Genomic DNA, 55,834 nt, shown 5'->3' with positions numbered 1-55,834 from the left:
GCCGCGCGGTGATCTTCGCGGGCAATCACGGCGTCACACGCCACGGCGTCAGCGCCTTTCCGTCGGACGTGACCGTCCAGATGGTCGCCAATTTCGAAGCGGGCGGCGCAGCCATCAACCAGCTCGCGCGGCATGCCGGGCTGGAGTTGCAGGTGGTCGCGCTCGACCTCGACGAGCCGACGGCAGACTTCACCGAAGGTCCGGCGATGAGCACGGACGAATGCCTGGATGCGCTCAACCGAGGCGCTACGACCGTTGCCCCGGACCTCGACCTGCTCGTCGTCGGCGAGATGGGGATCGGCAACAGCACCGCCGCCGCGGCATTGTGCGCACGCAGCCTAGGCGGGGCGGTGCAGGATTGGGTTGGCCCCGGCACCGGACTCGATGTTGCGGGCGTGACGAACAAGATCGCGGTGGTCGAACGGGCGCTCGCCACGCATGCCGACGCGCCGGATAGCGCGTTCGAGACGCTGCGCCGGCTGGGCGGGCGCGAGATCGTCGCGATCGCCGGCGCGGTGCTGGCGGCGCGACAGGCCCGTGTGCCGGTCATGCTCGATGGCTTCATCGCATGTGCCGCGCTGGCGCCTCTGGCGACGCAGCAGCCAGCAATCATCGACCATTGCCTTGCTGGTCATTGCTCGGCCGAGCCAGGGCACCGCCGCCTACTCCGCCAGTTCGATCTCGAGCCGCTACTGCAGCTCGACATGCGGCTGGGCGAAGGCAGCGGCGCGGCGGTCGCGGTGTCGATCGTCCGCGCGGCACTGGTGGCGCACAACGGCATGGCGACCTTTGCCGAGGCGAGCGTTTCGGGCAAGCTGTGAGCGCGCGCACGCTCTATTTGATGCGCCATGGCACCCCGGTGCTGACCGGCCGGATGCTGGGCACGACCGATTGCGAGGTCGCAGCCGAAGGTATTGCGGCGTGCCGGACGCAGGCCGAGGGGCTGGAAGTGGTCCATGTCATCGCCTCCGACCTGCAACGCGCATCGCGGTGCGGAGCGGCAGTCGCTACGGACCTCGGCCAATCCCTGACCATTGACCCGCGCTGGCGCGAACTGGACTTCGGCGCCTGGGACGGGTTGGAGAGCAGCGCGCTCGACGTAGCGGCACTGGGGCGGTTCTGGAACGATCCCGACACCAACCCGCCCCCCGGCGGCGAGCGCTGGTCCGCCCTGGTCACCCGCGTCACGGCGGCAATCGCCGACCTTCCCGCCGAGCCGGCGCTCGTCGTCACGCACGGCGGCGCGATGCGCGCGGCGCTGCATGTCCTGTGCGACTTTTCCCTGCCCCAGCTCTGGGCGTTCGACCTTCCCTATGCCAGCGTGCTTGCGCTGCGATTCTGGGACCAGCCTTCGCGCAGCGGGCAGATCATGGGGCTGTGGCCATGAAGGGACTGATCATCGCATTGCAGTTCCTGACCCGGCTGCCGATGCCGAGCGTGCCGGTGGATTCGGCAAGCTTCGCCGCGAGCATGCGCTGGTTCCCCGTCGCCGGACTGGCGGTCGGCGGCGTGGTCGCCGGCGCCTTCTGGCTGGGTGGGCGGTTCGATCCCTGGCTGGCTGCACTCGCAGCCCTAGTCGCCTGGGTGTGGGTCACCGGCGCGCTGCATCTCGACGGCCTGTCGGACCTCGCCGATGCGCGCGGCGCGGCACATCGCGATCCCGAGCGGTTGCTGGCGGTGATGGCCGATCCGCATGTCGGCAGCTTCGGCGTGGTCGCGCTGGTCGTCCAGCTCATCGTCAAGCTGGTTTTGCTGCATCTGCTGCCTCCGGCGCAATGGCCGGCATTGCTGCTGATCCCGGCCGTCGCGCGGATCGCGCCGCTGGCATGGACGCGCTGGCTGCCCTCGCTGCACGCCGGGCTGGCCGAGCGGTTCGTCGGCGTCGCCAGCCTGCCCGTTCTCGCGGTGTGGGCGATCGGCTGGGCGGCGGCGTGCTGGTTCGTTCCCGCGCTGCTCGTCGCGCCGCTGCTGGACCTGTGGTGGGGGCTGTGGCTCAGGGACAGGCTCGGCGGCGTTTCGGGCGACTGCCTCGGCGCAGGGATCGAACTGGTCGAGACCGGGCTGCTGGTCGCGGTGATCCTCTGGGTCGGGCTGGCGTGAACCAATGGTCCTGGCATGGCGGACAGCTGGCGCAGGCGCGAAAGGCGTTCGGCGACAGCGGTGAGCCATGGATCGATCTGTCGACCGGCATCAACCCGAACCCCTGGCCGGGTACTCACGGCCTAGATATCGACTGGACGCGCTTGCCCGATACCGGTGCGCTCGCTGGCCTCGAAGCGGCGGCGGCGGCCTATTTCGACACCGATCCAACATATGTGCTGGCGCTTCCGGGCACGGAAATCGGGCTGAGGCTGCTCGGAGAGCAGCTGCCGGGCCCGGTGCGCTATCGCTGGCCCAGCTATCGCACCCATGCCGAAATGGCGCCGGCCGCCATACCAACCGAGGCACCGCACGCCGATGCGGGCACACTCATCCTCGCCAACCCCAACAACCCCGATGGCCGGATCACGCCAACGCCGACGCTTCAAGCGCAGATGGCCAAGGGATGGCTGGTGATCGACGAAGCCTTTGCCGACACCGATCCGCGCCACAGCCTGGCCAGCGAAGTCGCGCCGGACCGGCGGTTGATCGTTCTGCGATCCTTCGGCAAGTTCTTCGGCCTTGCCGGCGTACGGCTCGGCTTCGCCATCGCCCCTCCCTCACTGATCGCCCCGCTTCGCGCGCGGATCGGCGCATGGCCGGTTTCGGCCGCGGCAATCGCGATCGGCAGCGCCGCTTATCGGGACCGCGACTGGATCACGGAAACGCGTGACCGGCTGCCGGCGCAGGCCGAGGTCCTCGATCAGCTACTGGCCTCGCATGGCTACACCGCCACCGGCGATTGCCCTCTGTTCCGCCTGATCGAGATCGACGATGCCCATAGGTTGTTTGAGCGGTTGGCGCAGCGATCGATCCTCACCCGGCCATTCGAGGACAATCCACACTGGTTGCGGTTCGGGTTGCCGCCGAACCGACAGGCGCTCGAACGGCTCGATGCCGTGCTGACCCATGGCTGAACCGGTCGCGCTCGCCGCGCTGGCGCTCGACGCCACCATTGGCTGGCCCGCCGCGCTCTACCGGCGCATCGGCCACCCCGTCGGCGTGTTCGCGGCGATCATCGCGCGGTGCGAGGCGATGTGGAACCGACCCTCGCTCGGCGACCCGGCAAGGCGCATCGCGGGAATCGCGACCGTGCTGGTGCTGATCGGCTTCGCCGGCGGCATCGGCTGGGGACTGACCTGGCTGATGGGCTGGGCGCTCGGCGCATGGATCTGGATCGGCATTGCCCTGTTCGCCGCGCCCGGCCTCGCACAGCGCAGCCTGTTCGACCATGTCCACGCCGTGCGCGATGCGCTGGCAAACGGCGATCTAGAGGCCGCGCGATCGGCAGTGGCGATGATCGTCGGCCGCGATGTCGATGCGCTCGACGAAGCGGGGATTTCACGCGCAGCGATCGAAAGCCTTGCGGAGAGTTTCTGCGATGGCATCGCCGCGCCGCTCTTCTGGCTGTTGCTGCTCGGTCTGCCCGGCATCTGGATCTACAAGGCGATCAATACCGCCGACAGCCTGATCGGCCACCGCGAGGAACGCTGGCGGGCCTTTGGCTGGGCAGCGGCGCGGACCGATGATCTCCTCAATCTGATCCCCGCGCGGATAGGAGGCGCGTTGATCTGCCTCGTTTCGGGAAGAGGTTGGCGCGTGATGTTGCGCGACGCGCGCAAGCATCCCTCGCCCAATGCCGGCTGGACCGAGGCGGCGATGGCGGGTGCACTCGACCTGCGTCTTGCCGGGCCGGTCAGCTATGACGGCGAGGTCCATGACAAGCCGTGGATCGGCGACGGGCGCGCCGAAGCGAAGACGAATGACATATGCCGCGCGCTAAACCTCTATCTGCGCGCTTGTGCGGCGCTTTGGCTGATTGCAGGAGTGGTCGCATGGGCGCGCTGATGCTGCAGGGAACCGGCTCCGATGTCGGCAAGTCGGTGCTGGTCGCGGGACTGTGCCGCGCGCTCGCCAATCGCGGGCTGCGCGTGCGGCCCTTCAAGCCGCAGAACATGTCGAACAACGCCGCCGTCACCGTCGATGGCGGCGAGATCGGTCGCGCTCAGGCGCTTCAGGCGATCGCCTGCCGGGTGGAACCGCACACCGACATGAACCCGGTACTGCTCAAGCCGCAGGCGGACCACACCTCGCAGTTGATCGTCCATGGCCGGGTTCGCGGGACGCTGGGCAGCGGCAACTTTCGCGCGGCTCGGGGTGCGCTGCTCACGGAGGTGATGGAGAGTTTCGACCGGCTCGAGCAGGCGTGCGACATTGTCGTCGTAGAGGGCGCAGGATCGCCGGCGGAGATCAATCTGCGCGCGGGCGACATCGCCAATATGGGCTTCGCGCGCGCCGCCAATGTGCCGGTGGTACTGATCGGCGATATCGATCGCGGCGGTGTGATCGCGTCGGTGGTCGGCACCCGCGCGGTGATCGATCCCGAGGATGCCGCAATGATCCGCGGTTTCATCATCAACAAGTTTCGCGGCGCCCCCGCGCTGTTTGCCGACGGTTATCGCGAAATTGAGGAACGCAGTGGCTGGCCCGGTTATGGGTTGGTCCATTGGTTGCCCGCCGCCGCCCGCTTGCCCAGCGAGGACGCCGTGCGACTGGAACGCCCCGCCGAGCGGTCGGAGCGGCGTATCCTTGTCGCCTGCCCGATCCTGCCGCGTATCTCCAACTTCGACGATCTCGATCCGCTGATGCTGGAACCGGCCGTCGAGGTGATGATGGTGCCACCCGGCCAACCGATCCCCGCCGAGGCTGCGTTGATCGTGCTTCCAGGGTCCAAGGCGACGCTGGCGGATCTGGCCGCGGTCCGCGCGCAAGGCTGGGATATCGATATCCTCGCCCATCATCGCCGTGGGGGAATGATCTTGGGGCTATGCGGTGGCTATCAAATGCTGGGCAAACGGATCGCCGACCCGCTGGGGCTGGAGGGCGCGCCGGGCGAAGCCGTCGGTCTAGGGCTGCTCGACGTCGAGACGGTGCTGACGGCGGCCAAGGCGCTGAGACCGGTATCCGGCGAAGCGCTTGGTGCACGGTTCGACGGCTATGAGATGCATATGGGCGAGACCGGCGGACCTGGCTCCACGCACCCCTTCGCCACCTTCGACAATGGCCGCAGCGACGGCGCGATCAGCGCGGACGGACGCGTGATGGGAAGCTATGTCCACGGCCTGCTTGCCGATCCGGCGCAACGCACAGCATTGCTCGCCCGGCTGGGCGTCGCGGGCAGCGGCATCGACTATCGCGCGTCAGTGGATGCGGCGCTCGACGAGATCGCCGAGACACTGGAAACCCATCTCGACATCGACGGCCTGATCGCCCTCGCGAACGAAAGGATCCTGGCATGAACAGCCTTCTCGTTCTGGGCGGCGCGCGATCGGGCAAGAGCCGCTATGCGCAGGGCCGAGCCGAGGCGCTCGATGCCGAGCTGGTCTTCATCGCCACCGCGCAGGCGTTCGATGCCGAGATGGCGGATCGGATCGCCCACCACCGCGACGATCGCGGCAAACGCTGGATGACGGTCGAAGCGCCGATCGAACTCGCCGCCGCGATCCGTGCCGAGAGCAGCGAGGATCGCGTGCTGCTGGTCGACTGCCTGACGCTGTGGACATCGAACCTGTTGCTGGCCGAACGCGACATCCCCGCCGCCACCGAAGAGTTGGTCGCCGCGATCGATGCCGCCGCCGGACCGCTGATCCTGGTGAGCAACGAGGTCGGGCTGGGCATCGTGCCCGACAACGCCCTCGCCCGCCGCTTCCGCGACGAGGCTGGGCGCATCAATCAGCGGGTCGCGTTAGCCGTCGACGAAGCCATGTTCATCGCTGCGGGCCAGCCGCTCAAGCTCAAATAGCCGCCGTTCAAGGCAGATCCTTGTTCAGGCTGCGCAGCACCGGCAGGATCGTCGCATAGTCGTCGGTCCACGGCGTGAAGCCCGGCGTCTGCTGCAGGTCGCGCCATTCGCCACCGCGTGCCTTGAGCTTCGCGATCGTCTCGGGCGAACGGGACAGCGCGATCCAGTCCGACGTCGCCGCTTCCTGCATCTCCTCATCAGGCGTGGGACGATAGGTCAGCCCCGCCGCACTCCATCCGCCCGCCTTGGCCGCCGCGGCGACCACCGGCTCTAGCGCCATGAAGCGATTGGAGATATGGACGAGCAGCAAGCCGTTCTTGGCGAGCACGCGATCATAGGTCGCGAACGCCTCACTCGTCATCAGGTGCATCGGCACGGCATCGGAGGAGAAGGCGTCAAGCGCCAGCAGGTCGAGGCTGGCGGGCTTCGCCTCGTTCAGCCGCACCCGCGCGTCGCCCAGAATGATATTCGCCTTGGGCAGGCACAGCTCCAGGAAACGGAACGGCCCCCGCGCCAGATCGACCACCGCCGGATCGATCTCGTAGAAGCGCCAGTCCTGACCCGGCCGGGCATAGCAGGCGAGCGTCCCGGTCCCCAGGCCGACAACGCCCACGCGCGCAGCGGAGCCATATAGCGACTCAAGCGCCAGCATTCCCCGCCCAACACCCGATCCAGGGACATAATAGGTCGTCGGCATCCGCCGCAGCAGATCATGTCCCTCAAGCTGAACGCCATGCAGCGTGGTGCCGTGCGCCAGCCGCTTCTGGGTCGACAGGTCGGTGATCGTATAGACGCCGAAATAGCTGCGGGTGCGGACATCCCCTTCCCAGCTCATCGCCAGCGATCGATAGCCACCGAACAGGAACAGCGCGCCGGCCAGCACGATCATGTATGGCAGGCGCACGCCAACGGTGAAGAGACCGATGATCGCCACCGCGAGATAGAGAAGGCCGAGCGCCTTCTCGCCAAGCTGTCCGGCAGGGCCGAACAGGCCGAACCACACGATCAGCGCGACCAGCAGCGCCACCAGCAAGACACGGATTCGCTTGCCCTGCGCGTTCGTCCGCCACAGCCGCGCGAAGGGCGGCAGCAGGAACACTTGCGGCACCAGCAGTCCGGCGGCGAGGATCAGGATCGGATATTCATAGGTCCAGTCGAAGACGAGCGGCGCGATCAGCGCCGCGAACACGCCGCCCAGCGCCCCGCCCACCGACATGGCGAGGTAGAAGCCGGTCAGTCGGTCGGGCTCGGGCCGCAGGTCGTACATCTGCGTGTGGAGCGCGACCGCGACCATGAAGAGCAGGCCCAGCGCCATCAGCGCGTTGAGTTCGGGGTTGGCGTTGTGCCCGGCGATCATCAGCCCGCCGAACATCAGGATCGTCACCGGCGCGAAGCGGGTGAGGATTTCCGCGGGCCAGCGGCGGGCGGCGAAGGCGATGGTGAAGCTGAGGAGGTAGAGACCCAGGGGAAGCACCCACAGCATCGGCACCGCGACGATGTCGGTCGTCAGGAAACTCGACGTGGCAAGCATCAAACCCGATGGGACAAAGGCCAGCGCGATCCAATGCGCGACGCGCTTGCGCGAGGGCGCTGGACTGGTCGCATCGACATAGGGCTGGTCGGCGGCCTTGCGCGGCAGCAGCAGCGCACACGCCGCGACCGCAACGAACACCAACGCATAGCCCGCGGTCCACAGCCAGCTCTGCCCCTTGAGCGCCATCCCCGGCTCGACCAGCAGCGGATAGGCGAGCAGGCCGCCGAAGCTGCCCACGTTCGACGCCGCGTAGAGCGCATAGGGATCGCGCCCGCCCGAGGCGACGGCGAACCAGCGCTGGAGCAGGGGCGCCTGCGCCGAGATCGCGAAGAACAGCGGCCCGATCGAGGCGCCGAGCAGCCAGGGCACCCACACCGCCGGCTCGGCATCGGCGGGCATCTGCATCGCCATCAGCCCGATCGGCAACCACAAGGCCGCCACTGCCAGCACGCCAAGATGGATCATCGCCTGTTGCCGCACCGGCACCCGGCCCAGCCAATGGGCATAGGCATAGCCGCCGAGCAGCAGCGCCTGATAGACCAGCATCGCACTGTTCCACACCGCCGGCGCACCGCCGAGCCGGGGCAGCGCCATGCGCGCGATCATCGGCTGGACCAGGAATAGCAGGAAGCTGCCGAGCAGGATGGCGATGACGAACAGCGAGCCGACGGCGCGCTGGGTGGAGGCGGGTTCGACTTGCGCCGGATCGGTTATCGCTTCGGCGCTCATCGTCTCCCCTTCGTTACGCAACGCTTACGGTCGATTGATGCTGTACGTAACGATCTTGCGCAAGGGATCGCCGGGCGCAAAAGCGTGATGATCGAAGTCCCCATCCACCAGCCGGTTCATGCCCAGCCGGGTCATCATCGCCTGGCTGGCAAGATTTCGTTCGGCGGTAATCGCGACAATGCGGGGCACAGCGAAGCTTTCCCAACCCCAGGCCATGACCGCCGTCATCGCCTCAAGGGCATAGCCCTGGCGCCAATAGGGCTGCGCGATCATCCAGCCAGCCTCGATCTCGCCCGCAATCGGGTGCATCGGATCGCCGCGCTTGAGACCGCAAAAACCGATCACCGCCCAGTCCGACTTGCGCTCGACAGAGAAGAAGCCCAGCCCTTCGTGACGATAGCTGTCGTGGCGCGCCAGCGACGCTTCGCTCGCCACCGCATCCTTTACCGGGCCCAGATCGGCCATCACCGCCGGATCGGCCCACATCGCAAACAGCGCGGGATGGTCCGAGGGGCGCGGCTTGCGCAGGATCAGGCGCTCGGTTTCAATCATTGGCGGTCGATCATGCACCCAAAAGGCGCGCCGCATGCGCCGCGTGATAGGTCAGCACGCCGGTGCAGCCCGCGCGCTTGAACGCCATCAGCGTCTCCAGCACCAGTCCGTCGCGGTCCCCCGCGCCCGCCGCTGCCGCAGCCTCGATCATCGCATACTCGCCGCTTACCTGATAGGCGAACACCGGCACCTCGAACCGCTCCTTCACGCGGCGAACGATGTCGAGATAGGGCAGCCCCGGCTTGACCATCACGCTGTCCGCGCCCTCGTCCAGGTCGAGCTCGACCTCGCGCAGTGCTTCCTCGGCATTGGCCGGATCCATCTGATAGGTCTTCTTGTCACCCTTGAGCAGCCCGCGCGAGCCGACCGCGTCGCGGAACGGCCCGTAGAATGCCGAGGCGTATTTGGCGGCATAGGCCATGATCTGGACGTTGACATGGCCCTCGCCCTCCAGCGCCTCGCGGATCAGGCCAACGCGGCCGTCCATCATGTCGCTGGGCGCGATGATGTCCGCCCCCGCGCGCGCCTGGTTGAGCGACTGGCCGACCAGCAGGTCGGCGGTCTGGTCGTTGAGGACATAGCCCGCCGCATCGACCAGCCCGTCATGGCCGTGCGCGGTATAGGGATCGAGCGCGACGTCGGTGAGCAAGCCGATATCGGGCACCGCGTCGCGGATCGCGCGGATCGCGCGGCACATCAGGTTGTCGGGATTGAGCGCCTCGCGCCCGTCATCGGTGCGCAGATCGCGCGGGGTGTTGGGGAACAGCGCCAGGCAGGGGATGCCAAGCGCCGCCGCCTCCCTCGCCCGCGCCACCGCCTGATCGACCGACCAGCGCGACACGCCGGGCAGCGAGGCGATCGGCTCCTCGACGTTCTCACCTTCCGTCACGAACAGCGGCCAGATCAGGTCGGCCGGGGTCAGTACGGTTTCGGCATGCATCCGGCGGCTCCAGGCCGAAGCACGGGTACGTCGAAGGCGAAGCGCGGGGTAATGGGACATGGCGGGCTTGTGGGACAGCCCGCCCTGCGACGCAAGCGTCAGGCGGCGGTTTCGCGAGCGCTCTTCTGCTTGCGCCGGCGACGCCAGTGCAGCAGGCCAAGTCCGGCCGCGCCCAGCGCGAACAGCCCGATCGTCTCTTCGGGCACCGGCGTCGGGTTGCCCCCGCCGCTGCTGCCGCCCCCCGGATTGGTCGTCGGCGGGACATAGTTGCCGTCATAGCCGCCCGAGAGCCTGCCATTCTGTTGCAGGCTGCCGAACACGCCCGAACCATCGATGCTGTTGGAGACCTGGCCGACCGCCTTGGGCGCCAGCACCGATCCGCCCCATGCGGTGGCGATCGCCACGCTGGTGGCGTCGGGGAAATTCCAGATGACATTCTCCCCCAGCCCCTTGATCCCGCCCAGGAAATTCTGGTTGAGCGCGATCGCCGAGCCGCTGACGTTGATGATCGCGGTTTCGGCACCGTTGAGGTTGAACTTGATCTCGCTGATCTTGTTCAGGTCCGCGCTGGTGATGTTGAAAACCGCGACGCCCTTGGCATCCGGCTTGGCGTCGAACGTGCCGCGGCTGCCGCTGATGGTGAGGCTGCTGTTCCCGGTCATCCCCTTCATGTCCGAAGACAGGTTGGTCAGGCTCGACCCCAGCAAGCTCTTCTGCTGTTCAAGTCCCACCCGGAACGCCGGGTTGGTGGTGTTGAGACCCGAATTGACGGTGTTCTGGTTGACGTTGGTATTGGAGATGGTGCCGCCGACCTGCACCGTCTGCGACGAGCCGTTGAGGTTGAAGCCGCTATTGACGTTGCCGCCGATCGCCGCGCCCGACGCGTTGTTCAAATTCTTGTGACCGCCATTGACGTCGCCGACCACCGTCAGGCCAGGCGTGCCGCGCGGCGACGGCGCGGGCGTGCGGACCTGATAGTCGGACGAATTGCCGCTGAGGTTACCGCCGACAAAGGTACGCCCTTCCACCTGACCGGCGGATTGCAGGTCGCCAAGCACGATGAGGTTCCATTCCTTCATCGCGTCGATGCCCGCGACCTGGGCAGAGGCGGGTGCGGCGGCGACCAGCGCGGCGCCAAGGGTAAGCAGAGTATGGATACGCATAGGACCGCAATAACGCTGCAACGCAGCAAAACGATCCATGACGGCTCGATTTCCCGGCATCCGTCGCTGGAATCCACCGTGCCGCCCCGCGCGCGGACCTTGACGCGCAGAAGCGCCGTCGCCCGCGCTTCGATGCCCTTCAACCCGTCGGGTGCAGGCGCCCGGCGGGTTCGCTGTCGGAATGCGCCTGTTCGGCGGCTTCATCGGGTTCGGGCGGCACCTGAAGAACGGCGGCGCGCCAGCGGCCATAGCGATAGTAGAGCGCAGCGAAGCCGAGCGAGAAGGCCGAACCGAGAGGAAAGGCAAGCCACAGCGCGTCGCTGCCCAGCCAGCGCTGCCCGAACACGGCGAAGCCGAGGCGGATCGGGAACAGCGTGATCGCGAGGATGACGAGCGGCGGAACGGTCGCGCCATTGGCGCGGACGGTGGAGAAGAGCACCATCGTCGCGCCGAACATCACAAAGGTCCAGCTGGCGAGCAGCTGGATATGACGCGCGATCGGGATCGCGGCGCTGTCCGCGCCGACGAACAGCGCCATCACCGGGCGGTCGAACAGGATGATCAGGACGATCACCGACAGCGTGATTGCGGTGTTGTAGATCAGGCCGGCGCGGGTGATCGCGCCGACGCGGTCCCAGCGGCCCGCGCCGATATTCTGCGCCGCCATGCTCGACACCGCGACGCCGATCGCCATCGCAGGCATCTGGATATAGGTCCAGAGCTGCTGCGAGACGGCATAGGCCGCAGCGGTATCGACGCCGAGCCGGTTGACCAGGCCGACCATCGACAGGCCGGCGGTGGACATGACCAGCATCTGCGCGCCCATCGGCAGCCCCTTGGCGACGATGGTGCGGACCAGGGCGCGTTCGGGCAACAGGTAGCGCAACTCGCGCCCGCGCAACCGGATCGGCAGATCGCGAACATAGACATAGATCAGCAGGCCCAGCGACGACACGATGCCGGCGAGCAACGTCGCGGTGGCGGACCCGGCGATGCCCATGCGGGGGAACGGCCCGATCCCCGCGATCAGCAGCGGGTTGAAGGTCGAATCGATGACGACGCTGAGCACCATGAACCACAAGGGCGTGAGCGAATCGCCGGCACCGCGCAGGCTCATCTGGATGAGCACCCCGAACATCGAGAAGGGCAGGCCGAGGAAGATGACGCGTAGATAGGCCTGCGCCATGCCCTTCGCCTCGCCCGGCGTGGCGAGCAGGTCGAGGATCTGCGGGGTGAACACCCAGCCGAGGACTGCGATCAATACCGCGCCGCCGGTGACGAGCCCGATCGCCGATCCGAACGCGCGGCGTGCCGCCTCGATATCGTGCCGCCCGATCGACTGGCCGATCAGGATGGTCGCCGCCATGCCGAAGCCGAACACCGCCGAGAACATCAGGAACATGATGATGTTGGCGTTGCTGGTCGCAGCCAGCGCCTGTTCGCCGAGGAAGCGCCCGACCCAGATCGAGTTGATCGAGCCATTGAGCGACTGAAGGATGTTCGAGCCGAGCGTCGGCAAGGCGAACAACAGCAGGGTGCGGCCGATCGGCCCCTGCGTCAGGTCGCGGCGATTGCCCGGCGGCGGCACCCTATCCCAGCCGCCCCAGCGCCGCGCCCAGGCGTGCCGCCTCGGCCGATTTCTCGGCATGATCGGCACGCGCCTTCTCCACCGCCTCGGGCTTGGCCTTTTCGGCGAAGGCGGGGTTGGACAGGCGCGCGTTCAGGCTGTCGCGCTCCTTCTCCGCCGCCGCGATCGCCTTGGTCAGGCGGGCGCGCTCGGCGTCGAGGTCGATCACGCCTTCGAGCGGGAGAACGAAGGTCGCCTCGTCCACCACGATCTGGAGAGCACCGCCTGCGGGGGCATCACCCTCACCGCGATCGACGCGGGCAAGACGGCTCAGCACCACATCCTGCCGCGCCAGCCGCTCGGCGGTATCGGCATGAGCGTCGCGAACGAACAGCGGCAAGCGCGCGCCCGGCGGCACGTTGAGCTCGTTGCGCGCTGCACGAAGCTCGCTCACCAGCCGGATCAGCCAGTCGATTTCCTTCGCCGCCTGCGAATCCAGCGCCCGCGCGTCGGCCATCGGCCATTTCGCGGTGATCAGCGGATAGTCGGGACGATCGCCCAGCTTCGACCACAGCTCTTCGGTGATGAAGGGCATGAACGGGTGGAGCAGGACCAGGATCTGGTCGAGAACCCAGCCCGCGACGAGGCGGGTTTCCTCGGCCCCTTCGGCGCCGTCGGTCTGCAACACCGGCTTGATCAGCTCGAGATACCAGTCGCAGAAACGGCTCCAGGTGAACTGGTAGATCGCGTTGGCGGCTTCGTCGAAGCGGTGGTCGGCAAAGGCCAGGTCCATCGCCTGCACCGTCGCCACCGTCTCGGCGACGATCCACTTGTTGACCGCGAGGGTCGCGACAGGCGGCTCGATCTGCGTGCTCGCGCTGATCCCGTTGGACTGGGCGAAGCGCGCGGCATTCCACAGCTTGGTCGCGAAGTTGCGATACCCTTCGACCCGCTTCTCATCCATCTTCACGTCGCGGCCCTGGCTCTCCATGGCGGCCATGAAGAAGCGCAGCGCGTCGGCGCCGTACTTGTCGATCAGGATCAGCGGATCGACGACATTGCCCTTGGACTTGGACATTTTCTGCCCATCCGCAGCGCGGACAAGTCCGTGGAGATACAGGGTCTTGAACGGCACTTCCTTCATGAAGTGCAAGCCCTGCATCATCATCCGCGCGTCCCAGAAGAACAGGATGTCGAAGCCGGAGATCAGCACGTCATTGGGGTAGCGGCCCATCGCCTTCACATCGGCGTCCGGCCAGCCCATCGTCGCGAAGGGCCAGAGCGCGGAGGAGAACCACGTGTCCAGCACGTCCTCGTCGCGCTTGAGCGCAACGCCCTGCCCCGCTTGCGCCTGCGCCTCTTCCTCGCTCTCGGCGACGAAGATGCGACCATCCTCGGCATACCAGGCCGGGATGCGGTGGCCCCACCACAGCTGGCGGCTGACGCACCACGGCTGGATGTTCTCCATCCAGTTGAAATAGGTCTTTTCCCAGCTCTTCGGCACGACCTTCGTCGCGCCCGAACGGACCGCCTCGATCGCCGGCTTGGCCAGCGTCGCGGCATCGACATACCATTGGTCGGTCAGCATCGGCTCGATCACCACGCCGCCGCGGTCGCCGAACGGCTGCATGATCTGCTTGTCCTCGACCTGGATCATCAGGCCATCGGCATCGATATCGGCGACGACGCGCTTGCGCGCCTCGTAACGGTCGAGGCCGCGATAGGCATCCGGCACCAGATTGAGCGCATCGACCTCGGCCGCCGTCCACGGGGCGCCGCCGGCGATCTCCTGCGCGCGTGCCGCCGCCACGGCATAAGCTTCGCCGTCAGCGCGCATCGCCGCATTCTCGTCCATCAGGCGATACATCGGGATGTTGTTGCGCTGCGCGACGCCATAGTCGTTCTCGTCATGCGCGCCGGTGATCTTGACCGCGCCCGATCCGAAATGGGGATCGGGATAATCGTCGGTGATGATCGGGATCAGGCGACGCAGCGCCTTGGGGCCGACCGGGATTTCGCAGAGCTTGCCGACGATCGGGCGGTAGCGCTCGTCATCGGGGTGCACCGCGACCGCGCCGTCGCCCAGCATCGTCTCGGGCCGGGTGGTCGCGATCGAGATATAGTCGCGCTCTTCCTCCAGCACGACATTTCCGTCGGCGTCGCGCTCGACATAGGTGTAGGTTTCGCCACCCGCGAGCGGGTATTTGAAGTGCCACATATGGCCCTGCACCGCGCGCGATTCGACCTCAAGGTCGGAGATCGCGGTCTTGAGCTTGGGGTCCCAATTCACCAGGCGCTTGTCGCGGTAGATCAGCCCCTGCTTGTGCAGGTCGACGAACACCTTGAGCACGGCCTTTGAGAAGCCCTCGTCCATGGTGAAGCGCTCGTTCGACCAGTCCATCGAGCAACCGAGGCGGCGGAGCTGGCGGGTGATCGTGCCGCCGCTCTCTTCCTTCCACTTCCAGACGAGGTCGATAAAGTCCTCGCGCGAATAGTTGGTGCGCTTGTCCTGCCGCTCGTTGAGCTGACGTTCGACCACCATCTGCGTCGCGATGCCGGCATGGTCGGTGCCGACCACCCAGCGCGCGTCCTTGCCCTTGAGGCGGGCATGGCGGACGAGGATGTCCTGCAGCGTATTGTCGAGCGCGTGCCCGATATGAAGCGAGCCGGTGACGTTGGGCGGCGGGTTGACGATCGTCCACGGCTCGGCGCCGGGACGGTCAGGCCGGAACAGGCCGCCCTCCTCCCAATGCGCATACCAGCGCGATTCGATTTCAGCCGGGTCGAAGGTCTTGGGAAGTTCGCTCATGCCCCGCCCTTAACGGGCGTGTCGGGCAAGGCAAGATCAGTCGCGGCCTGCGGTGATCCGAGCGATCTCGCGCTGCACCATTTCCTCGACCATCCGGGGAAGGTTGGCGTCGAGCCATTCGCGCAACATCGGGCGGAGCATCTCGCGCACCATGCCTTCCAGTGTGTCGCTGCCCGCGACATCGGGCTTCACGAGCATGCGCGACAGCGCCTCGAGCGGTCCGCGAGTCGCCTGCGCCGTGGTGGCGGAGAGAATCGGTTCGGCGGGTGCTTCGACCTGGACGGGTTCCGGTTCCGGAGCGGGTGGCTCCGGCTGACGCGATTCGGTCGGGACCGGCTCGCTCAGTTCGAGGATCTCGTCCTCATCGACGACCGGCGGAGGCGGCGCAGCACGCGCGGGACGACGGGTGCGGGTCGCGACCGCACTCTCGCCCTCTTCGGCGATGATCCGTTTGATCGAGGACAGGATGTCCTCCATCGACGGTTCGTTACTGACGTCCCCCATTCGTTGTTCCCGCGTTAGGGATAACCAAACCCGCCAAGTGTCGGATTTGACGGGTATCTGTCAACCATAACCCTTTAAGATTTAATTAGGGCTACCCGGATCGATCGGGCCGGACACCGCGGGGGTCTGGGCGGGGGTGTCGATGGTGCGGGTCGCCTGGGGCTCCGGCGTCGGGCCGTCACGCCAATCCGACAGGCTGCGGCGCGATCGGGTGTAGTTCGCCACCGGATCGTAAAGCGGCCCACCGTCGAGGCCCAGATCGTCCGCTTCGGCACGGCCCATCGCCGCGAGCACCGCAAAGCCGGCGACATAGGCGTCGCGCTCGGCGGTGACGAGCTGGACCTGCGAATTCAGCAGTTCCTGCTCGGCGTTGAGGATGTCGAGGATGGTACGCGTGCCGACGCTGTTTTCCGCGCGGACGCCCTCAAGGCTCAGCCGGTTGGCGCTGACCGCGAGCGTGCTGCTCTCGATCACGCGCCGCGCCGACTGCCACACCGCATAGGCCGAGCGGGTCTGTGCGATCACGCCGCGCTCGGCGGAGGTCACCTGCTCCATCGCCGCCGACTGGCGCGCCTGGGCCTGGCGGACCTGCGCCGCCGGACGGCCGCCCTGGAACAGCGGCAGCGTCAGGTTGACGCCCGCGCTGGTCGCGAACCCGTCGTTAGCGACGCCGGCCCGCTGACCGGGGCCAGGAACGGCGCCGAAGCGGTTATAGTAATCGCCGTTCACGCCGAGGCTCACCTGCGGCAGCCGCGCGGCCCGCGCCACGCTGACGTCATAGGCGGACGCATCCCGCGCCTTCTTCGCTCCTTCGAGCGCCGGATTGGCCTCAAGCGCCACGCCGACCGCCTGATCCGGCCCGGCGGGCAGGTTCGGCAGTTCAGGCGGTGTCGCCAGGGCGCCGGGGGGCGTGCCAACCACGCGAATATAACGCTCGCGGCTGCTGATCAGGCTCGATTCCGCACCACGAAGCTGGCTCTGGGAGAATGCGAGACGCGCTTCGGACTGGGCGACGTCGGTGCGGGTGAGATCGCCCACCTCGAACCGGTCGCGAGTCGCCTGGAGGTTGACCTCAAGCACGCGGACATTCTGCTGGTTGAGGCGAACGATCGCCTCATCGCGGATCACGTCGAGATAGACGGCGACCACATCGGTGAAGAGCTGCGCCTCGACGCTGCGAAGGCCCGCGCGGCCCGCCTCGACCCGGGTTTCCGCCGCGCGCACCGAATTGCGCACCGACCCGCCCGAATAGACCGGCAGGCTGAAGCTCACGCCGGCGCTACCCTGACGCGGCGAAGACAGTCCGCTGTTGTCGCTGTCGTGCAGATTCTCGCTGTAGCGACCCGTGGAGCTCACACCCGGCAACCCGCGCGAACGGGCGATCGGCACATCCTCATCAGTCGCGCGCAAGCGAGACCGCTCGGCCGAAAGATCGGGGTTGGTATTGTACGCCTTCACCATCGCCTCACGCAGCGTCTCGGTCGGCGCCTGCGCGGCCGGCGGCACGGTCTGCGCCATGGCAGGCAGCGCAAGGCTTGCGGCACCCAATCCGGCAACACTGACCCCGGCGAGGAAATGGCTCAATCGCATTCGTCTATCTTTCTCAGAATTTGAACCCGCGCGGCTTCTCGAACCCCGGAAGCACGGCGGTTTCGATATCCACGAACGGATTGAGGCCGAAGCCGCCTTCGCTGCGCACGCCCGATGCAAGGCGGGTCACGCCGCGATCGACCAGACCGGTAACGATTCTTCCGCCCGGTGCGACCTGGGCGGCAAGCGACGCAGGAAGCTCTTCGACCGCACCATCCACGATCAGCACGTCATACGGCGCACCCGCGGCATGGCCCTCGGCCAGCGGCCCTTCAACCAGCTCGGCTTGACCGTCGAGCGCGGTACGCGCCGCGGCGGCAAGCACCGAATCAGCCTCGACCGCAACGACCTTGCCCGCCAGCTTCGCGGCGACCGCAGCAGCGTATCCTCCCGCAACGCCGACGATCAGCACCGTATCCGAAGGCTGAAGCCGCGCTTCGGTGAGCAGCAGGCCGGTGGCGAGCGGCGGATTTTGCGTGCGGCCGTTACCCAGCGGCAACGGGCGATCGCGATAGGCCAGCGGGCGCTGCGATTCGGGCAGGAACTTCTCCCGCTCAACCTGAGCCATCGCCGCGACGACGCGCGCGTCGCTGACGCCGCTGGTACGCAGCTGGCTCACCACCATCGCGGCGCGGGCGGTTTCGGAACCGGGTAGGTCGGCGGTTGCGGTCATCATAACTCCAGCCCTGTTCGCACAACTGTTATAGTCGCGCAATACACTTGTTCGATTGGCGCGCTTGTATCTTGTGGCAGCGGTGTCGCCAAGCAAGGGAAGACGCTATTTTCACTTCGCGGTGTTGACAAAGGACCGTCGCCCCGCGCACAGCGCCCCCTCGCTTTCGGGGCCCGATGGCGGAGTGGTTACGCAGAGGACTGCAAATCCTTGCACGCCGGTTCGATTCCGGCTCGGGCCTCCATCGCGAAACAGAGTGGCTAGCCGCCCTCGCCTTCCTGCGACATCGCCATCAAATCCATGAAGTTGCGCGCGGCCTCCCGGTCCGCCTCGTCCTTGAACGCCACGTCCAGATCGGGCGCGGCGCCGAGCAGATACATCACCGTCCAGAGCGCGAACCGGCGCGGACGGTCTTTCTCAAGCCCGAAATCGACCCGCATCCGCTCGACGCCCGCCTCGACCGCCGAAGGCGGGATCGAGGCGAGGTCGGCGGACCCGAAATAGCGGCGCAACTGATCGTCGAAATCCATGCGCCGCCCCTAGCGACTCAGTTCGTGAAGTCGAGCTGAACCACCTTGGTCGGCGTGGCGCGGCAGTAGAAGGGCGTCGTGCGGTCGCCGTCCGGATAGCTTGCGGTCAGATCGGCCGCGAAGCGCCACCCGCCATTGCCAGGCTCGATATTGGTGATGCGGTCGAGCCGCAGCCGCGTGCCGCCCGTCACACCGATCTGGCGCGACGCCTCGAACAGACAGGTCTGTAGCGAGGGCCGGGCTTCCGACCGCACCAGCGTGAGGTCGGCCGAAAGCGCTGCGGGCGGACCGGGCGGATAGGTGGTCGGCGGCGTTTCGGGCGCCGGATCGTTCGGCTTCTTGTTCTTGCTCGCCAACAGGGCGATCAGGCCCGCCGCGACCGCGACGCCGCCGATGATCAACCCAGTGCTTGGCCCCTTGTCGCGGTCTGGATATTCGGGCTGCCAGCCCCCGCCCCAATTATTGCCATAGCCATAGGCAAAGGTCGCGCGGCAATCGCGCACCCAGATCGAGCGCCGGTCATACCCCCAGCCGCGCCCCTGGTTGCAGACGCCGCCATTCGCGCGGAGCAGAACGACGCGGTTCTGGGTGTTCACATTGCAGTAGCGGGTGCGGTTATTGCGCGATTCGCAGGTGATGCGACCGGCATAGCCGCGGTTGCTGCTCCAGTCGGGGTTACCGGGATAACCCGGATAGCCGGGCCGTGGCGGACGCGGGCGGCCAGGAACCGGATGCGGCAAGGGAACCGGGCGGTCGACGATCGGCCCCGGGAGCGGAACCGGACGGTCAGGCACGGGCTGAGGCAAGGGAACCGGGCGATCGGGTACCGGACGCGGCAGCGGGACCGGGCGGTCCTGCGGCGCGGGCCGCGTCTGAGCCATTAGCGGCGTGATGCTCTGCCCGATCATTGCGGTGGACAACACCACCAGCTTCAACGTGCTTCTCATGCGCGGACTCCCCTGTTTGGAACGCGGCCAGCCAAGTCGTTTCGCCGATAGTATAGACCGAACGGCCGGCACCCGCACGGGAAATCAACGTAAAGAGATGCTTGCGACCTATTCCGCAGCCTGCGCGGGAGGCTCCTCGGCATCGGACGTTTCGGCATGGCTGGCGAGAAGTTCGACCGCGGCGACCGACTCGATCTCACGCGCGCCGGTCTCGACGTTCAGTTCCTTGAGCTTCCGCGCGGAAACCAACGCGCGGGTCTCCAGGCTGCTCGCAAAGGTATTGAAGTTCTTGACCGCGCTGTTGAGGCCGCTGCCGACGAGACGCAGATCGCCCATCGCCTTGGCCAGCCGATCGTAGAGTTCCTTGCCGAGTTCGCCGATCTGGCGCGCCTCCTTCGCCATCTTCTCCTGCCGCCACACGGCGGCGACGGTGCGGGCGATGGCGATCAGATTGGTCGGGGTCGCGAGCAGGACGCGCTTCTCGAACGCGAAATCCCACAGGCTGTGGTCGTGCTCGAGCGCGGCCGAGAGGAAGTGCTCGCCGGGGACGAACATGATGACATAGTCGGGCGCTTCGTCGAACTGGGTCCAATACGCCTTGTTGCCAAGCGCGTTGACATGCGCCTTCATCGCGGCGGCGTGCTGGGCAAGCCCTGCCAGGCGCTCGCTTTCCTCGACCGCGCCGAACGCGTCCTGATAGGCATTGAGCGACACCTTCGCGTCGATCACCAGCGCCTTGCCGCCGGGCACGCGGACGATGGCGTCAGGACGAAGGCGCCCGCCCTCTTCCTGCGCGACGCTGACTTCGGTTTCGAAATCGGTGTGTTCGGACAGGCCGCAGGTCTCGAGCACGTTCTTGAGCTGCTGTTCGCCCCATCGGCCGCGCGACTTGGGGGCGTTGCGGAGCGAGTTGACGAGCTTGGCCGCCTCGCTGCTCACACGCTCCTGCCCGATCCGCATCTGCTCGATCTGGCCCTTGAGCTCGCCGAACGCGTCGCGACGTTCGGCCTCGACCTTGGCCACGCCTTCCTCGTAGCGCTGGAGCCTATCGTTGACCGGCTGGAGCAGCGCCTTGAGGTTCTGGCCGGCGACGGTCTCGGATTGTTTGAAGCGGTCTTCGGCGCGCTTGAGGAACGCTTCCTGCGTCTGGTTGAGCATCTGTCCCGCAAGTTCGCGGAACTGCCCCGCCATCAACTCGCGCGCGCCCTTGAATTCCTCCAGCCGCTCCTCGAACGCCCCGGCCTTGGTACGCAGCTCGGTCAGTTCCAGCCGAGCGATGTCGCGCTCGTCCCGGATGCCGCCGAGCTGGTCACGCAGTTCGGGGAGTTCGCGCAGCCGCTCCTCCGCACCGGCAAGGTCGATGATCGCCGCCTTGAAATCGGCTTCGCGCTTGTCGCGCTCGGCGCGGATCTCGGCGAGGCGGCGATTGGCGATGAACCAGCCGGCGGCCCCACCGACGAGCAATGCGAGGATCAGGGCCAGAGCGAATTCGAGCGTCACATTCCCTCACGCGAAATTGACAAAGTTGACACAAAACACATGTTTCGCGCGGAGGTGACAAGCGGCCGCCTCCCCGCGGCAAGCGAGGAACATAGACCGAACAATCATTGTAGGACAGCGCTAAACGCGGCGGCGGTTAACCACGCGCCGCGCCGACGCCTCAGGCCGCCGCTTTGCGGGCCTTGGTAAGCTTCCGCATGATCATCTCACGCTTGAGGCGCGAGAGGTGATCGAGGAAGACGATGCCCTCGAGATGGTCCATCTCATGCTGGATACAGGTCGCGAGAAGGCCGGTGAAGACCTCGTCATGCGCCTTGCCATTCTCGTCCAGCCATTTGACCCGACAGGTGGCCGGACGGTCGACATCGGCGAACTGATCGGGGACGGACAGGCAGCCCTCGGAATAGGTGTTCTGGTCCGCCGACGGATCGAGAATCTCCGGGTTCACGAACACGCGCGGCTGGCGGATCGGCTTGCCGTCCTCGTCCTCTTCCTCCTGCAGGTCCATGACGACCAGTCGCTTGGGCACGCCGACCTGGATCGCGGCCAGGCCGATGCCCGGGGCGTCGTACATCGTCTCGAACATGTCGGCGATCAGCGCGCGCAATTCGTCATCGACCTTGTCGACGGGGGTGGACACCAGCTTGAGGCGGGGATCGGGAACTTCGAGGATCGGTAGAATAGCCATTGAGGTAATTTAGCTCCACCTGGGTCAGGCTTCAAGGCAAGGATCAGGCGACCGGTCGCCGCGCACGGAGCGCCTGGGCGAGCGTGCCTTCGTCGAGATAGTCGAGCTCGCCGCCGACGGGCAGGCCATGGGCGAGCTGGGTGAGGCGTACGGGACGCCCCTCCAGCCGCTCGGCGATGTAATGGGCGGTGGTCTGGCCTTCGAGCGTGGCGTTCATCGCCAATACCACCTCGTCGATCCCGCCCGCGGCGACGCGGGCGATCAGACTGTCGATCGCGAGATCCTCCGGCCGGACGCCGTCGAGCGCGGAGAGCTTGCCGCCAAGTACATGGAAGCGACCAGGGAAGAGGCGCGAGCGTTCGAGCGCCCAGAGATCGGCAACCTCCTCGACCACGCAGAGCTGGCGCGTATCGCGGCGCGGATCGGCGCAGATCGCGCACGGGTCCGAGGTGTCGACGTTGCCACAGGTCGAACAGGTGGCAAGGCGCTGGCTGACCGCGGTGAGTGCGGCGAGCAGCGGATCGAGCGCGGTTTCGCGCTTCTTGAGTAGGTGCAGCACCGCGCGCCGCGCCGAACGTGGGCCAAGGCCGGGCAGACGCGACAGGGCTTGGGTGAGGGTTTCGATCTCGGGCGAGGCCATGCGATGTTCCCTAACCGTTCGCGTTGCGGAATGGAAGGATGGCGCAGCGGCATCGATTGCGGCTAGAGGCGCCGGATGCGGATCATCTTCATGGGAACCCCGGAATTTGCGGTGCCGACGCTCGACGCGCTGGTCGAGGCGGGGCACGACGTCGTGGCGGCGTACAGCCAACCGCCGCGCGCCGGCGGACGGCGTGGCAAGGCGCTGACCCCCTCCCCCGTCCACGCGCGCGCCGAGGCACTGGGGATCGAGGTGTGCACGCCGCTATCGTTCAAGAAGGACCCAGATGCGGTCGCGGCGTTCGCGGCGCTGGACGCCGATGTCGCGGTGGTTGCGGCCTATGGCCTGATCCTGCCGGTGAGCGTGCTGGAGGCACCGCGACTGGGCTGCATGAACGTCCACGCTTCGCTCCTCCCGCGCTGGCGCGGCGCGGCGCCGATCCAGCGGGCGATCCTGGCCGGGGATGAAGAGACCGGGGTCGGGATCATGCAGATGGAAGCCGGGCTGGACACCGGGCCGATCCGTCTGGAGGGGCGGACACCGGTCGCGGGCAAGACCGCGGGCGCGCTGACCGACGAGCTGGCGGCGATGGGCGCGCGGCTGATGGTTCAGGTGCTGGCCGATCCGGACGCCTATCCGGTGGTGATGCAGGCCGAGGATGGGGTGACCTATGCCTCCAAGATCGACAAGGCCGAAGCCCGGCTGGATTTCGGGCAAGATGCCGAAGCGGTGGTGCGGCAGGTGCTGGCGTTCAATCCGCCGGGGGCGTTCTTCGAGGTCGCCGGCGAGCGGGTGCGCGTGCTGGCGGCCGAAACAGTCGAAGGGAACGGCGCGGCAGGTGCCGTACTGGATGACGGACTGACGATCGCCTGTGCCAAGGGGACAATCCGCCCGACTAGCGTCCAGCGCGCTGGGCGTGGCGTCATGACTACCGCCGAGTTGCTCAACGGCTTTCCCATCCCCGTGGGAACGCAGCTTTGACCCGCTTCGCGCTTACCGTGGAATATGACGGCCGGCCGTTCATGGGCTGGCAGTATCAGGACCATGGGCCGAGCGTGCAGCAGGCAATCGAGGACGCACTGCACGGCATCACCGGCGAGGATGCGCTGGTCCACGCCGCAGGGCGTACCGATGCGGGCGTCCATGCCCTTGGGATGCGTGCCCATACCGAGATCGAAAAGGATCTGGCGCCGTTCCGGCTGATGGAGGCGCTCAATGCGCATCTACGCAACGTGCCGGTGGCGATCCTGGCGTGCGAGGCGGTAGCCGATGACTGGCATGCGCGCTTCTCGTGCACTGCGCGACATTATGTGTACCGGATCGTCAATCGCCGCGCGCCGCTGACCTTCGACAAGGGGCTGAAGTGGCGAGTGCCCGCCGAGCTGGACACGGCGGCGATGCACGAGGCGGCGCAGATGCTGGTGGGGCTGCATGACTTCACGACCTTCCGTTCCGCGCATTGCCAGTCGGCGAGCGCGCTCAAGACGCTCGACCGGCTCGACGTGGTGCGCGAAGGCGACGAGATCAGCGTGTACGCTTCCGCCCGCTCGTTCCTGCATCATCAGGTGCGGTCGATGGTCGGGTGCCTGTCGATGGTCGGGCGCGGGCAGTGGCGCGCGGACGACCTGCGCGACGCGCTGGAGGCGAAGGACCGCGCGGCGCTGGGGTTGAATGCGCCGCCCGACGGGCTGTATTTCGTGCGGGCCGACTATCCCTGAATTCTGGCCTTAGCGGCTGAAGCGCGCGGCCAGCTCGGCGTGCGTCGACCAGCGGAACTGGCCGACCGGGAGCACCCAGTCGAGCCGGTAGCCACCCTCAATCAAAGTCTTCGCATCACGGGCGAAGGTACTGGGATTGCAGGATACATAGGCAATCACCGGCACCTTTGACGCCGCCAGTTGTTCGACCTGCTCCTTCGCCCCGGCGCGCGGGGGATCAAGGATCACCGCGTCGAACAGGTCGAGCTCCTTGGGTACCAGTGGGCGGCGGAACAGGTCGCGGTGCTCGGCGAAGACCGCGCGCTGGGCGCGGCCCGCGGCGGCCTTGAGCGACAGGATCGCTTCGCGTGCGCCTTCCCCGGCATAGACCTTCACGCCCGGATCGACCGCCAGCGCGAAGGTACCGAGACCCGCGAACAGGTCGGCGACCGCCTTTGCGCCGCCAATCGCTTCACGGGCGGCGGCCACCAAGGCGGCCTCGCCCTCCGGGGTTGCCTGAAGGAAGCTGGCGGCCGGGAACGTGACGGGCACGCCGCTGAACGTCACCGTTACCGGCTCGGGCTCCCAGCGCGGCTCGGGGCCGAGGCCATCGTCGACCGACAGGCGCGCAAGACCGTGGCGCTGGGCGAAGCTCGTCACCGCCTCGATCGCGCTCAGGCTGTCGGTGACGAGGCCGTCGACCAGCACGTCCGGCCCCTGGTCGGTGAGCGCCAGATGGACGTTGACGCGGCGATTGGCTGGGAGGTGCGCTGCCAACAGACCACGCAGCGGCTGGAGCAGTGCGAACAGGCTCGGATCGAGGATCTCGCATTGCTGGAGATCGATCAGCCGATGGCTCGACTGTTCGGTGAAGCCCAGATGCACCTGCCGCCCGCGCCGCTCGGCATGGAGTGTGGCGCGGCGGCGGGTGCGCGGCGGCGAGAGCATGGGCGCGCGGATCTCCGCTTCCACCCCTTGCTGCATCAATGCGCCGGCGATGCGCGCGGTGAGGAATTCGGCATAAGCGCGGTCGTCGAGATGCTGGAGCTGACAGCCGCCGCATTCGGGGAAATGGCGGCAAGGCGGCGCCTGGTGACGCGGGCCGGGCTTGAGCGTGCCGTCGGCGAGAAGCGTGTCGCCCGGCGCGGCAAGGGCGGCGTGGCGACCGTCAGCGGTGACGCCGTCGCCGCGCGCGGCGATGCGGACGATGGTCGTGTCATCGCTCACAGTGCACGCTCCAGAACGAAGGGAAGCGTGTCGGCCAGTTCGTCGGCGAGGAAGCAACGGCCGAGCAGGCGCGTGGCCTCGGCATGAAGCCAGACGCCGGTGGACGCGGCGTCGAGCGGAGTGGCGGGATTCTGGGCAAGCATGGTGGCGATCGCCCCTGCCAGAACATCGCCCGTTCCTGCAACCGATAGCCACGGACTGGCGGGCAGCGCGACATTGGCGGACCCATCTGGAGCCGCGATCACGGTGTCGGCGCCCTTGAACACGACCACGGCGCTGCTGCGGCGCGCGGCGTCCTGCGTGCGGGCGATCTTGCTCCCCTCGCCTGCGCCGAACAGCGCAGCGAACTCGCCCGCGTGCGGGGTCAATATGGTAGGGGCTGTCCGCGCCTGAAGCCGATCGAGATCGAGCAGATGAAGCGCGTCGCCGTCGATCACCAGCGGATGCGCGGTCGCTAGCGCGTTTTCCAGTTTTTCCCGAGCGCGGTCGTCGCGGCCGAGGCCGGGTCCAATCACGACGGCACCGATGCGCTTGTCGTCGAGTGCCTCCGGACTCCAGCGCTGGCGCACGATCGCGTGCGGCGGATGCGGCAGGCCTCCGGTGAGGAGCAGGACATAGCCCGCGCCCGCACGATAGGCGGCCAATCCTGCCAGTTCCGACGCGCCATGCATGCGGCCGGAAACCACAGCGACCATGCCGCGACTATATTTGTGCGAAGCCGCTCCGGGCTTGGCGATTTGCGGCAAGGGGAGCGTTCGAACGTCTGTTTTCGCCAGAAGGTCGTCTTGCGGCAGCCCGAGATCGACGGTGCGTACGACACCGCAAAGCGCGGCAGCAGGCTGCAGCAGATGCGCGGGCTTGAGCGCCCCGAGCGCCAGCGTCACATCGAATGCCGCCAACTGCTGGCCGAAATCATTGCCGGTGTCGGTTTCCAGGCCACTTGGCAGATCAACCGCGATCGACAGGCGCGCTCGAGCAGCCAGTGCCTCGATCGCATTCGCTGCCGACGCATCGAGCGGGCGCGACAGGCCTGTACCGAACAGCGCGTCGACGATGACAGGCGCATGGCCCTGCGCGTCGCCGGGGAAGGCTTCGACCGGGCCGGTCCAGCCCTTGCGCGCGTCCACGGCAGCCTCGCTTCGCGGTTGGCCCAACGCGACGACGCGGACCTCAATACCCCGGTTCGCCAGCACACGCGCCGCGACATAGCCGTCACCGCCATTATTGCCGGGGCCGCACAGGATCAGCACGGGTGCGCCAGCGGCCAGGCGATGCACCCATTCGGCGACCCCAGTCCCTGCGCGCTCCATCAATGACGTGACGCTGGCGCCAGCGGCGATTGCCCGATCCTCGGCTGCACGCATCTGCGCTGCGGTCAGGATCGGCGCGCCCGCAACGGCGCGGCCGGGCATCACTCGTCGCCCTGGGGCTTGGGCAGGAGAAGCGCGAGCAGGATCATCCGGCACTCGGCATCGATCGTACCGTCGACCAGTTCGGGCCGGAAGCGGCGCTGGAACGCGACGGTTGCGGCGAGACCGTCGGTCACCTCGTAGCCGAAACGTTCGAGCGCGAGCAGGAAGCCGGCATCGGTCCAACCGGGATCCATCAAATTCTTGGTGGGGCGCGGCAAAGCCAGGCGCAGGCGCGCAAGCTTGCCCCAGGGAAACAGCTCGCCCGGATCCTGTTTGCGCGCGGGGGCGATGTCGGAATGGCCGACCACATTGCCGCGGGTGATAGTGTAGCGATTCTTGATCGCCGCGGTCAGGCGGATCACCGATTCGATCTGCTCGTCCGGGAACGGGCGATAGCCGAATTCATGGCCGGGATTGGCGATCTCGATCCCGACCGAGGCTGAGTTGATGTCGGTGACGCCGCGCCAGCGCGATTTGCCGGCGTGCCAGGCGCGATTGGCTTCATCGACCAGACGGACGATCTGCCCGTCCTCGGCGACCAGCCAGTGGCTGGACACCTTCGCCTCCGGGTCGCGCAGGCGCGCAATCGCCTCTTCGGCGCTCTGCATCCCGGTATAGTGGAGTACGATGATGCTGACCGGCAGCGCGCGCGCGTCGAAATTGGGCGACGGCGCATCAATCCACTCGAGTTCAGTCCCGTCCTGCTTCATCGCTGTGAGGGATGCGGCGGCGCGCGCCGAAACGCAAGCCGCACCGAACGCCGCTGCACCGAAACCGGCGTCGACTCAGCGCGCGGCCGCCCGGAATGGCGCGACGCGGGCGTCCGCGGCAAGGTAGAGCCCGCGGAACTGATCGCTCGGGCGGAACGCGTCGGTCTGGCCGATCACCGTCTCCCCGGCGCCCAGCACCAACAGCCCGCCATCGCGGGTCGCGGTCCGCAGCGTGCGGAACACGCGGGTCCGGACATCGGCCGCGAAGTAGAGGAGAACGTTGCGGCAGAGGACAATGTCGAACTTGCCCAGCGGCGCCGGGTCCTTCGCCAAATTGTGCTGACGAAACTGGACGCGACGCGACAATTCGGGCCGGACCACCCATTCGCCATCGACACTGTCGAACCAGCTCACCATGCGGCGCACGGGCAGTCCGCGCTGGATCTCGAACTGTGAGAAGCGACCGGCACGTGCACGCACCAGCGCGGCGGCGGAGACGTCGGTGGCGACGATCTCCGGCATCATCATACCCCGCGTGATCGCCGCTTCCTCGAACAGCATCGCCAGCGAATAGGGTTCCTGCCCCAACGAACACCCAGCCGACCAGATGCGCAGGCGCCGGCCCGGCGTCTCGGCCTGAAGCGCGTGCGCCGCCTCGATCACCAGATCGAGCACAGCCGCGTCGCGGAAAAAGGAGGTTTCGTGGTTGAGCAGCGCATCGACCACCGCATCGGCAAGTGGCCCGTTGCGGTCGCCGGCGAGGCGGCCGATCAGTTGATCGAGCGTATCGAGATCGTTGGCGCGCAGTACCGGCTTCAGCACCGTTTCGACGCGCCAGGCGCGATTGGCGGCGATCTGCTGCCCGGTCCGTTGTTCGAGCAGCGAACCGATTACATGCATCGCGCCGCTCGAGGCGAAGGCCTGGGGAAGCGCCGCCATCAGCCGGGCCTCCGCAGACTGGCGATCATCCGGCCGATTTCGTCAGGAGGAAGCACGGCTGCCGCACTTTCGGCGATCGCACCGGGCATGCCCCACACCACCGAACTCGCTTTGTCCTGCACGATCACGCTGCCCCCCGAATCAATCAGGCGCTGAGCCCCCACAGCACCGTCGCGACCCATGCCCGACAGGACGACCCCCAGACCGCGCCCGCCGAACAGGTCGGCAATCGAATCGAGCATCGGATCGACCGATGGCATGCACCCGCTGGCCACCGGCTCATGCGACAGGCGGACGGCGTAATAGCCCTCGCCAGCGCGGACGATACGCAGATGCGCGTCGCCCGGCGCGACCAGCATGCGGCCCGGCCGCACGCGCATATGGTCGACCGCGACCTCGCACGGGCGCCCGGCGAGCACGGCAAGCTGCGCCGCGAAATAGCTCATGAATGATGCCGGCAGATGCTGGGTGACCAGGATCGGCGGCTGGAAAGATTGCGGGATCGCGCGCAACATCTGGCTGAGCGCGTGGATACCGCCCGTGGATGCGCCCACTGCGACGATATCGAACTCGCCCGGCGCATGATCGGCATGGGCCGAGACCGAGGTTCGGACGTCGTCCGCGCTGAACAGACGCCGCAACCGGTCTTCGAGAACGGCGGCGAAGCGCCCGGCGAAGTTGCCGACGCCCGGCTTTACCAGCGTGTCCGCCGCGCCAAGCGCCAGTGCCTGAACCGCCGCGGCGGCGCCGTCATCGGCGGCGGAGGACACCACCAGCACCTTGGCCCCCTGCCCCGCCGTCACCAGATCGGGCAGCGCGGTGAGGCCGTGGATACCAGGCATCTCGAGGTCGAGCAGGATCACATCGGCGCGGTTGGTGGCAAGGAACGCCAGTGCGCTGGCCACATCGCTAACCGAGCCGACGATGCGGAAGCGCTCCATCCCCTCGACCATCCGGCCGAGCACGGCGCGGGCGACCACCGAATCATCGACGATCAGGACGCGGACGCTGCCGCCATCGCGGTCCGGCGATGAGCCGGCCGCGGTAGAGGTTCTAGCCATATCAGCGGCCCTCAGGCGACGCCGACGATCTGGAGCTTGCTCTCGAGCGTCTCGCGGTCGAACGGCTTCATCACATATTCGTCGGCGCCCGCTTCGATCGCGGCGCGGATATAGGCCATGCCATTCTCGGTCGTGCAGAACACGACCTTGGGCTTGGACGGGATGCCGCTGTCCTTGAGCGCGCGCAGGAAATCCATCCCGCTCATCACCGGCATGTTCCAGTCGAGCAGGACGACATCGGGAACCGCGTCGAGACAGGCGTCGAGCGCCTCGCGGCCATCGCCAGCCTCGCGCACCTCGAAATTCATGGTTTCGAGGATATGACGCGCGACTTTGCGGATCACCTTGGAATCATCGACGACGAGGCAGGTCTTCATGTTGGGCCGTTCCCGGATTTTGGCGCGTTCACCGGCAGTTGTGCCTGAAAGATGTAAGCACCACGTTAATGCCAATTCACGCAGCTTGAGCAGGTGAAGCCGGCACCAAAGCGGTCAGATCGATCGCCAGGATCGGTTCGCCGTCCCGCTCGACCAGCCCGATCCCGGCACGCTGCCATGCTTCGGACAGCGGCACGCCAGAGGCGAGCGGCTGAAGGACGAACGGCGCGACATCGTCGAGCGCGTCGACGAGCAATGCATAATGATGACCATCGACGCGGGTGATCACCGCGCGGCTGGCATCTTGCCCGCCGGTCATGCCCAGTGCGGCGACGGTGTCGATCACCGTCACGACGCGGCTGCGCAGCGCGGCAAGGCCACGGACATGGCCGCCCGCGCGGGGCACCGCGACGATCGTACCGATATCCACCACCGATTCGACCTGGTCGGCGCCGATCGCCACCGCCTGGCCCGCGACGTGCGCGATCAGGAACAACCGGTCCATCATTTCCCCCGTGCAACGCTGGCGAGCGCGCCGAGCAGCGCGTCGCGATCATAACGCCAGATGCTTCCGTCGCCCTCGCACCCGCGCTTGCTGCGCAGGCGAACGACCGGTGCCCGCGCCGCATGCGTGTCCGCAGGGCCGTCGAGTGTCAGCACCACATCGGCCGACGCACCGGCATCGAGCGTGACGCGATAGCCCGCGGTTTCGAGCATCGGCTGGACGAAGGTGCGCATCCAGCCGTCTTCGCCGCCCGTCAGCAGGCAGAGGGGCGCGGCGTCGATATCCGCGCCATCCTCGCTATGTTCGGCGAACAGCCAATGCGGGTCGAGCAGTTCGACAGGCTCGTCATCGATCAGCACCGCGCCGGCAATCGGGCCGGGGGCGCCGGCGGCGACGATCTCAGCCGGCAGCGTCACGATGTCCGCGGCTTCGGCAATGACATAGCCGATCTCGCTCATACCGTCCTTGAGGCGCAGGATCGATCGGACCGCCGCGCCCGCGACTTCCGCGCGCGCCGCGAGCGGAATGATCCGGCCATCGATGGTCAGACGTAGCCGCCCGGCCGAGTGACGAATGGCGTCGCCATCCACCTGTTCGATCCGATCGACCACGCCCAGCGGCACGGCACGCCGCGTGCCGTCCAGATCGATGAAGACCAGCGCCTGGACGCCGGGAGTCTCGACTTCGTCGCTTTCGTCCGCCTCTTCGGCGAGCACGTCGTGGATGAACTGGAGCCCGGCATCGCGCGCGATCCCGCCGCAATCCAGCAACAGCATCGGGCGACCGCTGTCGGGCAGTGTCTGACCGGCGTAGAGTCCCGTCGCCATGATCGCGGGCGCCGCGGGCTTGATCACAAGCTCTTCATTGTCGAGGACATCGTCGACGCGCAGCGCAAAGCTGCCCTCACCGACGCTGACGATCGCCAGCATCCGGTGCATCGAACAGACATTGCCTTCGATCTCCAGCACTCGCGACAATTCCACCAGTGGAAGCCGTCGGTCGCGGACCGTGACCACCTCGGCACTGCCGATGCGGTCGACGCGGATCGATTCGTTCGATTCGCTGACGATCTCCTCGATCGCCTGACGCGGCACCGCGAAGCGCTGGCCAGCCGCCGCGACGACGATCGTCGGGATGATCGAAAGCGTCAGCGGTACGCGAATCAGGATGCGCAGCCCCTTGCCCGGCTGGCTGTCGAGATCGACGCGGCCGCCAATCTGCTCGATCGCGGCGCGGACCACATCCATGCCGACGCCGCGGCCCGAAATCTCGGAAACCTCGTCCTTGCTCGACAGGCCCGGTTCGAACACCAGTTCCTGCTTGGCGCGGTCGCTGAGCGAACGCAGCGCGCGCTCGTCGCGGCCCGAATCGGCGAGCTTGCGGATCAGCCTTTCGGTGTCGATGCCGCGGCCATCATCGGCGACCTCGACCACAATCTGGTTGCCCGACTGGCGCGCGGCGACGCTGAGGCGACCATATTCGCGCTTGCCCGCGGCACGGCGGCCTTCGGGCGATTCGATACCGTGATCGATCGAATTTCGGATGATGTGGACCAGCGGATCGCGCAGCACCTCGATCATCTCGCGGTCGAGCTCGACCTCGGCACCGTCGATCTGGAGGTTCACCGACTTGCCGAGGCTCGCGGCGGTATCGCGGACCATCCGCGGCAATGCGGAGAAAAGCGCATCGATCTTCTGCATCCGCGTCCGGGTGACGGTGTCGCGCAGATCGGCGACGGTCGCGGACATCCGCTCGAGCGCGGCCTCGACCTGCGGATCGACCTCGGCGTTGCGCAATCGGCGCGACAGCTCGTTGCGGGCGAGCACCATGTCGGACATGCCGCTCATCATCCGGTCGAGCAGATCGACGTTGAGGCGCACGCTACGCGCCGCCGCACGCTGTGCCGTCGGAGCCGCCACTTGCACGACTTCTTCGGAGCCTTCGGCGAGCGCCGCGATCAGCAGATCCTCACCGGTGTCGTCGAGCGCGGCGCCAGCGTCGATCGCTTCGACCAGTTCGCCGATCCGGTCCACCACCGCGAGCACGGCGTTGACCAGCGCGCGATCGGGCGCGCGCTCACCGGCGCGAACCGCCGCCAGCACATCCTCAGCCGCATGACTCAGGCGCGCAAGGCGTGGCAGATCGAGGAACCCGCAACTTCCCTTCACCGTGTGGACGAAGCGGAAGATGGCGTCGAGACGCGCGCGATCGCCCGGATTCGCCTCCCAGGCGACGATCTCGCCCGACAGCGCTTCCAGCGTCTCTCGCGTCTCCGCGATGAATTCTTGCAGCAGGTCGTCCACGATGCCCCCACACATACGCGCCGGTCATGGCCGCGAGGGGGTTAAGACGGGGTTAGTCACTGCACGGAATTTTGACCCGCGCGAACGTGCTTCAGGCCAGCTTGAACGCCGCCCCGAACAGCAGCACCGGCGCGTCCGGTGGCGAAACCTGAAGGCCACCGCCGCCCTGCGCGACGAGCTGGTGGACCAGATAGGCCGCCGCCGCGCGCGGGGTGACCGGGGAATCGCCGGTGTCGCCGGTCAGCGCGCCGCGCAGCTCCTGGTCGAGCACGATGCGCGGGCCGTCGGCGCGCACCACGATTTCGACCGTGCCGTCGCGCGCCTCCGCGCCGATATCGAGCTGGCCACCGCGCACCAGCGCATCGCCACCGATCAGCGCGAGGTTGAGCAGCACCTTGATCACCTGCTTGGGCAGCACCGGATCCTCGACCATCCAGCCGATCGACACGCGGTGATTGTCGCCGAACAATCCCTCGATCGCCGCCTGTGCCTCACGCGTATCGACGGTATCGCCGAACCCGCCGGCCGCGCCAAAGGCCAGCCGGAAGAATTTGAGCTTGTTCGCGCTCGCCCGCGCGCTCTCCGCCAGCAATTCCAGGCAGCGCGCGCGCATCTCCGGATCATTCTCGTCCGCCAGCAATTCCAGCCCGTTATTGAGCGCGCCCACCGGACTCAGCAGGTCGTGGCAGAGACGCGAGCAAAGCAGGCTGGCAAAATCGGTGGGCGAGATGGTCACGTGATGCTCCGGCAATTTGGGTAACTCTTTGGCGCAGCAGCAGCCATGCCGCAAGCGAACGATCTTTCATCCCGCCCCGAACCCCGATAGCCTCGCCCGAAACAGGTGGAGCGGATAATGCGGCGAACGATGATGACAGCGTTGACTGGGATGGCGCTGGTCACGGCGGCGCCGATGCCGGCGATGGCTCAGGAACGTCCGGCGACCACGGAGACGCTGCGCATCGACACGTCACGGATCGACCGGATGCTCGCGACGATGGTCGCCGACGGCCGCGCGGCGGGCGTGTCGGCGCTGGTGTGGAAGGACGGGCGCGAGGTCTATTATGGCGAGCGTGGCCTTGCCGATCGCGAGGGCAATCGTCCATTCCGCCGGGATACGCTGGTCCAGATCTGGTCGATGACCAAGCCAGTCACCGGCGTCGCGCTGATGCAATTGTGGGAACAGGGCAAGTTCCGGCTCGACGACCCGCTGGCCCGCTATCTGCCCGAATTCGCCAACCCGCTGGTGCAGGACGGGACGGACAAGGACGGAAAGCCGGTGTGGCGCTCCGCCAGCCGCCCGATCACGATCCGCGACGTGCTGCGCCACACCGCCGGCTTCGCCTATGGCGGTGGGCCGACTGCGGCGCAGCAGGCATTCGCCACCGCTGATCCACTCAACCTGGACAATGACCTTGCCGAATTCGGACGTCGCCTGGCCAAGGTGCCGTTGCTGTCGGAACCCGGCACCGAATGGCATTACAGCGCGGCGGTGGACGTGCAGGCACTGCTGGTCGAGCGCCTCTCAGGCGTGAAATTCGCCGACTATGTCCGCACGCACATCTTCGAGCCGCTCAAGATGCGCGAAGCGGCATGGCACCAGCCGATGGACCGCCTCCCCCGCCTTGCCGCGACCTATGTGAAGCAGGACGGCAAGCTGGTCCGCCAGCCCGATGCGCAGACTCAGCGCATGAACTTCCCCGGCGCCAAGCTGACGATGGGCGGCGCGGGCATCGTCGCGCCGATCGACGATTATATGCGCTTCGCCCGGATGCTGCTGAACGGCGGTGAGCTGGATGGGGCGCGTATCCTGAAGCCCGCGACGATCCGGCTGATGGCGACCGATCAGCTCGATCCTGCGGTCAAGGAACGCGAGTGGTTGATGGGCAAGATCGACGGCGGGTTCGGCTTCGACTTCGCCGTTCGCACCGCGCGCCCGGACAAGCCGGAGCGCAACCGGGGCGCGGTGGGCGAATTCTTCTGGGACGGGATGGCATCGACCCTGTTCTGGATCGACCCAGCGAACCGCGTGGCTGCGGTGTTCTTCGTCCAGACCATCCCGTTCGACGGCACGCTCCACACCGATATCCGCAAGGCGGTGTACGGCGCGGACTATCTGGGGCCGCCGGGCGACTGACGCATCAGGTGCAGCGCGTGTCGAAGCCGGCGCGCGACGCGAGGACTGTTTCCAGATTGGCCTCCGCCCACAGCCAGACGCCGCAAAACGCCTCGCCCAGGCTCTCGCCGACCGGGGTCAGCCGGTAATCGACGCGCGGCGGCACCACCGCATGGACGGTGCGCGTGACCATCCCGTCGCGTTCCATTCGCCGCAGCGTCTGAGTGAGCATCTTCTGGCTGATCTGCGGCACCAGCTTCGAAAGCTGCGTGAAGCGCAGCTCGCCATGCTGCTCCAACGTCTCGAGTAGGATCATCGTCCATTTGTCGGCGACATTGCCTATCAGCTCGTTGACCAGGGCATCGACGCGCGGGTCGGCGGCATGCCATTCGCAGGATTTCGCATTACTCTCCATCAGGTGCGTATAAATCTTTCGGGTGCCTTCTTTCCAGTGGGTAGCGGCGCCCTAGATCGCCGCCTCCAATCCAGGAGGCATCCCCATGACGCGCAACGGCAACACCATCCTCATCACCGGCGGCGGATCGGGCATCGGCGCCGCGCTGGCACACCGGTTCCACGATGCCGGCAACACCGTGATCGTCGCGGGCCGCCGCCGCGACGCGCTGGAAGCGACGATCGCCGGCTGGCCGAACCTGCACGCGATGGTGCTGGATATCGACAGCCCCGAAGCGATCGAAGCGTTCGCGCGCGAGTTGGTCGCCGCACACCCGTCGCTCAACATCCTGTTCAACAATGCCGGCGTCATGCAGCATGAGGATATCGACAGCCGCCGCGATCTTGGCGCCACCGAAGCCATGATCACGACCAACCTGCTCGGCCCGATCCGGCTGACCAACGCGCTGGTCGACCATCTGAAGGTGCAAGCGGACGCTGCGATCGTCAACGTGACCTCGGGCCTCACCTTCGTCCCGCTACCCGCTGCCGCTACCTACAGCGCAACCAAGGCAGCAATCCACAGCTACACCGTCTCGCTGCGCGACGCGCTGTCCGGACAGGTGGAAGTGATCGAGCTGGCACCGCCCGCAACGCAGACCGACCTGACACCGGGCCAGCGCAGCCGAGCCGGCTATCAGCCGCTCGAAGAATTTGCGGACGAGGTATTCGCGCTGCTCGGTCAGACCCCGACGCCGCGCGAAGTTCTGGTCGAGCGCGTCAAGTTCCTGCGCAACGCGGAAATCGAGGGCCGGTTCGACGCGGCGCTGGTAGCGATCACCGAACTGGCGACGGGCGACGGGCACTGACCCGTCGCCGCGGCGCGGACTTCACACCCCGCGCCGCCCCTGCAGGAACTGCACGACGACCACGACCAGCGCGACGACCAACAGCAGGTGGATGAGGCCACCGGCGATGTTGAGCGAAAAGCCCAGCAGCCAGAGGATCAGAATGACGACGGCAATGGTCCAAAGCATGGCAAATCCTTTTGTTACAAAGGAGTAACAAGATCGGCCGTCGAATGTTCCGCGCTATTTGGTCTTCTTAGGCTCACGCTCGGCGTTTGCCATGGCCTGCACCTTCGCCATGCGCGCGATCAGGTCGAGCGGCAGCGGCTTGTTCTTGGGCAGTTGCACCGCCGACTTGGTCATCTTGTACTCGGCCAGTTCGTCCTTGAACGTCTCGAATGCAGCGCTCGGCGGCGGGCACGACAGGTTGAAGTGCTTCGAATAGGCGGAGAAGTAGAAAACCCATCCGTGATGATGGAAAGCCGGGATCTGGTAGCTGATCCGCTCCTCAGCCTCGGGCACTGCGGCCAGGATCGCCTTGCGGATCGACTGCAGCCCGACGGCATCTTCGCCCTCAAAGGTGGCGATATACTCGTCCACGGTCTTGAAATCGGTCTTGGCCAAGATCCTGCTCCCGTCGATCGATCAGGTGCCGGACGATCGTCGCGCGCCCCCCTGCCCGCAAGCCCCTTCCCGCTGCGGGTTCGACGAAGCGATGGACGCTTTCGACAGGCTGCACGGTCCACGAGACCCGGACGCTTTGTCCAATTGAACCCGGCCAGGCGTGTTCATAGATGCGCAGCATGAGCGGAGACTTGGTCGGCGGACGCCTGGAAATCGACGAGAACAGCCTGCGCGAGCTGGTCGGGCAATTCTATTCCCGCGTCCGCGCGGATGCGGACCTTGGCCCGGTCTTCAACGATGCGATCCATGACTGGCCCCAGCATCTCGATCTGCTCACCGACTTCTGGTCGTCGGTGATGCTCACCACCGGCCGCTATAAGGGCAGGCCGGTGCCCGCCCATCATAAGCACGCCGAGCGGATCAGCCCGGAACTGTTCGACCGCTGGCTGGCGCTGTGGGATGAGACGAGCGACGCGCTGATGGTCCCTGAAGCTGCGGCGGCATTGCAGGACAAGGCTCGGCGCATCGCCGAGAGCCTGCAACTGGCGTTGTTCTTCCGCCTGCCCGAGCGCGGGGCGACAACCTAATCGGGGTCAAGTTCGATTGCTTCGAACCGGCCATGACGCGGCCCGTCCACTACCGCACACCAGCCGCGAACCTCCTGGTCAGCCACGATCAGCCAAAGCTTACCATCGGGCGCAGCCATCGCCGCGTCGGTCTCCGAGGGCTGGGCATCGCCCGACGGATGCGAGTGCCAATAGCCCGCGACACGCGGCCCACCCGCCCGCTCGGCTCGGATCGCGGCGAACAGCGCCGTCGGATCGATCTCGAAATGGGTAAGTGGGTTCACGGCGACATTCGCCTCGACGCTAGCCACATCGATCAGGTCATCTTCGCCGAACAACAGGCCGCACGCTTCCCGCGGCGCCGCTTCCGCGGCAGCGCGCTGAATTAGCTCGACAACACACCTTGAAATCCGGACCCTCATTCCCATCTCTGTAGGACAATGAGTCCGGGGGTTTCCACACTAGAAGCGCGGATTGCGGACGCGGCCAATGGCTGGCGTCTCGACCGGGCTTTGGCGGATGCCCTGCCCACGCTGTCGCGTGAGCGCATCAAGGCGCTGATCTCCACCGGCAACGTCACCGGCCCCGAAGGCCAGGTGCGCGACCCCAAGAAGAAGGCGCCGGGCGGCGCGCTGTTTCGCATCGACGTTCCCGAACCCGCGGCTGCGCATAACGAGCCGCAGGACATCGACCTCAATGTGGTGTTCGAGGACGAGCATCTGATCGTCATCGACAAGCAGGCCGGCCTCGTCGTCCACCCCGCCGCCGGCAATTTCGACGGCACGCTGGTGAACGCGCTGCTCCACCATTGCCAGGGTAGTCTATCGGGGATTGGCGGCGTGGCGCGGCCGGGGATTGTCCATCGCATCGACAAGGACACGTCGGGCCTGATGGTCGCGGCCAAGACCGACCGCGCGCATGTCGGCCTTGCCCGCCAGTTCAAGGCGCATTCGATCGACCGCCGCTACAAGGCGATCGTCTCGGGACGGCCCAAGACTGGAGGTGGCACGATCGACGCGCCGCTCGCGCGTTCGCCGCAGAACCGCAAGAAGATGGCGATCGTCGCCGGCGGCAAGCGCGCCGTGACACATTGGCAAATGTGTCAACTTCGTCAACTTCACGAGGCGGCACTGGTCGAATGTCGCCTGGAAACCGGACGCACGCATCAGGTGCGCGTGCACATGGCATCGATCGGCCACCCCTTGATCGGGGATCCGGTGTATGGCAGAACGAAAAAAGAACATCGTGAGCTGTTGGAAACCTTGGGTTTCCATCGTCAGGCCTTACATGCGGCCCATTTGGGGTTTATCCACCCCATAGATAGCCGGGCTTTGGCCTTTGAAAGCCAAATGCCGCCCGACATGGAGGAACTGTTCCGCCAGCTCGTCGTATAGGTTTTCACTGACCCGTCTTCGGAGGGTCGCACACTGTCCTTGCCGCTTCAGGGAGGACGCACAAAAGGGAGTAAGTAGATCATGGCAAGCGGAAGCAACGTCCCGGCGACGATCCCCGCACTCGGCGGTGAGCAGAGCCTCAACCGCTATCTGGCCGAGATCAAGAAGTTTCCGATCCTGGCGCCCGAGCAGGAATATATGCTCGCTAAGCGCTTTGAAGAACATGGCGATCCCGATGCTGCGGCGCAGCTCGTGACCAGCCATTTGCGTCTCGTTGCGAAGATCGCGATGGGCTACCGCGGCTATGGCCTGCCGGTGTCCGAGCTGATCTCCGAGGGCAATATCGGCCTGATGCAGGGCGTGAAGAAGTTCGAGGCCGATCGCGGCTTCCGCCTCGCCACCTATGCGATGTGGTGGATCCGTGCCTCGATTCAGGAATTCATCCTGCGCAGCTGGTCGCTCGTGAAGATGGGCACCACCGCCGCGCAGAAGAAGCTGTTCTTCAACCTGCGCCGGATGAAGGCCAAGCTCGACGCGTTCGAGGATGGCGACCTGTCCCCCGAACATCTCGCCAAGATCGCCAAGGATCTCGGCGTGACCGAGGAAGAGGTCACCTCGATGAACCGCCGCATGGCGATGGGCGGCGACACGTCGCTCAATGTGCCGATGCGCGAGGATGGCGAGGGTCAGTGGCAGGACTGGCTACAGGACGACGGCGCGCTGCAGGACGAGGTCGTTGCCGAAGCTCAGGAGGCGGATGTCCGCCACACCATGCTGACCGAGGCGATGGACGAGCTCAACGAGCGTGAGCAGCACATCCTGACCGAGCGCCGTCTGACCGACGATCCCAAGACGTTGGAAGAGCTCTCCCAGGTCTATGGCGTGTCGCGCGAACGCGTCCGCCAGATCGAGGTGCGCGCGTTCGAGAAGCTGCAGAAGGCGATGATGCGGTTGGCCGGCGACCGGCGCCTGCTCGCCGTCGGCTGACGGCGCGGCTGGGGGGCGGCATTGGCGGCAGTAACCGGTAAGCGGCGATGGGGCCGTCGGCTCGTCATATGGGCCGGCAAGGCCTTGTTGGCGTTCGTCGGCGGCTCGCTGCTGCTGGTGCTGATCTTCCGCTTCGTGCCCCCGCCCTTCACGCTGACGATGGCGGGAGATCTGGCTTCAGGCCGCAGCATTTCCAAACAATGGACGCCGCTTAGCCGGATCGACCCGGACATGGCGCGCGCGGCGATCGCGGCTGAGGATTCGTCCTTCTGCTCGCACAGCGGCTTCGATTACGACGCGATCGCCGCGGCGATGTACCGTAATGCCAAGGGCGGCAAAGTATTGCGCGGCGGATCGACGATCAGCCAACAGACCGCGAAGAACGTCTTCCTGTGGCAAGGCGGCGGCTTCTTTCGGAAGGGGCTGGAAGCCTGGTTCACGGTCCTGATCGAGCTGATCTGGCCCAAGAAGCGGATCATGGAAGTCTATCTCAACGTCGCGGAGACCGGGATCGGCACCTATGGCGTCGAGGCGGGGTCGCAGCGCTATTTCGGGCATAGCGCGGCGAAGATGACCCGCGCCGAGGCGGCAAGGATCGCCGCGGTGCTGCCGCTGCCCAAGAAAAGGGCGGGCGTCGCTCCGAAGGGCTTCACCCGCCGTTACGGCAATTCGATTTCGGCGCGGATCGCCGTGGTGCAGAATGACGGGCTGGACGCCTGCCTTCGCTAGGCGGTGCAGAAATCGTTTTCCTACGCATCGTCGATCTGAAACACCGGCCTGACGCTCTTTCAAATCGTCAGGTAGCTCGAACCGGTTATTGAACCGAATTCTCGATCCGCTGCCCCGCCTTCTCGGCCGTGTCGCCAACCTTCTCCGCCCCCTCGCCCACCTTCTTGGCGGCTTCGGTAATCGCGGCGTCCGTCTTGGTCTGACCGCCATTCTTGCTGAGGAAGAAGAAGGCGCCGACCACCACGATCGCCAGGGCGATGATGCCCAGGATCAGCCCGCCGCCGCCACCGCGACGTTCGATAATGGTGGTGGTATGGGTCGGCGTTTCGACGCGGGTCGCTTCGCTCCGGTCATCATCGCTCATATCGTATCTCCGAATAGCTCAGATGGCGGCACCAACGGTTGCTGCGAAGCGATTGTTCCCATTGTGAAATGTTCAGAACGGCAGCTTGAACCCCGGCGGAAGCGGGATGCCGCTGGAAAGCTTCGACATTTCGCCTTGCGCGGCGGCGTCCGCCTTGGCCCGCGCGTCGTTGAGCGCGGCGGCGATCAGATCCTCCAGCATCTGCTTCTCGCTCGGCGCGAGCAGCGATTCGTCGATGTCGACGCCGATGATACGGCCCTTGGCGCTGGCCTTGACCTTGATCAGACCGCCGCCGGAAACGCCCTCGACCTCGATACCGTCGAGATTGGCCTGGGCCTTGGTCAGCTCGTCCTGGACGTTCTGCGCCATGGCCATGATGTCTTCGATACTCTTCATGCGGTCCTCCGAATTGGGGTCCAGCCGATCAACTCGGCATCGGGAAATACTTCAAATGCTGCCGCGACGACGGGTGAACGCAGCACCGCGTCCCGCTCGGCCGCCGCTTCGGCACCCTTGACCTCGGCGAGTGTCTCCGCGCCGGGTGCGTCGATAACCCGCAGCGACCAGCGCTTGCCAAGGACGCGGCGGAGCGTCTGCTCGAAATCACTCACCAGATCGGCGGGCAGCCCGTGACTGCTGACCTCGATCACCGGCGCATTGAACGCGACAACACGGATGAGGTTGCGCGCCCGGGCGGCGACGTGATGCTCATGCGCCGCCTCGAGCCGTTCCAGAGCCTCGGCCAGGTCGCGCGGCGCCGGCGGTTCGGCCGGGCCGGAAGGCGCCGCAACCGGCGCGGCACCAACGGGCAGGCCATCGGCGATCTTGCGGGCCAGTTCGCCCGGGTCAGGCAGGGTCGAGGCATGGATCACGCGCAGCAGCGCCATCTCGCACGCTTCGATCGGCAGCGCGGCGCGGATCACCTCGTCATGCCCCTTGAGCAGCAGCTGCCAGAGTCGATGGAGGGCGGGGAAGCCGAGCTTGCCCGCCCATTCGGTCAGCGCCGCGGTTTCCTCGATCGCCTGCCCGGGAATCGCTTCGTTGCCGAGCTTCGACAGCGTCACGCGATGGACGGTCTCGAGCAGCGCCTTCAGCACCGCCTGCGGATCGACCCCAAGGTCGTACTGGTCGCGCAGCGCAGCCAGCGCGCCCGGGCCGTCGCCGGCGATCACCAGGCCGAACAGCGAGCGGATCGCGTTACGGTCCGACAGGCCGAGCATCGAGCGGACCGCTTCGGCGTTGACCGCGCCACCCTCGATCCCCGCATGGGCGATCGCCTGGTCGAGGATCGACAGGCCGTCGCGGGCCGAACCTTCCGCAGCGCGGGCGATCATCGCCAGCGCCTCGGGCTCCGCTTCCACGCCTTCGGCCGCGACCACCTCGGCGAAATGCGCCGCGAGCTTCTCGGCCGGGATGCGGCGCAGGTCGAAGCGCTGGCAGCGCGAGAGGACGGTCACCGGGACCTTGTCCACCTCCGTCGTCGCCAGCAGGAACTTCACATGCGCGGGCGGCTCCTCGAGCGTCTTGAGCAACGCGTTGAACGCGGGCTTGGACATCATGTGGACTTCGTCGATGATGTACATCTTGTACCGCGCCGACACCGCCGCGTAGCGGACCGCGTCGGTCATCTGGCGGACATCGTCGATGCCGTTGTGCGAGGCGGCGTCGATCTCGATCACGTCGACGTGCCGCCCCTCGCCGATCGCGCGGCACGGCTCGCACACGCCGCAAGGGTCGATCGTCGGGCCGCCCTGCCCGTCCGGGCCGATGCAGTTGAGCGCCTTGGCGATCAGCCGCGCGGTCGAGGTCTTGCCGACCCCGCGTACCCCGGTCAGCAGGAAGGCATGGGCCAGCCGATCGCGCCGAATCGCGTTCCCCAGCGTCTGCACCATCGCGTCCTGCCCGATGAGCTGGGCGAAGGTCTTCGGGCGATATTTACGCGCGAGGACGCGATAGGCGGCGTCACGCGAATGGGCAGGGCTTTGGGGCGGTTCGCCAAGATCGAAGGAGTCGGACATGCGGAGCGCAACCTAGCGATCCGATCCGCAATCCGCCATGCCCCGATGCGGCGGAACCGCAGATTCAGCGCTCAGCAGATGCCGGGGTCGGTCGCGCCACAGCTGGTACGCGGTTCCTGCATCTGCGTCGCCGCCGCCTGCGCCTCACGCCGCTCCGCGTCCCATTGCGCGCGGGTCTTGCAGATCTTCTTGCGCGCGACCAGCGAGCCGGTGGAGAGCTCCGCCTTGCAGATCTTCTTCTCCTTCTCCCCCGCAGCGCCGGGCGCGCCCGTCTGCGCAGCCAGAGGCGCCGCCGCCAGTGCCGCGATCGCGGTGGCGGCCATCATCCGTGCAATCGAACCCATAGAACTCCCCTCCCGATAGGCGCCGACTTCACAGCGGCGGCGCGAGGCTGTCGCGTTTTCGCCGCGCTGGCAAGAGGCGCTGCCCATCCGCATCAGTCCGGCGCGCGGAACAGCCGTTCGATCAGCTGCGGATGCGGGTCGAGCGGCATCCACGGCGCGTAATCATCGGCCTGCCGCGCGAGCAGCCGCGCCTCGACCAGCCTGCCATCCACCGCGAACATCGCCATCGAGCGCGCGCGGCGGACCGAATTGTCGCCCGCGAACAGGAACAGCGCCGTCTGCCGCGTCGGCACGAAGCCGCGCCCCGGAACGAAGCCGCCGCCGAATTCGGTGAAGGGCCGGCCGGTCGCCTGATTCTGCAGCAGCAGCGGATCGAGCGCCTCGGGCCGTACCCAGGGCAGCAGCGCGAGGATGAGGCTCAATCGTTCGCGCCAACCGAGGTGGTGCGCCGTCACCACCGCGCCGTACGCACAGGGGTCGCGGAACGCGGGCGGGGGCAAGCTGACCACCGGCCCGGCGGCATCGCCCTCTCCCACCCGGCGCATATGCTCCCCGAGGACGCGGGTGAACCAGTCGACCTCACGGTCGAGCGTGGCGGCGAGCGGGGCGTAGCTGACGGTCATGCCGCGCGACTTTGCCAGCCCTGCGCGAAAAGAGAAGGCATGTTCGTTGGTCTGTCGAAACGAAATGCCCGATCCGCCTTTCACGTGATGACGGGGTCCTCATCACGGCTCCCCCACCCCAACCCCTCCCCTGAAGGAGAGGGGCCATCCCCCTCCCCATTGCATTCGGCGAGCCAGGTATCGCGCGCGGCGTGACCGGCGGCGATGAGCGGGGCGAGGTCGCGGGCGTGATGCGCCTCGGCCACCGCGACCTCCTCGGGCGTCAGCTCGCGCTCATAGCCGGGCTCGCCCACCTCCCCTTCCTCATCCCCGAAGAAATCCTCGGGCGGCGGGAAACTGGTGCGCCATTCCTCGACAGCTTCGCACCACCAGACCGACGGGTCCTGATCCTGTTGACATAGTTGACTTGAATCGCCGGTTTCCGCGGCGGGCGGCTCGGGTGCGAGCTGGACCAGACCGATCGCCTCGGCGCGGACCCATTGTTCGGCGGTCCAATGCGCGCGGTTGGCGGGATCGAGGTCGGCGGTGTCGAGCGGGTCGGCGAGATCGGTGTGCGTGCGCAGCCAGCGATCGGCGCGGGCGAGCGTGCGGATCGGGGCGAGATCATCCTCGGTCGCCTGGGTGCCGCATGCGCCGATCCGCGCGGCGAGAAACAGGCCGGCGCGCGCCGGGGCGGCATCGCGCGCGACGAGATCGAGCAATTGTTCGAAATCGGCGGCGGCGAGGCGCACCGCGGTGGCATTGGCGTCCGCACAGGCGCTGTCGGCGCGCCGGTCGAGCCGGTTCAACATGCGGAACGCCAGGACATTGTCGTGGCGGTGGCGGGTGACGACGCGGCCGTCGTCGTCGGTGACCGTGGTACGCACGCCGTTGAGCGCGCGCTCCATCAGCTCGTCGGCGAGCACGTCGCGCGAGCGGAGCAAGGCGGCATCCCACGCGAGGCGGAAGGCGGCGCCGCGCGCGGCGTTGCGCAGCGCATAGGCGGACTGGCGCGATAGATCGACGATGGCGCAGGCGCGGGTGATGGGGTGGCCGAGCGACAGCGCGGTGAGGAAGCGCTTCTGCTTCTCCGCGGTCCAGCCATTATAGCGCTCGGAATCGGGGACGCCGGGTTCAAGCTCGTGGAAGGCGGCGTGATCGAAGGTGAATTCGGCTTCGGGATCGGTCTGAGTGATCGCGTTCATGGCCATGGTCCTCATCGTGTCGTGCAGAGGACCGTTTAGGTATGCCGGAATGGGGGCTGTAGGAAAGTTCTATTTTTGTTCCAATCTGGCAGGATGCTTAAGCACCCGGGCAGACCATCCTAAGTCACCCAATTGACCCGATGCGCCTGGGATGCTCTGTTGATGTAACTGTCTGGCAAAATGCAGGGTGTTCAATGAGCGACAGAAAGAAGGTCTTTGTAGCCTACGCATCGCGAGACGAGGACGTGGCAGCAACAGTCTTTGAGGCGGTAAGACGTGCCAACTCGCGCCCATTGCCAGTAATATATGAACCATGGCCTTTTAACGATGTAGCCGGAAGGCCATTAGTATCACCAATTCTAGAGAATATCGACGAATCTCCGTATGTCGTCGCTGACATAACATACTTCAACTTGAACGTAGTCTATGAGATCGGCTTCGCCATCGGCCGGAAGCGCAGAACCATTCTGATACGGCACAAAAATGTCGAAGGAGACAAGGTTCTTGCGCAGAAGGTCGGAATTTTCGACACACTTGGATACGTTGAATATTCATCAGAAGAGAATCTGAGAGATATACTGTCGGCCTATGTGGACGACGCGCCGCTCTCGATACCTACGAAGCTCGACAAAAAATCGCCCGTGTATGTCGTCGAGCCCCCCACTCCTCGACACGCGGACGTCGTCATTACCTCTCGTATTAAGAAAGCGGGATTCAAGTACCGCAGCTTCAATCCAAGCGAAAATGCCCGCATGTCTGCTAATGAAGCAATTAGGCAGATCGCCGTTTCGTCAGGGATAGTCACTCGACTGCAAGAGAGCACACTCAAGGGCCATGATATTCACAATATACGCGCTTGTTTTTCTATAGGGCTAGCAGACGGAATGGGTAAGCCGACGCTTACCCTTTCCCCTCCAGAGCTCGCTTCACCGCTTGATATACGAGACTCTGTAAAGCCATACCTCAAGGTAGATGATATCGGATCAATCATTGCCGACTTCTGCCCTCAAATAGTCAGTTACCTGACCGAGCAAGATCCACCTTTGTTTGAGAATCTCAGCCCTCTATCCGCCCTGAGCGTTGGCGACCCTATGGCTGAAAATGAGATGACAACACTTGAGAAATACTTCCTGGCCACAGACCAATACCACCGCGTTATAAATGGAAATGCAAACCTTGTAGTAGGTAGAAAAGGGTCCGGAAAAACCGCCCTATTCCTTAGAGTAAGGGACAAAATTAGAGCAGACCGACGCAACGTAGTTGTCGACCTAAAGCCGGAAGGGTATCAACTTATAAAGTTCAAAGAAGACGTTCTAAAGCTATTAGCATCCGGGGCAAGGCAACACCTCATAACTGCATTTTGGGAATACATTATACTTCTAGAGGTTGCATATAAATTACTTGAAAAAGATAAAAACACATACAAACAAGATCACACACTTTACGAGCACTACACTGCGCTTCGCGAAATATACCTAAACAATAAGAGGATATATGAGGGAGATTTCGCCGAACGACTCTATTCCCTAGCCAGCGAGCTAACCGAACGATTTCGGCAAAGATATGGGAAAGAGCAAGATATAAGCCTTACCAATGAACAAGTTACTGAAATTCTTCACTCTGAAGACATTCCAGGATTGCGATCGACAATATCCGCGTACCTCGACGCGAAGACGAGCGTCTGGGTCTTGTTCGATAACTTAGACAAAGGCTGGAGCATTGGTGGAGTAGACGATACCGATGCATTAATTACGCGAGCTCTGATTGACGCAAGCCGGAAGGTTGAGCGAGAAATGGAGCGCGATGGACACCGCTTTACAAGCGTCGTCTTTGTAAGAAATGACGTATACGACTCAGTAATGAAAAACAGCTCGGATTTCGGAAAGGAAATGAGAGCCGTTCTGGACTGGACTGATGCCGATCTCTTGAGAGAAATGCTGAGGCTAAGACTAGCCATTGGGCTTAGCATCGCTAGCCCAGCACCTTCATTTTCCGATATCTGGAACCAAATTTCGGTGAGTCACTATAAGGGAGAAGAGTCGAGTAGCGTACTGATTGAAAGGTCACTCATGAGGCCTAGAAATGTCCTCAAGGCATTTAATCACTGCAGGGGCTTTGCAACGAATCTCAACAAAGCCAGAATCGAAGAAAAAGACATTGAAAAAGGCTTGGCCGCATACTCTGAAGATTTATTTACCGAAATCGCCCGAGAGCTTGAAGACGTTATACCAGAGTCTCATGACATTCTTTACGAATTTATGGACTGCCCTAGCGACCTAACCTACCATGATGTACTCGAAAGAATCAGACGCCTTACTGTAGACTCGGAAGAAATAAACAATATTGTACGATTCCTGCTGTTCTATGGCGTCCTTGGAATATACCAGGATGATGAAATCTACTATATCTATAATGTAAATTACGACATCAAGCGCCTTGAAGTTAGAACGCGCAACTTAGGAGACAAGGCGAGATTTCAAATTAATCGCGCCTTGTGGCCAGCCTTGAATACGTATGAAATATTTAAAGAGGCCGGACCTATCACGGATATTGAGACCTATATCAACGAGGTACCCGAAACGTAATTTCACTCCGCCGCCACGCTCTCCTTCACCCTGCCCCGCTCCAGCAACGGCGCAAGATACTTGCCCGTGTAGCTGCGTGGCGCCTTCACCACCGTTTCGGGCGTGCCTTCGGCGACGATCTCGCCGCCCTTGACGCCGCCCTCCGGCCCCAGGTCGAGAATCCAGTCGGCGGTCTTGATGACGTCGAGATTATGCTCGATCACCACGACCGTATTCCCCTGCTCGACCAGCGCGTGGAGAACTTCGAGGAGCTTGCGGACGTCCTCGAAGTGCAGGCCGGTGGTGGGCTCGTCGAGGATGTAGAGGGTCTGGCCGGTGGCGCGGCGGGCCAGTTCCTTGGCGAGCTTGACGCGTTGCGCCTCGCCGCCCGACAGGGTCGTCGCCTGCTGGCCGACCTTGACATAGCCCAGGCCGACCTCCGCCAGCATCGCCATCTTGTCGCGGATCGGCGGGACGGCCTTGAAGAACTCGACCGCGTCCTCGACCGTCATGTCGAGCACGTCGGCGATGCTCATCCCCTTGAACTTCACCTCCAGCGTCTCGCGATTGTAGCGCTGGCCGTGGCAGACGTCGCAGGTGACGTAGACGTCGGGGAGGAAGTGCATCTCGATCTTGAGCAGGCCGTCGCCGGTGCACGCCTCACACCGGCCGCCCTTGACGTTGAAGCTGAAGCGGCCGGGCTTGTAGCCGCGCGCCTGCGCCTCCGGCAGCCCGGCGAACCAGTCGCGGATGTTGGTGAAGGCGCCGGTATAGGTCGCCGGGTTGGAGCGCGGGGTGCGGCCGATCGGCGACTGATCGATGTCGATCACCTTGTCGAGATGCTCGAGCCCGGTGACCTTGTCATGCTTGCCCGCGAGGAGGCGCGCGCCGTTGAGCTGGCGCGCGGCGGCGGCGTAGAGCGTGTCGATGGTGAAGCTCGACTTGCCCGAGCCGGACACGCCGGTGATGCAGGTGAAGGTGCCAAGCGGGATGCTCGCGGTGACGCCGGTCAAATTGTTGGCGGTGGCGTTGTGGACGGTGAGCTTCTTGCCGGTGCCCTTGCGGCGCTTGGCGGGCAGCGGGACCGCGCGGCGGCCGGCGAGATAGTCGGCGGTGATGCTGTCGGTGCAGGCGAGCACCTGTTCGAAGCTGCCATGCGCGACGATCTCGCCGCCATGGACGCCCGCGCCGGGGCCCATGTCGATGACATAGTCGGCGGTGCGGATCGCGTCCTCGTCATGCTCGACGACGAGCACGGTGTTGCCGAGATCGCGCAGGCGGCGCAGCGTGGCGAGCAGCATGTCGTTGTCGCGCTGGTGCAGGCCGATACTCGGCTCGTCGAGGACGTAGAGCACGCCCGAGAGGCCCGAGCCGATCTGTGACGCGAGGCGGATGCGCTGGCTCTCGCCGCCCGAGAGGGTGCCGCTGGTACGGTTGAGGTTGAGATAGTCGAGGCCGACATTGTTGAGGAAGCCGAGGCGCTCGTCGATCTCCTTGAGGATGGCCTTGGCGATCTCCTGCTGCTGGGGGGTGAGGTCCCTGGGCAGATTGGCGAAGAAGGGCAGCGCGTCGGTGACCGACAGGCGGGTGACGCTGGAGATGTCGCGGCCGGCGATCTTGACCGCCAGCGCCTCGGGCTTGAGGCGCGCGCCCTCACAGGTCTCGCAGGCGTGGCTCGCCTGGTATTTGGCCAGTTCCTCGCGCATCCACGCGCTCTCGGTCTGGAGCATGCGGCGGTTGAGGTTGCCGATGACGCCCTCGAACGGCTTCTTCACGTCGTAGGACTTCTTGCCGTCGACGAAGGTGAGCGTGACTGGCTTGCCGCCGGTGCCGTGGAGGATGATCAGCTGGACCTCGCCCGGCAAATCCTTCCACGGCGTGTCGAGGCTGAAGCCGAACTCGCGCGCGAGGCTGCCGAGCACCTGCATGTAATAGGGCGATGGCGGGTTGGACTTGGCCCAGGGGGCGACGGCGCCCTTCTTGATCGTGAGATCGTGGTTGGGGACGACGAGGTCCTCGTCGAACACCAGCCGCTCGCCCAGGCCGTCGCACGCCGGGCATGCGCCCTGCGGGGCGTTGAACGAGAAGAGCCGCGGCTCGATCTCGGCGATGGTGAAGCCGCTGACCGGGCAGGCGAACTTCTCGGAGAAGACGATGCGGTTGTCGGGGATGCCGGTGCCCTTCATCGCGCCGCCGGTGACGTTCGTCTCGGCGACGAACTTCTGGGGGGCTTCCTGGACGCGGTTGCCGGCGAGTTCCTCGACCGTGGTGTCGACCAGGTCGATATAGGCGAGGCCGTCGGCGAGCTTGAGCGCTGTCTCGAAGCTCTCCGCCAGGCGGGTGGCGATGTCGTCGCGGACGACGAGGCGGTCGACCACCACCTCGATGTCGTGCTTGTACTTCTTGTCGAGCGCGGGGGCGTCCTCGATCAGATAGGTCTCGCCGTCGATGCGGACGCGCTGGAAGCCGGCCTTCTGCCACTCGAGCAGTTCCTTGCGATACTCGCCCTTGCGGCCGCGGACCACGGGGGCGAGCAGCAGCATGCGCGTGCCCTCGGGCAAGGCAAGGACGCGGTCGACCATCTGGCTGACGGTCTGCGCGGCGATCGGCAGGCCGGTCGCCGGCGAGTATGGGATGCCCACGCGCGCCCACAGCAGGCGCATGTAATCGTAGATCTCGGTGACGGTCGCCACGGTCGAGCGCGGGTTGCGCGAGGTGGTCTTCTGCTCGATCGAGATCGCGGGCGACAGGCCCTCGATATGCTCGACATTGGGCTTCTGCATCATCTCGAGGAACTGGCGCGCATAGGCGCTCAGGCTCTCGACATAGCGGCGCTGCCCCTCGGCATAGATGGTGTCGAAGGCGAGGCTGGATTTGCCCGAGCCGGACAGGCCGGTGATGACCGTGAGGGTGTCGCGCGGGATGTCGATATCCACGCCCTTGAGGTTGTGCTCGCGCGCGCCGCGGACGGAGATATGGGTCAGACTCATAGGGGCTGGTTCTAGCTTTGTTCTTTAGGGGAAGCTAGAGGGGAGATAGGGTGCGGAAGCACGGGATGCGAGGGGTCCGCTCCAGGATATCGCTTCGATGTGCCGCAACCAGCGACCCTATCATCATCGCTCGCCGCCGCCGCGTGGCAATCGAAGCCCGTACCGGTTCAATTGAGGTCGCGGCGGTCGCGTGTCCTGCATTTTTCATGCTCTTCGATCGATCGCTTGGCGTTTTCATAATGCCCCACCAACGCCCGATTCAGATCGGCCAGAATGGCACTTTGAATGGCGGGATTTGTCGAGACCTTCGCTTCGGCCACCAACTCGGCGATCACCTTCAGAAGCGCGTCGATGGTTGCATAGAAGCTGAGCGAGCGGGCCGACTCCGAAACTTCCTTCGGATGCATCTGATCGGCGATTGCGCGAACGGTCGCGCCGAAGACGCGATCGCGGACCTCGAGGGCATATCGCTCCGCGTCATCCTGAATCATCACACAGTCCTTGCTTGATTTGGTTTGAATTGGAGCAAGTCGCGCAATCCGGGCGCTGAATGCTGATTGTGTTCATTCATCGGAATCGACATGTCGCTGGACAGACAAGGATTGACCACAATGCCAGCACAGCCGACCTCAACCGATCTGATTGCGTTGTTGCGCTCCGCGCTCGATGCCGCCGATGCGCTTGGGATGTCTCGCATTGCCTGCCACATCGACCATGCACTTGCGCTGACACTCGAGGCGAGAGCCATGGATCAGCCGACTGTCCCTTCCGCGATCAGATCGCTGATGTAGCGCTCCATCGCCGCAGCGGTGGATCGGGACAGGTGGATGTACGCGCGACGACGATCGGTTGGATCAGGTTTGCGGAGGAGCACGTTCATCCCCTCCAGTTGCTGAATCCAGCGAAGCGCGGTGGTAAGGGGAACAGACGCGGCAACGCACGCACTGGTGATCGAGACCGATCGCCCTTCCCGTTCCGCAACAAACAGGTCGAGAATCAGGTCCCAGACCGGTTCGCCGAAGTCGCGCTCCAGGGAAGGGAAATGCTGCAGCCGGCGCCGCCTCGCGCGATAGAGCGACCGCGCTGCCAGGGTAATCGACTGCTCGTACGATGTGCCGCCTCGCGCCCCACTATCGGGCGAGCGGCTAGCAGTCCGCCTTATCTGGACGACAGGCTTGGGGCCAGACATCGTCTCTTCAGCATTGCCGGCCACGGCTCGCGTATTTTCGATTGGCATGTTCATTGAAGCAATCCCCGCTCACGCAGACTGACACACGCGCTTCCAGCGATGATGAGATGATCGTGAAGCCGGATCGCGAGGTGCTTTCCGGCGTCGGCAACGCGTCGTGTGAACGCGATATCCGCCGAGCTGGGCTCCGCTGATCCGCCCGGATGATTGTGAACAAGGATGACCGCGCTGGCAGACAGCTCGAGTGCCCGGTTCAGCACCTTGCGGGTCGAAACGGGAATGCATCCCGGATCACCCTCGGCAATCAATTCGTCTTGAATCAGACGATTGCCGCCATCCAGATAGAGCGCGCGCATTCTCTCCGAGCGCGCATCGCCCAATGTGGCCACGAGGTATCGCTCGAGCGCGGCCCCGCTGGCCGTGATGGGCATGTCGAGAAGCCGGTCGCGAAGACTATGCTCCATGAGCGCACGGTGCGCATCGAGCAGTTCCACGACATCCGCCGACGCCTCGTTGATGATCGCCGTCGAGCTGGCGCTGAGCACTCCGCCCAGCGAGGCAAAGCGCAGGATCAGGCGCTCCGCGAATTCACGCGCCGATTCCCCTATTGGCGCGAGAAGTCGCTCCAGGATCTCCGCATCGCGCCGTGCGCGATCTGCCGCCGATGATAACGGGTCGCGACGATCAGGACGGCGAGCATCCCGTACGACCACATCACGCTCATTGTGGCGTAGACGACTGGATGAATCGCGAGATTCATCGCCTTGGCGACGTGCGCGCCGAGAGCGAGCAATTGAAATGAGCTGATCCATATCGGCCAAAACCTGCTGGCAGCCAGTGCGACGGCGGCGAAGGCCACGAACCGGCTGATGTCGATGACGAGATGCGTTGGATCGACCGTGCCAAAGCGCAGATGAAAGAGTTGATGCAGGATCGGATCCCCCGCCAGTCCGGCGAGAATGACGATCCCGGCTATGCGCTCGGGCGTGCCGCCACAGCGGATGGCATAGGTGCATGTGCCTATCGCCAAGCCGATGTAGAAAGCGACGCGTGCCGCGGAGACATAGACAAGGAACTCTCCATGGGTCTGCGCATAGTGCGCGTTCAATCCAACGCTCACGACGACCGCGAGCAGGAAGGCGAGAATGGCCAGGACAATTGCTAATCGCATTGGCTAGACCCGCCATGCCTGCCGGCTGCGGTCAAGCGATCAAACGTTCAGGCAGCGTTGACCGCAACGAGGCCATGACGATGACGCGTGGCCCGTTCAGCCGAGCGCTGGACGCCTTCGACCGTGATCGCGTGAACGTCATCGCTGGCGAGGGTACGGTACTGGTCCGCGAGCTTGCCGTGGACGCGAAGGACGTTGCTCTGCGTTTCGATCGTCTGCGTGAGCGCGCGATGAAGCAGCAGCACGGTCGGCTGAGCGTGCGCCGGAAGAATACCGGCTTCACGGCGCCTGGCGACCGCCCCGGCCATCAGGTTCGCGAGCGCGACAACGGCGTCCTCCATGGCCTCGTCGGCGGCCAGGACCAGCGGAGATACCTCCGCGGCAATCTCATGAATGAATTCAGACATGCATCATTCCCCTTCGCAGCGCGAAGGGGCGCCGCGGCTAGTCGTTGGACTGCGAGTAGTTTGGAAGATTCTGGCGGGCCCAGTCGCTGGCTCGCTCACCCATCGCAAGCAGGGTGAAGACGATCGCCAGGATCAGGAACGCGAGGATCAGGATCAGCCCGGCGCGTGTGAGAGGACGAACTTCATCCGGATTTCCCCATTTCCAAGACCGAACTTCCCCCCTGAGCAGGTTCGAGGGCGGGACATATGCGGCGTGGATTTCCGCAACCTCCTCGCTCAAACCGATCAGAGCATCGTTCGGCGAGGAGAAGGTTGCGGCGGATGGCAGGCGGGGGGCAACCGCCATCAGTTCATATATCAACCTCTCATATGGGCCCGGCATGTTCGCCATCACCCATCGCGCAGCCGCCCCGCGATCCGGCAAGCCCAGATTCCGAGCGGCCCGCGCGGCGCGAGCGTCGATCGTGTGGGGCGATGTGCCCAGCCGCCGGGCGATCTGCTTCGATGAAAGTCCGCAATACACAAGGCGAAGCGTGGCGATCTGAATCGCAGTTAGCGCGGAGGAAGGTCTCACGGGTTCGGTCATCGCACGCACGGACCCTAACTATCGGCGGGCGAATCATCAATCTGGGTTAGCTCTTCCCGCCGCCGAATGATCGGCAAGCGCTGGAAACAAAGCGTCAGAATTAACCATCGTAGCCCGCACTTCGCGGTCATTGCCGATTGGAGGCCCCCTACCCCGCGGTCCGGCAAAGGGCGTCGGTCGTCAGCGCGACACGTGAGTCGGCGGTGGTTCGGTTCGAGAGATCGTTCCGCATGCCCCATGTTTCGGTGTTGCAGGCGAGCAGCGTCGCAACCCCCTGATCGGGGCAGAGGCTCAAATCGGCGCGGAAGCCGTTCTGGTCGCCATTATGGCCGACCACACGGATGCCCTCGACCCCGGTCGAGGAAGAAGGACAGGCCGATCTGGGTAGTGGTGGCCATGCGGCCGTGGCTGAAATCCTCACCGGCGGAATGCTGGGGCTGCCACATCTCCTCGAGCGAAGCGCGCTTGAGGATCAGGTCGTAGTCCGCTTTTCGCGCCGGATCGCCGAGCAGGAAGGCCGCGTATTGCGCCATGTCGGGCATCGGGGCGTTCCTGGCTGATAGAAGCCGGCTGAATAGAAGGCCGCTTGAGAAGATTTCTCTCAAGCGGCCGATCCTCGGTTCCCGTGCCGGACCGAAGGATTGAAAGGTCCGCCGGATCGGCCCGCCTGGCGGAACCGGAAAGATGGCCTTGCCAATCCGATCCTGCGTTCGATGCCGGTCAGACCAGCGACTTCAACCGGTCGATCCCCGTCGCCTCCCGAACGATCCGCGCCGCGAGCGCATTTCCGTTCGCGGCATTGGTGAAGACGATGATCGCCCGCCCGCCTTTGGCGTCGCCGACCCCCAGCGTCTTGAAGATTCCGTAGTTGCTGCCGCTGTGCTGGAACAGCGGACCCGCCGGGGATTGTTCGAGTTCCCAACCCAGCCCCCGCGAAATGTCGCGTCCCCGCACATCGAGCCGGGGGGTGAGCATCGCCCGCCTGGCCGCATCGCTGATTTCCCAGGCCGCGCGCTTTGACCGGTCCATCATGAGCACCATGAACTTCGCATAGTCGGACGCGGTCATCAGCAACCCGCCCGCCGAATTCACCAGAAGGCCATGTGTCGACGGCGGCGTCTTCGGATCGGTCTCCCGCATCGCCTCGACCGAATCCTCATAGGTCCAGGCGGCGATCGGCTTGCCCCGTCTCAAGGCGACCGCAAGCAGCCGGTCGCCCATCTCACGCGTGGGCTGGCGTGGCAGCTTCTGCTCGCCTTCCGGCGGTTCGGAATGACCGAAGACCAGCGACCTCGCGATCCCCGCGTCCCACCCGAAACTGCTATGGGACATTCCGGCCGGATCGAACAATTTCGCCCGCATCACGGTGCCAAGGCCGATGCCCATGATCGTCTCGACGACCATCTGCAGCCACACAAAGGCTTCGCCGGAATAGGAATAGGCCGATCCGGGAGGCTGGCTGGTGACGAGCGGCTCGGAAGACCAGTTGGGCAGACCGGTCGAATGTTCCAGCACGTGGCGGGCGGTGATGCGATCGAGATTGGGGTCGTTGCCCGGATTCGCCGGCCGGCGATACGCGACGAGCGGCTTGTCGAGGTCGAGGCGCTTCTCGTCCACCAGCCGCATCACGACATAGGCGAAGACCGGCTTCGTCATCGACGCGGCTTCGAACAGCGTGTCCTTCCGAACCGGATCGCGGGTCAGCATGTTCTTCACGCCGAGGCTCCGGCTCCAGATCGCCCCGCTTCGGTCCACGACCGCGATGGCGACGCCGGGCACGCCGGCGATCCGCATCAAACGCGGAAGTTCGCGAATCTGCGCCTCGGACGGAATCCAGCTGCTGGCGGCATCCGGGCTCTGGCGTCGCGGACGCGCGCGGGCCGTCACCGCGCCGCCGGCGATCAATGCCACGGATCCGGCCAACAAGGACCGCCGCCCGAACAGGGTTTCGGATGGCTTCATCCGTCGAACGACGTTGCGAACGGGCAGGATAACAGCGTCATCGGCTTCCACCTCCAGTCGGTCGTCTCGCCGTCAAGGACGAGACGGTCCGCACGGTGCCGCAGGGGCCGTCGCCGCACAACCACCCGCCTGGTGATTCCGCCGGCGATGCGTGGAGGGCAATAAAAAAGCCGCCCGTTGGGCGGCTGTGTGTGTGAGTTGTGGTTGATGGTTGCGGGGGTTGGATTTGAACCAACGACC

General features: G+C 65.6%; 59 protein-coding genes and 1 tRNA gene (1 of these 60 cut by a window edge). 17 read left to right on the top strand and 43 right to left on the bottom strand.

Going from position 1 to position 55,834, the window contains the following annotated elements; genetic code table 11:
- The 7 genes in view from cobT to cobU are tightly spaced (each overlapping or abutting the next) and all read left to right on the top strand, a layout consistent with a single transcriptional unit that may run on beyond the window.
- Positions 1-821: the 3' portion of a nicotinate-nucleotide--dimethylbenzimidazole phosphoribosyltransferase gene (cobT, locus tag AC07M1_RS19115; protein WP_495164235.1), read on the top strand. The gene continues 193 nt to the left of window position 1, outside the view; the window shows 821 of its 1,014 coding nt (coding positions 194-1,014); its start codon lies off the left edge, out of view; its stop codon occupies positions 819-821.
- The gene (locus tag AC07M1_RS19110; RefSeq protein ID WP_495164234.1) at positions 818-1,387 is read left to right on the top strand and encodes a histidine phosphatase family protein; all 570 of its coding nucleotides are present in this window, start codon (positions 818-820) and stop codon (positions 1,385-1,387) included. The genes cobT and AC07M1_RS19110 overlap by 4 nt, the downstream gene beginning before the upstream one ends.
- Complete coding sequence (gene cobS, locus AC07M1_RS19105) at positions 1,384-2,100, top strand: adenosylcobinamide-GDP ribazoletransferase (RefSeq protein ID WP_495164233.1); 717 nt, start codon at positions 1,384-1,386, stop codon at positions 2,098-2,100. The genes AC07M1_RS19110 and cobS overlap by 4 nt, the downstream gene beginning before the upstream one ends.
- Positions 2,097-3,056 carry a threonine-phosphate decarboxylase gene (locus tag AC07M1_RS19100; protein ID WP_495164232.1) on the top strand — a complete coding sequence of 320 codons (960 nt, stop codon included), beginning with the start codon at positions 2,097-2,099 and terminating at the stop codon, positions 3,054-3,056. Before cobS ends, AC07M1_RS19100 begins: the two co-directional genes overlap by 4 nt.
- On the top strand, positions 3,049-3,987 hold the full coding sequence (gene cbiB / locus AC07M1_RS19095) for an adenosylcobinamide-phosphate synthase CbiB (protein WP_495164231.1): 939 nt from the start codon (positions 3,049-3,051) through the stop codon (positions 3,985-3,987). Before AC07M1_RS19100 ends, cbiB begins: the two co-directional genes overlap by 8 nt.
- Positions 3,975-5,438, top strand: a complete 1,464-nt coding sequence (locus AC07M1_RS19090; RefSeq protein ID WP_495164230.1) for a cobyric acid synthase — start codon at positions 3,975-3,977, stop codon at positions 5,436-5,438. Before cbiB ends, AC07M1_RS19090 begins: the two co-directional genes overlap by 13 nt.
- Positions 5,435-5,941 carry a bifunctional adenosylcobinamide kinase/adenosylcobinamide-phosphate guanylyltransferase gene (gene cobU, locus AC07M1_RS19085; protein WP_495164229.1) on the top strand — a complete coding sequence of 169 codons (507 nt, stop codon included), beginning with the start codon at positions 5,435-5,437 and terminating at the stop codon, positions 5,939-5,941. The genes AC07M1_RS19090 and cobU overlap by 4 nt, the downstream gene beginning before the upstream one ends.
- A 7-nt stretch (positions 5,942-5,948) precedes the next feature.
- On the opposite strand, the gene AC07M1_RS19080 is transcribed toward cobU, so the two are convergent.
- From AC07M1_RS19080 to AC07M1_RS19040, 9 genes are all read right to left on the bottom strand, one after another.
- A complete protein-coding gene (locus tag AC07M1_RS19080; protein WP_495164228.1) occupies positions 5,949-8,204 on the bottom strand; it encodes a fused MFS/spermidine synthase in 2,256 nt (751 codons plus the stop codon).
- Positions 8,205-8,228: 24 nt separating this feature from the next.
- A complete protein-coding gene (locus AC07M1_RS19075; RefSeq protein ID WP_495164227.1) occupies positions 8,229-8,756 on the bottom strand; it encodes a GNAT family N-acetyltransferase in 528 nt (175 codons plus the stop codon).
- A gap of 10 nt (positions 8,757-8,766) precedes the next feature.
- On the bottom strand, positions 8,767-9,756 hold the full coding sequence (hemB, locus tag AC07M1_RS19070; protein WP_495164226.1) for a porphobilinogen synthase: 990 nt from the start codon (positions 9,754-9,756) through the stop codon (positions 8,767-8,769).
- A gap of 38 nt (positions 9,757-9,794) precedes the next feature.
- Positions 9,795-10,859, bottom strand: coding sequence for a choice-of-anchor A family protein (locus AC07M1_RS19065; RefSeq protein ID WP_495164225.1), 1,065 nt, complete (start codon positions 10,857-10,859; stop codon positions 9,795-9,797).
- Between the two features lie 139 nt (positions 10,860-10,998).
- The gene (locus AC07M1_RS19060) at positions 10,999-12,507 is read right to left on the bottom strand and encodes an MATE family efflux transporter (protein ID WP_495164224.1); all 1,509 of its coding nucleotides are present in this window, start codon (positions 12,505-12,507) and stop codon (positions 10,999-11,001) included.
- Complete coding sequence (locus AC07M1_RS19055) at positions 12,449-15,235, bottom strand: valine--tRNA ligase (RefSeq protein WP_495164223.1); 2,787 nt, start codon at positions 15,233-15,235, stop codon at positions 12,449-12,451. The genes AC07M1_RS19060 and AC07M1_RS19055 overlap by 59 nt, the downstream gene beginning before the upstream one ends.
- Before the next feature lie 36 nt (positions 15,236-15,271).
- Positions 15,272-15,739: a DUF2497 domain-containing protein gene (locus AC07M1_RS19050; protein ID WP_495164222.1), complete on the bottom strand. Its 468-nt coding sequence runs from the start codon at positions 15,737-15,739 to the stop codon at positions 15,272-15,274.
- 81 nt (positions 15,740-15,820) lie between these two features.
- Entirely contained in the window at positions 15,821-17,329 is a 1,509-nt protein-coding gene (locus tag AC07M1_RS19045; protein ID WP_495164221.1) for a TolC family outer membrane protein, read from the bottom strand.
- Between the two features lie 13 nt (positions 17,330-17,342).
- Positions 17,343-18,005 (bottom strand): protein-L-isoaspartate O-methyltransferase family protein, encoded by a 663-nt coding sequence (locus AC07M1_RS19040; protein WP_495164220.1) that lies wholly within the window; start codon positions 18,003-18,005, stop codon positions 17,343-17,345.
- A gap of 167 nt (positions 18,006-18,172) precedes the next feature.
- Here AC07M1_RS19040 and AC07M1_RS19035 point away from each other — a divergent pair.
- Positions 18,173-18,246 (top strand) — tRNA-Cys (locus tag AC07M1_RS19035).
- Positions 18,247-18,262: 16 nt separating this feature from the next.
- On the opposite strand, the gene AC07M1_RS19030 is transcribed toward AC07M1_RS19035, so the two are convergent.
- From AC07M1_RS19030 to recR, 5 genes are all read right to left on the bottom strand, one after another.
- On the bottom strand, positions 18,263-18,532 hold the full coding sequence (locus AC07M1_RS19030) for a hypothetical protein (protein ID WP_495164219.1): 270 nt from the start codon (positions 18,530-18,532) through the stop codon (positions 18,263-18,265).
- Positions 18,533-18,549: 17 nt separating this feature from the next.
- Positions 18,550-19,479 carry a DUF3011 domain-containing protein gene (locus tag AC07M1_RS19025; protein WP_495164218.1) on the bottom strand — a complete coding sequence of 310 codons (930 nt, stop codon included), beginning with the start codon at positions 19,477-19,479 and terminating at the stop codon, positions 18,550-18,552.
- A 108-nt stretch (positions 19,480-19,587) separates the two neighbouring features.
- On the bottom strand, positions 19,588-20,979 hold the full coding sequence (locus AC07M1_RS19020) for a DNA recombination protein RmuC (protein WP_495164217.1): 1,392 nt from the start codon (positions 20,977-20,979) through the stop codon (positions 19,588-19,590).
- A 160-nt stretch (positions 20,980-21,139) separates the two neighbouring features.
- Positions 21,140-21,667: a peptide deformylase gene (gene def, locus AC07M1_RS19015; protein ID WP_495164216.1), complete on the bottom strand. Its 528-nt coding sequence runs from the start codon at positions 21,665-21,667 to the stop codon at positions 21,140-21,142.
- A gap of 43 nt (positions 21,668-21,710) precedes the next feature.
- On the bottom strand, positions 21,711-22,307 hold the full coding sequence (recR, locus tag AC07M1_RS19010) for a recombination mediator RecR (RefSeq protein WP_495164215.1): 597 nt from the start codon (positions 22,305-22,307) through the stop codon (positions 21,711-21,713).
- Positions 22,308-22,382: 75 nt separating this feature from the next.
- Between recR and fmt the strand changes: the two genes are divergently transcribed.
- Both fmt and truA read left to right on the top strand, forming a co-directional pair.
- The gene (gene fmt, locus AC07M1_RS19005) at positions 22,383-23,288 is read left to right on the top strand and encodes a methionyl-tRNA formyltransferase (RefSeq protein WP_495164214.1); all 906 of its coding nucleotides are present in this window, start codon (positions 22,383-22,385) and stop codon (positions 23,286-23,288) included.
- The gene (gene truA / locus AC07M1_RS19000) at positions 23,285-24,025 is read left to right on the top strand and encodes a tRNA pseudouridine(38-40) synthase TruA (protein WP_495164213.1); all 741 of its coding nucleotides are present in this window, start codon (positions 23,285-23,287) and stop codon (positions 24,023-24,025) included. The genes fmt and truA overlap by 4 nt, the downstream gene beginning before the upstream one ends.
- A gap of 9 nt (positions 24,026-24,034) precedes the next feature.
- Here truA and AC07M1_RS18995 read toward each other — a convergent pair whose 3' ends face one another.
- From AC07M1_RS18995 to AC07M1_RS18955, 9 genes are all read right to left on the bottom strand, one after another.
- The gene (locus tag AC07M1_RS18995; protein ID WP_495164212.1) at positions 24,035-25,231 is read right to left on the bottom strand and encodes a class I SAM-dependent RNA methyltransferase; all 1,197 of its coding nucleotides are present in this window, start codon (positions 25,229-25,231) and stop codon (positions 24,035-24,037) included.
- Positions 25,228-26,643, bottom strand: coding sequence for an NAD(P)H-hydrate dehydratase (locus tag AC07M1_RS18990; RefSeq protein ID WP_495164211.1), 1,416 nt, complete (start codon positions 26,641-26,643; stop codon positions 25,228-25,230). The genes AC07M1_RS18995 and AC07M1_RS18990 overlap by 4 nt, the downstream gene beginning before the upstream one ends.
- Complete coding sequence (locus AC07M1_RS18985; protein ID WP_495164210.1) at positions 26,643-27,353, bottom strand: N-acetylmuramoyl-L-alanine amidase; 711 nt, start codon at positions 27,351-27,353, stop codon at positions 26,643-26,645. The genes AC07M1_RS18990 and AC07M1_RS18985 overlap by 1 nt, the downstream gene beginning before the upstream one ends.
- A 75-nt stretch (positions 27,354-27,428) precedes the next feature.
- Positions 27,429-28,292: a CheR family methyltransferase gene (locus tag AC07M1_RS18980; protein ID WP_495164209.1), complete on the bottom strand. Its 864-nt coding sequence runs from the start codon at positions 28,290-28,292 to the stop codon at positions 27,429-27,431.
- Positions 28,292-29,353 carry a chemotaxis protein CheB gene (locus tag AC07M1_RS18975; RefSeq protein WP_495164208.1) on the bottom strand — a complete coding sequence of 354 codons (1,062 nt, stop codon included), beginning with the start codon at positions 29,351-29,353 and terminating at the stop codon, positions 28,292-28,294. Before AC07M1_RS18975 ends, AC07M1_RS18980 begins: the two co-directional genes overlap by 1 nt.
- 11 nt (positions 29,354-29,364) lie before the next feature.
- On the bottom strand, positions 29,365-29,730 hold the full coding sequence (locus AC07M1_RS18970; RefSeq protein WP_495164207.1) for a response regulator: 366 nt from the start codon (positions 29,728-29,730) through the stop codon (positions 29,365-29,367).
- A 76-nt stretch (positions 29,731-29,806) separates the two neighbouring features.
- Positions 29,807-30,235, bottom strand: a complete 429-nt coding sequence (locus AC07M1_RS18965) for a chemotaxis protein CheW (protein ID WP_495164206.1) — start codon at positions 30,233-30,235, stop codon at positions 29,807-29,809.
- The gene (locus AC07M1_RS18960; RefSeq protein ID WP_495164205.1) at positions 30,235-32,538 is read right to left on the bottom strand and encodes a chemotaxis protein CheA; all 2,304 of its coding nucleotides are present in this window, start codon (positions 32,536-32,538) and stop codon (positions 30,235-30,237) included. Before AC07M1_RS18960 ends, AC07M1_RS18965 begins: the two co-directional genes overlap by 1 nt.
- Before the next feature lie 91 nt (positions 32,539-32,629).
- Positions 32,630-33,274 carry a histidine phosphotransferase family protein gene (locus tag AC07M1_RS18955; protein ID WP_495164204.1) on the bottom strand — a complete coding sequence of 215 codons (645 nt, stop codon included), beginning with the start codon at positions 33,272-33,274 and terminating at the stop codon, positions 32,630-32,632.
- A 132-nt stretch (positions 33,275-33,406) separates the two neighbouring features.
- Between AC07M1_RS18955 and AC07M1_RS18950 the strand changes: the two genes are divergently transcribed.
- On the top strand, positions 33,407-34,672 hold the full coding sequence (locus tag AC07M1_RS18950) for a serine hydrolase domain-containing protein (RefSeq protein WP_495164203.1): 1,266 nt from the start codon (positions 33,407-33,409) through the stop codon (positions 34,670-34,672).
- Between the two features lie 4 nt (positions 34,673-34,676).
- Here the strand turns inward: AC07M1_RS18950 and AC07M1_RS18945 are convergent, their stop codons facing one another.
- On the bottom strand, positions 34,677-35,066 hold the full coding sequence (locus AC07M1_RS18945; RefSeq protein ID WP_495164202.1) for a winged helix-turn-helix transcriptional regulator: 390 nt from the start codon (positions 35,064-35,066) through the stop codon (positions 34,677-34,679).
- 85 nt (positions 35,067-35,151) lie between these two features.
- Here AC07M1_RS18945 and AC07M1_RS18940 point away from each other — a divergent pair, with 85 nt between their 5' ends.
- Positions 35,152-35,913, top strand: a complete 762-nt coding sequence (locus tag AC07M1_RS18940; protein ID WP_495164201.1) for an SDR family oxidoreductase — start codon at positions 35,152-35,154, stop codon at positions 35,911-35,913.
- Positions 35,914-35,934: 21 nt separating this feature from the next.
- On the opposite strand, the gene AC07M1_RS18935 is transcribed toward AC07M1_RS18940, so the two are convergent.
- On the bottom strand, positions 35,935-36,081 hold the full coding sequence (locus tag AC07M1_RS18935) for a lmo0937 family membrane protein (protein WP_495164200.1): 147 nt from the start codon (positions 36,079-36,081) through the stop codon (positions 35,935-35,937).
- 54 nt (positions 36,082-36,135) lie between these two features.
- Entirely contained in the window at positions 36,136-36,516 is a 381-nt protein-coding gene (locus AC07M1_RS18930; RefSeq protein ID WP_495164199.1) for an iron chaperone, read from the bottom strand.
- Between the two features lie 179 nt (positions 36,517-36,695).
- On the opposite strand from AC07M1_RS18930, the gene AC07M1_RS18925 reads away from it, so the two are divergent.
- Positions 36,696-37,103: a group III truncated hemoglobin gene (locus AC07M1_RS18925; protein ID WP_495164198.1), complete on the top strand. Its 408-nt coding sequence runs from the start codon at positions 36,696-36,698 to the stop codon at positions 37,101-37,103.
- Here AC07M1_RS18925 and AC07M1_RS18920 read toward each other — a convergent pair.
- Complete coding sequence (locus AC07M1_RS18920) at positions 37,100-37,504, bottom strand: M67 family metallopeptidase (RefSeq protein ID WP_495164197.1); 405 nt, start codon at positions 37,502-37,504, stop codon at positions 37,100-37,102. The two genes, AC07M1_RS18925 and AC07M1_RS18920, sit on opposite strands and share 4 nt — an antisense overlap.
- Before the next feature lie 18 nt (positions 37,505-37,522).
- Here AC07M1_RS18920 and AC07M1_RS18915 point away from each other — a divergent pair, with 18 nt between their 5' ends.
- The 3 genes from AC07M1_RS18915 to mtgA all read left to right on the top strand — a co-directional run bounded on the left by AC07M1_RS18915 (position 37,523) and on the right by mtgA (position 40,192).
- Positions 37,523-38,476 (top strand): RluA family pseudouridine synthase, encoded by a 954-nt coding sequence (locus AC07M1_RS18915; protein ID WP_495164196.1) that lies wholly within the window; start codon positions 37,523-37,525, stop codon positions 38,474-38,476.
- 81 nt (positions 38,477-38,557) lie between these two features.
- On the top strand, positions 38,558-39,463 hold the full coding sequence (gene rpoH / locus AC07M1_RS18910) for an RNA polymerase sigma factor RpoH (protein WP_495164195.1): 906 nt from the start codon (positions 38,558-38,560) through the stop codon (positions 39,461-39,463).
- Between the two features lie 21 nt (positions 39,464-39,484).
- A complete protein-coding gene (mtgA, locus tag AC07M1_RS18905) occupies positions 39,485-40,192 on the top strand; it encodes a monofunctional biosynthetic peptidoglycan transglycosylase (protein ID WP_495164194.1) in 708 nt (235 codons plus the stop codon).
- A gap of 85 nt (positions 40,193-40,277) precedes the next feature.
- On the opposite strand, the gene AC07M1_RS18900 is transcribed toward mtgA, so the two are convergent.
- The 6 genes from AC07M1_RS18900 to AC07M1_RS18875 all read right to left on the bottom strand — a co-directional run bounded on the left by AC07M1_RS18900 (position 40,278) and on the right by AC07M1_RS18875 (position 44,725).
- Positions 40,278-40,556 carry a hypothetical protein gene (locus tag AC07M1_RS18900; RefSeq protein ID WP_495164193.1) on the bottom strand — a complete coding sequence of 93 codons (279 nt, stop codon included), beginning with the start codon at positions 40,554-40,556 and terminating at the stop codon, positions 40,278-40,280.
- Between the two features lie 72 nt (positions 40,557-40,628).
- Positions 40,629-40,952 carry a YbaB/EbfC family nucleoid-associated protein gene (locus tag AC07M1_RS18895; protein WP_495164192.1) on the bottom strand — a complete coding sequence of 108 codons (324 nt, stop codon included), beginning with the start codon at positions 40,950-40,952 and terminating at the stop codon, positions 40,629-40,631.
- Positions 40,949-42,574: a DNA polymerase III subunit gamma/tau gene (locus AC07M1_RS18890; RefSeq protein ID WP_495164191.1), complete on the bottom strand. Its 1,626-nt coding sequence runs from the start codon at positions 42,572-42,574 to the stop codon at positions 40,949-40,951. The genes AC07M1_RS18895 and AC07M1_RS18890 overlap by 4 nt, the downstream gene beginning before the upstream one ends.
- Before the next feature lie 71 nt (positions 42,575-42,645).
- Positions 42,646-42,918 (bottom strand): hypothetical protein, encoded by a 273-nt coding sequence (locus tag AC07M1_RS18885; protein ID WP_495164190.1) that lies wholly within the window; start codon positions 42,916-42,918, stop codon positions 42,646-42,648.
- A 92-nt stretch (positions 42,919-43,010) separates the two neighbouring features.
- Positions 43,011-43,541: a hypothetical protein gene (locus AC07M1_RS18880; protein ID WP_495164189.1), complete on the bottom strand. Its 531-nt coding sequence runs from the start codon at positions 43,539-43,541 to the stop codon at positions 43,011-43,013.
- Positions 43,542-43,621: 80 nt separating this feature from the next.
- On the bottom strand, positions 43,622-44,725 hold the full coding sequence (locus AC07M1_RS18875; protein WP_495164188.1) for a hypothetical protein: 1,104 nt from the start codon (positions 44,723-44,725) through the stop codon (positions 43,622-43,624).
- Between the two features lie 194 nt (positions 44,726-44,919).
- Here AC07M1_RS18875 and AC07M1_RS18870 point away from each other — a divergent pair, with 194 nt between their 5' ends.
- Positions 44,920-47,310 carry a P-loop ATPase, Sll1717 family gene (locus AC07M1_RS18870; protein ID WP_495164187.1) on the top strand — a complete coding sequence of 797 codons (2,391 nt, stop codon included), beginning with the start codon at positions 44,920-44,922 and terminating at the stop codon, positions 47,308-47,310.
- 2 nt (positions 47,311-47,312) lie between these two features.
- Here the strand turns inward: AC07M1_RS18870 and uvrA are convergent, their stop codons facing one another.
- From uvrA to AC07M1_RS18820, 10 genes are all read right to left on the bottom strand, one after another.
- Complete coding sequence (gene uvrA, locus AC07M1_RS18865) at positions 47,313-50,279, bottom strand: excinuclease ABC subunit UvrA (protein ID WP_495164186.1); 2,967 nt, start codon at positions 50,277-50,279, stop codon at positions 47,313-47,315.
- A gap of 167 nt (positions 50,280-50,446) precedes the next feature.
- The gene (locus AC07M1_RS18860; protein WP_495164185.1) at positions 50,447-50,770 is read right to left on the bottom strand and encodes a hypothetical protein; all 324 of its coding nucleotides are present in this window, start codon (positions 50,768-50,770) and stop codon (positions 50,447-50,449) included.
- A gap of 260 nt (positions 50,771-51,030) precedes the next feature.
- A complete protein-coding gene (locus AC07M1_RS18855) occupies positions 51,031-51,522 on the bottom strand; it encodes a MarR family transcriptional regulator (RefSeq protein WP_495164184.1) in 492 nt (163 codons plus the stop codon).
- Positions 51,519-52,181: a JAB domain-containing protein gene (locus AC07M1_RS18850; protein ID WP_495164183.1), complete on the bottom strand. Its 663-nt coding sequence runs from the start codon at positions 52,179-52,181 to the stop codon at positions 51,519-51,521. The genes AC07M1_RS18855 and AC07M1_RS18850 overlap by 4 nt, the downstream gene beginning before the upstream one ends.
- A complete protein-coding gene (locus AC07M1_RS18845; RefSeq protein WP_495164182.1) occupies positions 52,073-52,639 on the bottom strand; it encodes a hypothetical protein in 567 nt (188 codons plus the stop codon). Before AC07M1_RS18845 ends, AC07M1_RS18850 begins: the two co-directional genes overlap by 109 nt.
- 47 nt (positions 52,640-52,686) lie before the next feature.
- Positions 52,687-53,046 carry a hypothetical protein gene (locus AC07M1_RS18840; RefSeq protein WP_495164181.1) on the bottom strand — a complete coding sequence of 120 codons (360 nt, stop codon included), beginning with the start codon at positions 53,044-53,046 and terminating at the stop codon, positions 52,687-52,689.
- Between the two features lie 37 nt (positions 53,047-53,083).
- Complete coding sequence (locus AC07M1_RS18835; RefSeq protein WP_495164244.1) at positions 53,084-53,632, bottom strand: LuxR C-terminal-related transcriptional regulator; 549 nt, start codon at positions 53,630-53,632, stop codon at positions 53,084-53,086.
- Positions 53,633-53,780: 148 nt separating this feature from the next.
- A complete protein-coding gene (locus tag AC07M1_RS18830; RefSeq protein ID WP_495164180.1) occupies positions 53,781-53,969 on the bottom strand; it encodes a hypothetical protein in 189 nt (62 codons plus the stop codon).
- Positions 53,956-54,174: a hypothetical protein gene (locus AC07M1_RS18825; protein ID WP_495164179.1), complete on the bottom strand. Its 219-nt coding sequence runs from the start codon at positions 54,172-54,174 to the stop codon at positions 53,956-53,958. The genes AC07M1_RS18830 and AC07M1_RS18825 overlap by 14 nt, the downstream gene beginning before the upstream one ends.
- Positions 54,175-54,352: 178 nt before the next feature.
- Positions 54,353-55,543, bottom strand: coding sequence for a serine hydrolase domain-containing protein (locus AC07M1_RS18820; protein ID WP_495164178.1), 1,191 nt, complete (start codon positions 55,541-55,543; stop codon positions 54,353-54,355).
- Positions 55,544-55,834 lie beyond the last annotated feature (291 nt).

The organism is Sphingomonas sp. GW821-FHT10C01, assembly GCF_059415525.1.
This window is presented reverse-complemented; position numbering and strand designations above follow the sequence as displayed.

Coding starts and splice junctions, on each gene's coding strand:
- cobS (WP_495164233.1), top strand. CDS start 1,384: ATGAAGGGACTGATCATCGCATTGCAGTTCCTGACCCGGCTGCCGATG.
- cbiB (WP_495164231.1), top strand. CDS start 3,049: ATGGCTGAACCGGTCGCGCTCGCCGCGCTGGCGCTCGACGCCACCATT.
- AC07M1_RS19090 (WP_495164230.1), top strand. CDS start 3,975: ATGGGCGCGCTGATGCTGCAGGGAACCGGCTCCGATGTCGGCAAGTCG.
- cobU (WP_495164229.1), top strand. CDS start 5,435: ATGAACAGCCTTCTCGTTCTGGGCGGCGCGCGATCGGGCAAGAGCCGC.
- AC07M1_RS19080 (WP_495164228.1), bottom strand. CDS start 8,204: ATGAGCGCCGAAGCGATAACCGATCCGGCGCAAGTCGAACCCGCCTCC.
- AC07M1_RS19075 (WP_495164227.1), bottom strand. CDS start 8,756: ATGATTGAAACCGAGCGCCTGATCCTGCGCAAGCCGCGCCCCTCGGAC.
- hemB (WP_495164226.1), bottom strand. CDS start 9,756: ATGTCCCATTACCCCGCGCTTCGCCTTCGACGTACCCGTGCTTCGGCC.
- AC07M1_RS19065 (WP_495164225.1), bottom strand. CDS start 10,859: ATGCGTATCCATACTCTGCTTACCCTTGGCGCCGCGCTGGTCGCCGCC.
- AC07M1_RS19060 (WP_495164224.1), bottom strand. CDS start 12,507: ATGCCGAGAAATCGGCCGAGGCGGCACGCCTGGGCGCGGCGCTGGGGC.
- AC07M1_RS19055 (WP_495164223.1), bottom strand. CDS start 15,235: ATGAGCGAACTTCCCAAGACCTTCGACCCGGCTGAAATCGAATCGCGC.
- AC07M1_RS19050 (WP_495164222.1), bottom strand. CDS start 15,739: ATGGGGGACGTCAGTAACGAACCGTCGATGGAGGACATCCTGTCCTCG.
- AC07M1_RS19045 (WP_495164221.1), bottom strand. CDS start 17,329: ATGCGATTGAGCCATTTCCTCGCCGGGGTCAGTGTTGCCGGATTGGGT.
- AC07M1_RS19040 (WP_495164220.1), bottom strand. CDS start 18,005: ATGATGACCGCAACCGCCGACCTACCCGGTTCCGAAACCGCCCGCGCC.
- AC07M1_RS19030 (WP_495164219.1), bottom strand. CDS start 18,532: ATGGATTTCGACGATCAGTTGCGCCGCTATTTCGGGTCCGCCGACCTC.
- AC07M1_RS19025 (WP_495164218.1), bottom strand. CDS start 19,479: ATGAGAAGCACGTTGAAGCTGGTGGTGTTGTCCACCGCAATGATCGGG.
- def (WP_495164216.1), bottom strand. CDS start 21,667: ATGGCTATTCTACCGATCCTCGAAGTTCCCGATCCCCGCCTCAAGCTG.
- recR (WP_495164215.1), bottom strand. CDS start 22,307: ATGGCCTCGCCCGAGATCGAAACCCTCACCCAAGCCCTGTCGCGTCTG.
- fmt (WP_495164214.1), top strand. CDS start 22,383: ATGCGGATCATCTTCATGGGAACCCCGGAATTTGCGGTGCCGACGCTC.
- AC07M1_RS18990 (WP_495164211.1), bottom strand. CDS start 26,643: ATGCCCGGCCGCGCCGTTGCGGGCGCGCCGATCCTGACCGCAGCGCAG.
- AC07M1_RS18985 (WP_495164210.1), bottom strand. CDS start 27,353: ATGAAGCAGGACGGGACTGAACTCGAGTGGATTGATGCGCCGTCGCCC.
- AC07M1_RS18980 (WP_495164209.1), bottom strand. CDS start 28,292: ATGGCGGCGCTTCCCCAGGCCTTCGCCTCGAGCGGCGCGATGCATGTA.
- AC07M1_RS18975 (WP_495164208.1), bottom strand. CDS start 29,353: ATGGCTAGAACCTCTACCGCGGCCGGCTCATCGCCGGACCGCGATGGC.
- AC07M1_RS18970 (WP_495164207.1), bottom strand. CDS start 29,730: ATGAAGACCTGCCTCGTCGTCGATGATTCCAAGGTGATCCGCAAAGTC.
- AC07M1_RS18965 (WP_495164206.1), bottom strand. CDS start 30,235: ATGGACCGGTTGTTCCTGATCGCGCACGTCGCGGGCCAGGCGGTGGCG.
- AC07M1_RS18950 (WP_495164203.1), top strand. CDS start 33,407: ATGACAGCGTTGACTGGGATGGCGCTGGTCACGGCGGCGCCGATGCCG.
- AC07M1_RS18945 (WP_495164202.1), bottom strand. CDS start 35,066: ATGGAGAGTAATGCGAAATCCTGCGAATGGCATGCCGCCGACCCGCGC.
- AC07M1_RS18940 (WP_495164201.1), top strand. CDS start 35,152: ATGACGCGCAACGGCAACACCATCCTCATCACCGGCGGCGGATCGGGC.
- AC07M1_RS18935 (WP_495164200.1), bottom strand. CDS start 36,081: ATGCTTTGGACCATTGCCGTCGTCATTCTGATCCTCTGGCTGCTGGGC.
- AC07M1_RS18925 (WP_495164198.1), top strand. CDS start 36,696: ATGAGCGGAGACTTGGTCGGCGGACGCCTGGAAATCGACGAGAACAGC.
- AC07M1_RS18920 (WP_495164197.1), bottom strand. CDS start 37,504: ATGAGGGTCCGGATTTCAAGGTGTGTTGTCGAGCTAATTCAGCGCGCT.
- AC07M1_RS18915 (WP_495164196.1), top strand. CDS start 37,523: ATGAGTCCGGGGGTTTCCACACTAGAAGCGCGGATTGCGGACGCGGCC.
- rpoH (WP_495164195.1), top strand. CDS start 38,558: ATGGCAAGCGGAAGCAACGTCCCGGCGACGATCCCCGCACTCGGCGGT.
- AC07M1_RS18900 (WP_495164193.1), bottom strand. CDS start 40,556: ATGAGCGATGATGACCGGAGCGAAGCGACCCGCGTCGAAACGCCGACC.
- AC07M1_RS18895 (WP_495164192.1), bottom strand. CDS start 40,952: ATGAAGAGTATCGAAGACATCATGGCCATGGCGCAGAACGTCCAGGAC.
- AC07M1_RS18890 (WP_495164191.1), bottom strand. CDS start 42,574: ATGTCCGACTCCTTCGATCTTGGCGAACCGCCCCAAAGCCCTGCCCAT.
- AC07M1_RS18885 (WP_495164190.1), bottom strand. CDS start 42,918: ATGGGTTCGATTGCACGGATGATGGCCGCCACCGCGATCGCGGCACTG.
- AC07M1_RS18880 (WP_495164189.1), bottom strand. CDS start 43,541: ATGACCGTCAGCTACGCCCCGCTCGCCGCCACGCTCGACCGTGAGGTC.
- AC07M1_RS18875 (WP_495164188.1), bottom strand. CDS start 44,725: ATGAACGCGATCACTCAGACCGATCCCGAAGCCGAATTCACCTTCGAT.
- AC07M1_RS18870 (WP_495164187.1), top strand. CDS start 44,920: ATGAGCGACAGAAAGAAGGTCTTTGTAGCCTACGCATCGCGAGACGAG.
- uvrA (WP_495164186.1), bottom strand. CDS start 50,279: ATGAGTCTGACCCATATCTCCGTCCGCGGCGCGCGCGAGCACAACCTC.
- AC07M1_RS18860 (WP_495164185.1), bottom strand. CDS start 50,770: ATGATTCAGGATGACGCGGAGCGATATGCCCTCGAGGTCCGCGATCGC.
- AC07M1_RS18855 (WP_495164184.1), bottom strand. CDS start 51,522: ATGAACATGCCAATCGAAAATACGCGAGCCGTGGCCGGCAATGCTGAA.
- AC07M1_RS18845 (WP_495164182.1), bottom strand. CDS start 52,639: ATGCGATTAGCAATTGTCCTGGCCATTCTCGCCTTCCTGCTCGCGGTC.
- AC07M1_RS18840 (WP_495164181.1), bottom strand. CDS start 53,046: ATGTCTGAATTCATTCATGAGATTGCCGCGGAGGTATCTCCGCTGGTC.
- AC07M1_RS18835 (WP_495164244.1), bottom strand. CDS start 53,632: ATGACCGAACCCGTGAGACCTTCCTCCGCGCTAACTGCGATTCAGATC.
- AC07M1_RS18825 (WP_495164179.1), bottom strand. CDS start 54,174: ATGCCCGACATGGCGCAATACGCGGCCTTCCTGCTCGGCGATCCGGCG.